This is a genomic window from Achromobacter semiaridum, assembly GCF_053543755.1.
Genome location: NZ_JBLVOL010000015.1, coordinates 41,443 through 87,816 on the forward strand (window position 1 = coordinate 41,443; position 46,374 = coordinate 87,816).

Annotated in this window: 42 protein-coding genes; 8 read left to right on the forward strand and 34 right to left on the reverse strand. The window is 65.4% G+C overall.

Annotated features, from left to right (window positions below):
* Positions 1 to 36: 36 nt before the first annotated feature.
* Complete coding sequence (gene aceA, locus ACNPP0_RS04500) at positions 37 to 1,356, reverse strand: isocitrate lyase (RefSeq protein WP_046805409.1); 1,320 nt, start codon at positions 1,354 to 1,356, stop codon at positions 37 to 39.
* A 320-nt stretch (positions 1,357 to 1,676) separates the two neighbouring features.
* Between aceA and queF the strand changes: the two genes are divergently transcribed.
* From queF to ACNPP0_RS04515, 3 genes are all read left to right on the forward strand, one after another.
* Positions 1,677 to 2,501: an NADPH-dependent 7-cyano-7-deazaguanine reductase QueF gene (gene queF / locus ACNPP0_RS04505; protein ID WP_332608849.1), complete on the forward strand. Its 825-nt coding sequence runs from the start codon at positions 1,677 to 1,679 to the stop codon at positions 2,499 to 2,501.
* A gap of 172 nt (positions 2,502 to 2,673) precedes the next feature.
* The gene (locus tag ACNPP0_RS04510) at positions 2,674 to 3,828 is read left to right on the forward strand and encodes a M20 aminoacylase family protein (protein ID WP_332608850.1); all 1,155 of its coding nucleotides are present in this window, start codon (positions 2,674 to 2,676) and stop codon (positions 3,826 to 3,828) included.
* A 92-nt stretch (positions 3,829 to 3,920) separates the two neighbouring features.
* Positions 3,921 to 5,258, forward strand: a complete 1,338-nt coding sequence (locus ACNPP0_RS04515; protein WP_332608851.1) for an MFS transporter — start codon at positions 3,921 to 3,923, stop codon at positions 5,256 to 5,258.
* A gap of 19 nt (positions 5,259 to 5,277) precedes the next feature.
* Here ACNPP0_RS04515 and ACNPP0_RS04520 read toward each other — a convergent pair whose 3' ends face one another.
* The 12 genes from ACNPP0_RS04520 to ACNPP0_RS04575 all read right to left on the reverse strand — a co-directional run bounded on the left by ACNPP0_RS04520 (position 5,278) and on the right by ACNPP0_RS04575 (position 20,298).
* A complete protein-coding gene (locus ACNPP0_RS04520) occupies positions 5,278 to 6,612 on the reverse strand; it encodes an MFS transporter (protein ID WP_448705120.1) in 1,335 nt (444 codons plus the stop codon).
* 277 nt (positions 6,613 to 6,889) lie between these two features.
* Positions 6,890 to 7,462: a CDP-diacylglycerol--glycerol-3-phosphate 3-phosphatidyltransferase gene (gene pgsA, locus ACNPP0_RS04525; protein ID WP_448705121.1), complete on the reverse strand. Its 573-nt coding sequence runs from the start codon at positions 7,460 to 7,462 to the stop codon at positions 6,890 to 6,892.
* A 74-nt stretch (positions 7,463 to 7,536) separates the two neighbouring features.
* Positions 7,537 to 9,366, reverse strand: a complete 1,830-nt coding sequence (gene uvrC / locus ACNPP0_RS04530) for an excinuclease ABC subunit UvrC (protein ID WP_332608853.1) — start codon at positions 9,364 to 9,366, stop codon at positions 7,537 to 7,539.
* Positions 9,329 to 10,387 (reverse strand): beta-N-acetylhexosaminidase, encoded by a 1,059-nt coding sequence (gene nagZ, locus ACNPP0_RS04535; RefSeq protein WP_448705122.1) that lies wholly within the window; start codon positions 10,385 to 10,387, stop codon positions 9,329 to 9,331. The genes uvrC and nagZ overlap by 38 nt, the downstream gene beginning before the upstream one ends.
* A 72-nt stretch (positions 10,388 to 10,459) precedes the next feature.
* A complete protein-coding gene (gene acpS, locus ACNPP0_RS04540) occupies positions 10,460 to 10,891 on the reverse strand; it encodes a holo-ACP synthase (protein WP_332608855.1) in 432 nt (143 codons plus the stop codon).
* Between the two features lie 72 nt (positions 10,892 to 10,963).
* Entirely contained in the window at positions 10,964 to 11,704 is a 741-nt protein-coding gene (locus ACNPP0_RS04545) for a pyridoxine 5'-phosphate synthase (RefSeq protein ID WP_448705123.1), read from the reverse strand.
* Positions 11,701 to 13,218 (reverse strand): efflux transporter outer membrane subunit, encoded by a 1,518-nt coding sequence (locus ACNPP0_RS04550; protein ID WP_332608857.1) that lies wholly within the window; start codon positions 13,216 to 13,218, stop codon positions 11,701 to 11,703. Before ACNPP0_RS04550 ends, ACNPP0_RS04545 begins: the two co-directional genes overlap by 4 nt.
* Positions 13,215 to 16,445, reverse strand: a complete 3,231-nt coding sequence (locus ACNPP0_RS04555; protein ID WP_332608858.1) for a multidrug efflux RND transporter permease subunit — start codon at positions 16,443 to 16,445, stop codon at positions 13,215 to 13,217. The genes ACNPP0_RS04550 and ACNPP0_RS04555 overlap by 4 nt, the downstream gene beginning before the upstream one ends.
* Before the next feature lie 64 nt (positions 16,446 to 16,509).
* Complete coding sequence (locus ACNPP0_RS04560; RefSeq protein WP_448705124.1) at positions 16,510 to 17,769, reverse strand: efflux RND transporter periplasmic adaptor subunit; 1,260 nt, start codon at positions 17,767 to 17,769, stop codon at positions 16,510 to 16,512.
* A 164-nt stretch (positions 17,770 to 17,933) separates the two neighbouring features.
* Complete coding sequence (locus tag ACNPP0_RS04565) at positions 17,934 to 18,335, reverse strand: winged helix-turn-helix domain-containing protein (protein WP_332608860.1); 402 nt, start codon at positions 18,333 to 18,335, stop codon at positions 17,934 to 17,936.
* A gap of 155 nt (positions 18,336 to 18,490) precedes the next feature.
* A complete protein-coding gene (locus ACNPP0_RS04570; RefSeq protein ID WP_332608861.1) occupies positions 18,491 to 19,687 on the reverse strand; it encodes a DUF3734 domain-containing protein in 1,197 nt (398 codons plus the stop codon).
* A 14-nt stretch (positions 19,688 to 19,701) separates the two neighbouring features.
* The gene (locus ACNPP0_RS04575; RefSeq protein ID WP_442880257.1) at positions 19,702 to 20,298 is read right to left on the reverse strand and encodes a DUF4136 domain-containing protein; all 597 of its coding nucleotides are present in this window, start codon (positions 20,296 to 20,298) and stop codon (positions 19,702 to 19,704) included.
* Positions 20,299 to 20,505: 207 nt separating this feature from the next.
* On the opposite strand from ACNPP0_RS04575, the gene modE reads away from it, so the two are divergent.
* The gene (gene modE, locus ACNPP0_RS04580; RefSeq protein ID WP_332608863.1) at positions 20,506 to 21,300 is read left to right on the forward strand and encodes a molybdenum-dependent transcriptional regulator ModE; all 795 of its coding nucleotides are present in this window, start codon (positions 20,506 to 20,508) and stop codon (positions 21,298 to 21,300) included.
* 37 nt (positions 21,301 to 21,337) lie between these two features.
* Here modE and ACNPP0_RS04585 read toward each other — a convergent pair whose 3' ends face one another.
* The 8 genes from ACNPP0_RS04585 to ACNPP0_RS04620 all read right to left on the reverse strand — a co-directional run bounded on the left by ACNPP0_RS04585 (position 21,338) and on the right by ACNPP0_RS04620 (position 27,095).
* Positions 21,338 to 22,024 (reverse strand): sulfate/molybdate ABC transporter ATP-binding protein, encoded by a 687-nt coding sequence (locus ACNPP0_RS04585; RefSeq protein WP_332608864.1) that lies wholly within the window; start codon positions 22,022 to 22,024, stop codon positions 21,338 to 21,340.
* Positions 22,021 to 22,707 carry a molybdate ABC transporter permease subunit gene (modB, locus tag ACNPP0_RS04590; RefSeq protein ID WP_448705125.1) on the reverse strand — a complete coding sequence of 229 codons (687 nt, stop codon included), beginning with the start codon at positions 22,705 to 22,707 and terminating at the stop codon, positions 22,021 to 22,023. The genes ACNPP0_RS04585 and modB overlap by 4 nt, the downstream gene beginning before the upstream one ends.
* A gap of 22 nt (positions 22,708 to 22,729) precedes the next feature.
* Positions 22,730 to 23,488 carry a molybdate ABC transporter substrate-binding protein gene (modA, locus tag ACNPP0_RS04595; RefSeq protein WP_332608867.1) on the reverse strand — a complete coding sequence of 253 codons (759 nt, stop codon included), beginning with the start codon at positions 23,486 to 23,488 and terminating at the stop codon, positions 22,730 to 22,732.
* Positions 23,489 to 23,614: 126 nt separating this feature from the next.
* Positions 23,615 to 23,965 carry an adenosylmethionine decarboxylase gene (speD, locus tag ACNPP0_RS04600; protein WP_332608868.1) on the reverse strand — a complete coding sequence of 117 codons (351 nt, stop codon included), beginning with the start codon at positions 23,963 to 23,965 and terminating at the stop codon, positions 23,615 to 23,617.
* Positions 23,962 to 24,132 carry a hypothetical protein gene (locus ACNPP0_RS04605; RefSeq protein ID WP_448705126.1) on the reverse strand — a complete coding sequence of 57 codons (171 nt, stop codon included), beginning with the start codon at positions 24,130 to 24,132 and terminating at the stop codon, positions 23,962 to 23,964. The genes speD and ACNPP0_RS04605 overlap by 4 nt, the downstream gene beginning before the upstream one ends.
* A 4-nt stretch (positions 24,133 to 24,136) precedes the next feature.
* The gene (locus ACNPP0_RS04610; protein ID WP_448705127.1) at positions 24,137 to 25,606 is read right to left on the reverse strand and encodes a DUF4178 domain-containing protein; all 1,470 of its coding nucleotides are present in this window, start codon (positions 25,604 to 25,606) and stop codon (positions 24,137 to 24,139) included.
* Between the two features lie 6 nt (positions 25,607 to 25,612).
* Positions 25,613 to 26,671 carry an SPFH domain-containing protein gene (locus ACNPP0_RS04615; protein WP_448705128.1) on the reverse strand — a complete coding sequence of 353 codons (1,059 nt, stop codon included), beginning with the start codon at positions 26,669 to 26,671 and terminating at the stop codon, positions 25,613 to 25,615.
* A 37-nt stretch (positions 26,672 to 26,708) separates the two neighbouring features.
* Positions 26,709 to 27,095: a DUF350 domain-containing protein gene (locus ACNPP0_RS04620; protein WP_332608969.1), complete on the reverse strand. Its 387-nt coding sequence runs from the start codon at positions 27,093 to 27,095 to the stop codon at positions 26,709 to 26,711.
* A gap of 90 nt (positions 27,096 to 27,185) precedes the next feature.
* On the opposite strand from ACNPP0_RS04620, the gene ACNPP0_RS04625 reads away from it, so the two are divergent.
* The 3 genes from ACNPP0_RS04625 (at position 27,186) to ACNPP0_RS04635 (ending at position 31,700) form a co-directional block, all read left to right on the forward strand.
* A complete protein-coding gene (locus tag ACNPP0_RS04625; RefSeq protein WP_332608872.1) occupies positions 27,186 to 28,697 on the forward strand; it encodes a polyamine aminopropyltransferase in 1,512 nt (503 codons plus the stop codon).
* A complete protein-coding gene (locus tag ACNPP0_RS04630; protein WP_448705129.1) occupies positions 28,697 to 30,337 on the forward strand; it encodes an NAD(P)-binding protein in 1,641 nt (546 codons plus the stop codon). Before ACNPP0_RS04625 ends, ACNPP0_RS04630 begins: the two co-directional genes overlap by 1 nt.
* Before the next feature lie 115 nt (positions 30,338 to 30,452).
* Positions 30,453 to 31,700 carry an NAD(P)/FAD-dependent oxidoreductase gene (locus tag ACNPP0_RS04635; RefSeq protein WP_448705130.1) on the forward strand — a complete coding sequence of 416 codons (1,248 nt, stop codon included), beginning with the start codon at positions 30,453 to 30,455 and terminating at the stop codon, positions 31,698 to 31,700.
* 91 nt (positions 31,701 to 31,791) lie between these two features.
* Here the strand turns inward: ACNPP0_RS04635 and ACNPP0_RS04640 are convergent, their stop codons facing one another.
* From ACNPP0_RS04640 to ACNPP0_RS04650, 3 genes are all read right to left on the reverse strand, one after another.
* Positions 31,792 to 32,586, reverse strand: coding sequence for an ABC transporter ATP-binding protein (locus ACNPP0_RS04640; protein ID WP_046805432.1), 795 nt, complete (start codon positions 32,584 to 32,586; stop codon positions 31,792 to 31,794).
* A gap of 1 nt (position 32,587) precedes the next feature.
* Entirely contained in the window at positions 32,588 to 33,478 is an 891-nt protein-coding gene (locus ACNPP0_RS04645) for an ABC transporter permease (protein ID WP_046805433.1), read from the reverse strand.
* A gap of 295 nt (positions 33,479 to 33,773) precedes the next feature.
* Positions 33,774 to 34,745 carry an ABC transporter substrate-binding protein gene (locus tag ACNPP0_RS04650; RefSeq protein ID WP_046805434.1) on the reverse strand — a complete coding sequence of 324 codons (972 nt, stop codon included), beginning with the start codon at positions 34,743 to 34,745 and terminating at the stop codon, positions 33,774 to 33,776.
* A gap of 239 nt (positions 34,746 to 34,984) precedes the next feature.
* Here ACNPP0_RS04650 and ACNPP0_RS04655 point away from each other — a divergent pair, with 239 nt between their 5' ends.
* The gene (locus tag ACNPP0_RS04655; protein ID WP_448705131.1) at positions 34,985 to 35,941 is read left to right on the forward strand and encodes an aldo/keto reductase; all 957 of its coding nucleotides are present in this window, start codon (positions 34,985 to 34,987) and stop codon (positions 35,939 to 35,941) included.
* A gap of 4 nt (positions 35,942 to 35,945) precedes the next feature.
* Here the strand turns inward: ACNPP0_RS04655 and ACNPP0_RS04660 are convergent, their stop codons facing one another.
* From ACNPP0_RS04660 to ACNPP0_RS04705, 10 genes are all read right to left on the reverse strand, one after another.
* Complete coding sequence (locus ACNPP0_RS04660; RefSeq protein WP_332608877.1) at positions 35,946 to 36,917, reverse strand: Bug family tripartite tricarboxylate transporter substrate binding protein; 972 nt, start codon at positions 36,915 to 36,917, stop codon at positions 35,946 to 35,948.
* 170 nt (positions 36,918 to 37,087) lie between these two features.
* On the reverse strand, positions 37,088 to 38,629 hold the full coding sequence (locus tag ACNPP0_RS04665; protein ID WP_448705132.1) for a malonate--CoA ligase: 1,542 nt from the start codon (positions 38,627 to 38,629) through the stop codon (positions 37,088 to 37,090).
* A 5-nt stretch (positions 38,630 to 38,634) separates the two neighbouring features.
* The gene (locus ACNPP0_RS04670; RefSeq protein WP_448705133.1) at positions 38,635 to 39,426 is read right to left on the reverse strand and encodes an enoyl-CoA hydratase/isomerase family protein; all 792 of its coding nucleotides are present in this window, start codon (positions 39,424 to 39,426) and stop codon (positions 38,635 to 38,637) included.
* Positions 39,427 to 39,473: 47 nt separating this feature from the next.
* The gene (locus ACNPP0_RS04675; RefSeq protein WP_332608880.1) at positions 39,474 to 40,793 is read right to left on the reverse strand and encodes a malonyl-CoA decarboxylase domain-containing protein; all 1,320 of its coding nucleotides are present in this window, start codon (positions 40,791 to 40,793) and stop codon (positions 39,474 to 39,476) included.
* Positions 40,744 to 41,496, reverse strand: coding sequence for a GntR family transcriptional regulator (locus ACNPP0_RS04680; protein ID WP_332608881.1), 753 nt, complete (start codon positions 41,494 to 41,496; stop codon positions 40,744 to 40,746). Before ACNPP0_RS04680 ends, ACNPP0_RS04675 begins: the two co-directional genes overlap by 50 nt.
* Before the next feature lie 110 nt (positions 41,497 to 41,606).
* Positions 41,607 to 42,377, reverse strand: a complete 771-nt coding sequence (locus ACNPP0_RS04685) for a class I SAM-dependent methyltransferase (protein ID WP_332608882.1) — start codon at positions 42,375 to 42,377, stop codon at positions 41,607 to 41,609.
* Between the two features lie 38 nt (positions 42,378 to 42,415).
* A complete protein-coding gene (locus ACNPP0_RS04690; RefSeq protein ID WP_448705134.1) occupies positions 42,416 to 43,462 on the reverse strand; it encodes an acyl-CoA dehydrogenase family protein in 1,047 nt (348 codons plus the stop codon).
* 69 nt (positions 43,463 to 43,531) lie between these two features.
* Complete coding sequence (locus ACNPP0_RS04695) at positions 43,532 to 44,923, reverse strand: acyl-CoA dehydrogenase family protein (RefSeq protein WP_448705135.1); 1,392 nt, start codon at positions 44,921 to 44,923, stop codon at positions 43,532 to 43,534.
* A 5-nt stretch (positions 44,924 to 44,928) separates the two neighbouring features.
* Complete coding sequence (locus ACNPP0_RS04700) at positions 44,929 to 45,912, reverse strand: tripartite tricarboxylate transporter substrate binding protein (protein WP_448705136.1); 984 nt, start codon at positions 45,910 to 45,912, stop codon at positions 44,929 to 44,931.
* Between the two features lie 46 nt (positions 45,913 to 45,958).
* Positions 45,959 to 46,374, reverse strand: a 416-nt coding sequence (locus ACNPP0_RS04705; RefSeq protein ID WP_448705137.1) for an acetate--CoA ligase family protein, incomplete at its 5' end; no start/stop codon positions are given.

The window sequence follows — 46,374 nt, forward strand, 5'->3', positions numbered from 1 at the left end:
GCGGGTGACGCCCCCTGCGTTCAAGCGGTCAAGCGGTCAAGCCACCTTCTGTTCCTTGCCGTGTTCGAACTGGGCTTCTTCCGTAGAGCCCGTCAGCGCCGTGGTCGAGGACTGGCCGTTTTCGATCGTCTGCGTCACGGCGTCGAAGTAGCCGGTGCCCACTTCGCGCTGGTGCTTCACGGCGGTGAAGCCCATTTCGGCGGCCGCGAATTCCTTCTGCTGCAATTCCACAAAGGCGCTCATCTGGCGGCGGGCGTAGCCGTGGGCCAGTTCGAACATGCCGTAGTTCAGCGCATGGAAGCCGGCCAGCGTGATGAACTGGAACTTGTAGCCCATGGCGCCCAGCTCACGCTGGAACTTGGCGATGGTGCCGTCGTCCAGGTTCTTCTTCCAGTTGAACGAGGGCGAGCAGTTGTACGCCAGCAGCTTGCCCGGGAATTGGCGATGGATGGCGTCCGCGAATTTGCGGGCGTATTCCAGGTTGGGCGTGGACGTTTCGCACCAGATCAGGTCGGCATACGGCGCGTAGGCCAGGCCACGCGAAATGGCTTGATCGATGCCGGCCTTGGTGCGGAAGAAGCCTTCCACGGTGCGCTCGCCGGTGATGAACGGTCGGTCGTTTTCGTCCACGTCGCTGGTCACCAGGTCGGCGGCATCGGCGTCGGTGCGGGCCAGCAGCACGGTGGGCGTGCCCATCGTGTCGGCCGCCAGGCGTGCCGACACCAGCTTGGCCACGGCTTCGCGGGTGGGCACCAGCACCTTGCCGCCCATGTGGCCGCACTTCTTCACGGACGCCAATTGGTCTTCGAAGTGCACGCCCGACGCGCCGGCGTCGATCATCGCCTTCATCAGTTCAAACGCGTTCAGCACGCCGCCAAAGCCCGCTTCGGCATCGGCCACGATGGGCGCAAAGTAATCGATGTAGCCTTCGTCGCCCGGGTTCTTGCCTTCCATCCATTGGATCTGGTCGCAGCGCGCCAACGAATTGTTGATGCGGCGAACCACTTGCGGCACCGAGTTGGCGGGGTACAGCGACTGGTCGGGATACATCTCGCCGGCCAGGTTGGCGTCGCCGGCCACTTGCCAGCCCGACAGGTAGATGGCCTTCAGGCCGGCCTTGACCTGTTGCATGGCCTGGTTGCCGGTCAGGGCGCCCAGCGAATTCACGAAGGGTTCGCTATGCAGCAGTTCCCAAAGACGGGTGGCGCCACGTTCGGCCAGCGTGTGCTGCACGCTGATCGAGCCGCGCAGGCGGATGACATCCTCGGCGCTGTAGTCGCGCTTGATGCCCTGCCAGCGGGTGTTCTCGGCCCAGTCTTTCTGCAAATTGCGGATTTCGGTTTCGCGAGTGCTCATGGTGATGCTCCTGGTCAGTGATAAGAAGGCTTCAAAGATTCGCGTTCTGCATTGCGTGAATCGTTGGACAAAGTCTATGCCTCTGCTGCAAAGCAAGGTGGGCTGGTGTCTTATAGAAGACAAAAAATATTTGCCTATAAAATCAATAGGTTGAAAGCGGCATTTCGCATCACGAAACGCTTTTGTCATCTATGAAATGCGCTTTGGTTGCGCAGCAGCAGGAACTTTCACATCACGGGACTTACATTTCACAATGCGGAAAAATGGCCCTTTTTGAAGCGCCTACAATGCCGCTATTCCCCCGCTATTCCTGAATTGCCATGACCCTGTCGCACGGCCCCCTGGGCCAAAGCGTGGCCTACGCCTCGCAATACGATCCTTCGCTGCTGTTTCCCATCGCGCGCTCGCACAACCGCGCGGCGCTGAACCTGACCGCCGGCAACCTGCCCTTTAGGGGCGTTGACCTGTGGAACGCCTACGAGCTGTCCTGGCTGGACGCCAAGGGCAAGCCGCGCGTGGCAATGGCTACGTTTTCGGTGCCGGCCGACAGCCCGAACATCATCGAATCCAAGTCATTCAAGCTTTATCTGAATTCGTTCAACCAGACCCGGCTGGTCAATTCCGCCGCGCTGCGCGGGCGTCTGGAACGCGACCTGAGCGCCGCCGCCGGCGCGCCCGTGGGCCTGGACTTCTTCCTGCCGCAGCGATTCTCCGAGTTGCAGATGGGCGAGATGGACGGCATCTATATCGACAAGCTGGATATCGAGATCGACACCTACGAGCCGGCGCCGCAAGTGCTGCGTACGCGGCCGGGCGACGTGGTCGAGGAAACGCTGGCCTCGCGGCTGTTGAAGTCCAACTGCCCCGTGACGGGCCAGCCCGATTGGGCCAGCGTGCAGATCCGCTACCGGGGCGCGCCCATCGACCGGGAATCGCTGCTGCGCTACGTGGTGTCTTTCCGCCAGCACGCGGAATTTCACGAACACTGCGTCGAGCGCATCTTCAGCGACATCATGCAGGCCTGCGCCCCCGAACAGCTGACCGTGTACGCGCGCTACACGCGCCGTGGCGGGCTGGACATCAACCCCTGGCGCAGCAACTTCGAGGCCGCGCCGCCGGCCGACGTGCGCACCGTTCGCCAATAACGCGGACGCGCCGCGCCGCATGCCGCGCGCGGTCGCCCGCAAATTCTCACGCTTGGTTACACACACACTGCCCGCCACCGATATCGATTATGGTTCGCACGGCATCAGGCGGGCCGCCCGGCCCGCCGCCACATCCGAACCTTAGACATTTCACTCCCCCAAGGAGGCGGCAATGCAAGTGCGAGATTGGTTTGTCGAGCGTCAACCCGAGTACGCGCAATGGAGGCAGGACCTGCATGCGCACCCCGAGTTGAGTTTCCAGGAGCACCGCACCGCCGAGCTCGTCGCGGCCAAACTGCGGCAATGGGGCCTGGACGTGCATGCCGGCATCGGTGGCACGGGCGTAGTGGCCGTATTGCAGGGCGCACGCCCGGGCAAGCGCCGCATCGGCCTGCGCGCCGACATGGACGCGCTGCCCATGCAGGAAAAAACCACGCTGCCCTACCGTTCCACCCATGAAGGCACGTTCCACGGCTGCGGGCATGACGGGCACACCGCCACGCTGCTGGCCGTGGCGCAGCACCTGTCGCAGAACCGGGACTTTGCCGGCACCATCAACTTCATCTTCCAGCCCGCCGAGGAAACCCTGGCCGGCGGCGTGGCAATGATGGCCGATGGACTCTTTAAGCGCTTTCCGTGCGACGAAATCTACGGCCTGCACAACAACCCCATGATCGGCAAGGGCCGCGTGGCTGTGCGCGAAGGCGCATTGCTGGCCGCCTGTGACGGTTTTGTCATCCGCGTGCATGGCGTGGGCTGCCATGGCGGCATGCCGCAACAGGGCAATGACCCGGTCGTCATCGCCTGCCAGTTGGTGGGCATGCTGCAAACCGTCGTCAGCCGGGCGCTGGACCCGCTGGAATCGGGCGTGGTCAGCGTGGGCATGATGAACGGCGGCACCGCGCCCAACGTCATCCCCGACATGATCGAGCTGCGCGGCACGATCCGCACCATGAGCCTTGCCGCGCGCGAAACGGCGCTGCGCCGGGTGCGCGAAATGTGCGAGGGCCTTGGGGTTGCCAACGCCACGCACATCGACGTCGAATTCGGCATGGGTTGCCCCCCGACCATCAATGCGCCCGGCCCGGCGGCCACCGTCGCGGCCGCCGCAACGCGCGTGGTCGGCGCCGACCTGGTGGACGACCGCATCACCCCGCTGATGGCGGGGGAAGATTTCGCGTATCTGCTGCAAGAATGCCCGGGCGCCTACTTCTTCGTTGGGCAGGACGGCCACTTCTGCCATCACCCGGAATACGACTTCGACGACGACATCCTGCCCACGGGCGCGGCCGTCTTCGTTGAGATCGTGCGCGACCGCCTGGGCTGATCCGCCCTTTTCCCAGCTGTTGAATTCACGGACGCGCCGCTGCGGCGCGCCCGTGTTCCCTTACGCCTGTACGGCGCTTGCAGGAGTCCGTGATGACGCCTCCGTCTTCCCCCGCTTATCAAGTTTCCGCCGCCATGCGCCGCCGCGTGGTCATTGCCTCGGTGCTGGGCAACGCCTTCGAGTGGTTCGACTTCGCCATCTACGGCATGTTTGCCGCCGTGATATCACGGCTGTACTTCCCCACGGGCGACAACGCGACGTCGCTGCTGCTGGGGCTGGCCACCTTTGGCGTGGCCTTTGCCGTGCGGCCCATTGGCGGGCTGGTGCTGGGCATGTACGCCGACCGCCACGGACGCCGCCGCGCGCTGTCGCTGATGATCCTGATGATGGCGGGCGGCACGGCCATGATCGGCGTGCTGCCCACCTACGCGTCCATCGGCATGGCGGCCAGCGTGCTGATGCTGGTGGCGCGCTTGATCCAGGGCTTTTCCGTGGGCGGCGAATATGCCAGCGCCAGCGCCATGCTGGTGGAGTTTGCGCCGCCCAACCGACGCGGCCTGTACGGCAGTTTCCAGATGTGCTCGCAGGCGCTGGCGTTCTCAGCCGGCGCGGGCGTGGTGTATCTGCTGTCCTCCAACCTGTCGACCGCCGACCTGGAAAGCTGGGGTTGGCGCGTGCCGTTCCTGTTCGGCATCCTGATCGGGCCCATTGGCTATTACCTGCGTACGCAGGTGGATGAAACGCCCGAGTTCCGCCAATTTCAGGACCAGCGCGTCAAGCCTGCGCAGACCACGCTGCGCACGCTGTTTTCGCGCTATCCGCGTGAACTGACCGGGTCGTTTTGCATTGTGGTCACCGGCACGGCGTCCAACTACGTGATGCTGTTGTACCTGCCCCTGTTTGCCGTCACGGAACTGGGACTGACGATGGGCGACGCGCAACTGAGCAGCGCCTTGGCGGCGGTGTTGCTGCTGGTGCTGTGCCCGCTGTCCGGCGCGCTGTCGGACCGTTTGTCGCGCCGCGCCCTGATGCTGCCGGCCACGTTCGCCTTTGGGGTGGTGACCTGGATCATGATGGCGCGCGTGCTGCAAGCGCCGTCCTTCGCCACCCTGCTGCAAGCGCAGTTGGCGGCGGCGGCGTGCATGGGCGTGATGTGGGGGCCAACGCCCGCGCTGATGACCGAGATCCTGCCGGTGAACCTGCGGTCCACGGGCGTATCCCTGTCGTACAACCTGGCCGTGATGCTGTTCGGCGGGCTGGCGCCTTTCATCAACACCGCGTTGATTCAACGCACGGGCGACTTGATGGTGCCCGTGTACTACGTAGCCGTGTGCGTGGGGATCGGGCTGATCGGATTGCTGCTGCTAGGGCCGGGCAAGCCGCGCGGCGATGCCGGCAGCCCCACGCGGCTGCGCGAAAGAACGGCCTGAAAACGGCGCGGCGGCCGCGTCAGGACCGGGCGACCGCGCCCGCCGTCATGACGGGATCGGCGCGGCGCGCCTGCACCGCGATCCATTGCGCCAGCAGCGCCGCCGCCGTGAACGCCACGCCGGCGCCCACCCACGGGCCCTGGCGGAAACCGGCATCCAGCAAAATGCCGAAGGCCAGCGGACCCAGCGCCGACCCGACGTCCATGCCCGAATACACCAGCCCATAGACCGAACCGGTCGAGCCCTTGGGCGTGACGCGGCGGATCAGCATGTCGCGGGACGGCGCGGCCACGCCCGAGCAGAAGCCGGCCAGGCCCACTACCGGCGCGGCCCGCGCGGCCGGCACCCAGCCCAGCGCCAGCACCACCAGCGTCAAGCCCGCCAACAGCAGCGCAACCATGACGGTGCGCTCGGTGCGCGGGTTGGCCGACACCAGGAAACCGCCCGCCGCCATGCCCACGGCCGAGGCCACCATGTACCCGGACAAGGCCGAACTGGCCACCACGTTGGACAAGCCATACAGCTGGTCCAGCAACGGAATCGTGTAGTTCTGCACCGACGACAGAGCAATCGATGTGCAGGCGAAGAACAGGAACGCGCCCCACAGCGCCGGCTTGGACAGCAACGTGGCCAAGGTGGCCAGCACGCCTTCCTGCGGGTTGGGCGCCTGCGTTGCCGCGGCCTTGGCCGGGGCCGTCGTCGTGTTGCTAGTGCCCGTGTCGTCGCCCATGGCGTCGGCGCTCGGCGGCAAGGGGCCGCCCAGCAAATGGCCGCCCAGCACCGTCAACAGCAACACCACCGCCACCAACCCGGCGGCGCTGTAGGCCGCCACGCGCCAGTCGGCCAGCAGGATGATCGTGGTCATGAAAACCGGGGTCAGCGCCCAGCCCAGGTTGCCGGTCAGCCCATGCGCCGAAAACGCGTGGCCCAGGCGCGACGCCGTGATGCGGTGGTTGATGATGGAGTAATCGGCGGGGTGAAAAACGGAATTGCCGATGCCGCCGACAATAGCCGCCGCCATCAACATCGGGTACCCATTAGCCGAACCGATCAACACGCCCGAAAGCACGAAGCACGCCAAGCCGAACCACAGCACGGGCCGTGCGCCGATGCGGTCCACGACGAAGCCGGACGACGCCTGCCCCACGCCCGACACGACGTAGAACGTGGCCACCAGCGCGCCGACGCGCGCGAAGTCCAGGCCGAAGGCCGTGGCCAGCGACACGTTAAGAAGCGGCAATACCAGTTGGAAAAAGTGCGAGGCGGCGTGCGCAACGCCGATCAGCAAGATGGTTTTCCAGTCGCGCCGACGAACGTCGGCGTCTGATGGAAGGATATGGGCGGCGGTGGTCATTGCAAAAAGCCGCGGCAGCGGCGCGTGGCGCAGGCGGCGAAGCCATGCGCGGGTTGTCTCCGGCAACGGCCGGGGAACCCGGACGTCGTGTTCATGGCGAATGCGGCGGCTGGGCCGGGCCGGATCATGCCGGCCATCGCTCTTTGAGTATGTCGGCGGCCGTCCTGTCGCGAGCCGGGCCGCCGATTTGAAATTCAGGATACTGCCCGGTGGACCGGACGCATACAGCACATACGGGCGATACGGCGGATACGGCAAATCCGCCATGCACAACGCCCTACAGCGCCTTTTCGCGGATGGCGGGCCAGGCGCGTTGCAGGTAATACAACATCGACCAGACCGTCAGCACCGCCGCGACGATGATCAGCACGTCGCCCAGCAGCTTGGTGTTCATGCCGTAGATGGGCTGGTTGTACAGCAGGCACGGAATGGCCACCATCTGCGCAGCCGTCTTGAATTTACCCAGCCGGTGCACCGCGACGCTGGCGCTGGCGCCAATTTTTGCCATCCATTCACGCAGGGCCGAAATGGTGATTTCGCGGCCGATGATGATCAACGAGATAAAGGCGTCGACACGGCTCAGGTCCAGCAGCACGATCAGCGCGGCGCATACCATCAACTTGTCCGCCACGGGGTCCAGGAAGGCGCCGAACGCCGACGTCTGGTTCCAACGCCGAGCCAGCCAGCCGTCAAACCAATCGGTCAGTGCCGCGATGATGAACGCCCACGCCGCAAAAGAGTCGCGGGTGGGAACCGACATCCAGCTCTCGGGCAGGTAGAACAGCCCGCCCACCAGCGGAATCATGGCGATGCGCAGCCATGTCAGGATAATGGGTACGTTAATTGGCATAGTGTCCGTATGCTACATCAGCCGGGTGACGCTGGCTGTATCGGCGGCGCGCAATGGCCGTGGGTTGGCCGTGGCTACCCACGCAACGCCTCGTAGATGCGTTCCGCCAGGTCCTGCGAAATACCGTCCACCGACGCCAGGTCCTCGATGCTGGCCGACGCCACCCCCGAAAACCCGCCAAACCGGGCCAGCAGCCGCTGCCGCCGCCGGGCGCCCACGCCCTCGATCTCTTCCAGGCGCGACACGTTGCGCGTCTTGGCGCGGCGCGCGCGCATGCCGGTAATGGCAAAGCGGTGCGCCTCGTCTCGCACCTGGGCGATCAGCATCAGCGCGGCGGATTCGCCGCCCAGCGCCACGGGGGGCCGCTCGTCGGCAAACACCAGGGTTTCCAGGCCGACCTTGCGCCCTTCCCCCTTGGCCACGCCCACCAGCGTCTGGATATCCAGCCCCAATTCCGCGAACACCTTGCGTGCCACTTCGACCTGGCCCTTGCCACCGTCAATCAGCACCAGCCCCGGCATCGGGGCCTCGCCGTCGGCCACCTTGGCGAACCGGCGCGTCAGCACCTGGCGCATCGCCGCGTAATCGTCACCCGGGGTGATGCCGGCAATGTTGTAACGGCGGTACAGCGACGGCTGCATGTCGTGGTGTTCGAACACCACGCAGGACGCCTGGGTGGCCTCACCCGCCGTATGGCTGATGTCGAAACATTCAATGCGCAGCGCATCCAGCGCGGCCTCGTCCGTGTCCAGGTCCAGCGCCTCGGCCAGCGCCAGTGTGCGGCCGGCGCGGGCGCCGGATTCGGTCAGCGCGCGCGCCAGGGCCATCTCGGCATTCTTGCCCGCCTGTTCCAGCCAGGACCGGCGCGCCCCCTGGGGCCGAGTCAACAACCGCGACGGGCGCCCACCGGCCTGCTCGATCAGCAGGTTGATGAGTTCCGGGTCGGGCAAGGCGTGCGAACACACCAGCACGGGCGGCATGGCGTTGTCGGTGTAGTGCTGGGCGATGAAGGCCTCCAGCACCTGCGGTGCCGCCTCGCCTTCGGCGTGCGTCGGAAAGAACGGCTTGTCGCCCAGGTGGCGGCCGCCGCGCACCATCGCCAGGTTCACGCAGACCTTGCCGCCCGCCACCGCCACCGCGATGATGTCGGTGTCTTCGCCGCTGGTGTTCTCCATGGTCTGCTGGTGCAACACGCGCGCCAGCGATCCCATCTGGTCGCGCAAGGCGGCGGCTTCTTCAAAGCGCAATTCGCCCGCCGCCTGCTGCATGCGGGTTTCGATTTCGCCCATGACGTCTTTCGCTTCGCCGTTCAGAAAACGCACGGCGCGCTGCACGTCGCGCTGGTATTCCTCGGCTTCGATCGCGCCCACGCATGGCGCCGAACAGCGCCCGATCTGATGCAGCAGACAGGGCCGCGACCGGTTGGCGAAGACGGTGTCTTCACAGGTGCGCAGGCGGAACACCTTTTGCAGGATCTGGATCGTTTCGCGCACCGCCCAGGCGTTGGGAAACGGGCCGAAGTACTGGCCGCGCTTGTTCGTCGCGCCCCGGTAGTAGGCAATGCGCGGCCATTCGTGGCCAGTGATCAGCAGGTACGGGTAGGACTTGTCGTCGCGAAACAGGATGTTGTAACGCGGCTTCAGGCTCTTGATGAGGTTGTTTTCCAGGATCAGCGCTTCGGCTTCCGAGCGCGTCACCGTGACCTCCAGCCGCGCCACCTTCGCCACCATCTGGGCGATGCGCGGGCTGGACAGGTTCTTCTGGAAATACGACGAGACGCGTTTTTTCAGGTCGCGCGCCTTGCCGACATACATGACTTCACCGGCCGCATCCAGGTGTCGATAGACACCCGGCAAGTGCGGCAGGTCAGCCAGGAACGATTTGAGATTGAAGTCGTCGGGCATTCTGATAACGGCTTTCGGCCTGCAAGGTATCCCAGTCGGGCGCATCGAAACGCGGCATCAGGCGGCGGATGCGTTCGACCGATTCGGGCGCATGCTCGAACGTCAGGCGCGACAGCAGGTCGTCGGCCAGGTCCGGGCGGTTGCACACCAACACCATGTCGCAACCAGCGTTGAGCGCGGCGTTGGCACGGGCCAGGATATCACCTGCCACCGAGGCGCCTTCCATCGTCAGGTCGTCCGAGAACACCACGCCGTCATAGCCCAGGCGCTTGCGCAGGATGTCCTGCACCCACTTTTTGGAAAATCCGGCCGGATGCTTGTCAACCTTGGGGTAGATCACGTGGGCGGGCATCACGGACGGCAGCACAGCGTCGCCCAGCCACGCGTACGGGGCGGCGTCGTCGTTCAGGATGTCGTCCAGCTTGCGCGGGTCCACGGGGATCTCGTGGTGCGAATCGGCTTGCACATACCCATGGCCGGGGAAATGCTTGCCGCAGGCGGACATGCCGGCCAGCGACAGGCCCTGGATCAGGGCTCGCGACAGCATCGTGACCACGCGCGGGTCCGAATGGAAGGCGCGGTTGCCGATCACCTTGCTGACGCCGTAGTCCAGGTCCAGCACGGGGGTGAAGCTCATGTCCACGCCGCAGGCGCGCAGCTCGGCGGCCAGCACATAGCCGGCTTCGGTGGCCAGGCGCATGGCCTGCAAGGGGTCGCGGTCCCACAGCGTGCCCAGGTCGCGCATGGCGGGCAAGGCGGTAAAGCCGTCTTCGCGGAAACGCTGCACCCGGCCGCCCTCGTGATCCACCAGGATCAGCAGTGGTTCCTTGCGGGCCTTGTGGATCTGGCGCGTCAGGCGGGTCAGCTGCTTGCGGCTTTCGAAGTTGCGCGCGAACAGAATCACGCCGCCCACCACCGGGTGGCGCAGACGCGTCTTTTCTTCTTTGGTAAGCGAGGTGCCCGCCACGTCGACCATCACGGGGCCGGGAGGCAGGACCACCTTGGATTTTTTCTTGGCCATGAGGCTGTCCTTATATCTGTGTGGCAAGCGGCGGGCGCGGGGCCACGGCGCAAGCCGGGGCCGGGCTTGCGCCTACGGCTTGCGTTCGACCACCACGTAGGCGGCGGCCATGTCGGATTCGTCGGTGATGGACACGTGCGCCGCGCCGAAGCGCTGGCCATACCAGTCCAGCAATTCAGGGGCGATGACCAGCACCGGGCGCCCGCCCGGCGCGTTCAAGGTCTGCACCCGCCGCCAGGTCATGGGCATGCGCATGCCCAGCCCGATCGCCTTGGAAAACGCTTCCTTGGCGGCAAAGCGGGTGGCCAGAAAGCGGATGCCGCGCACCGGGTCGCGGGCCCGGCGCGCGTGGAATTTCAGTAATTCCTCGGCGCCCAGGATTTTCTCCGCGAAGCGGTCGCCATGCCGTTCCAGCGCGCGTTCGATGCGGTCGATGCGCAACAAGTCCATGCCGATGCCGGCAATGGCGCCTGCGGGCAACGGGGCTTGGGGGGATTCAGACATGGGCGTCAACCAAAAACGGCGAAAACAGCGGTTGGGTAAGCGTCACGCGGGATTGTGCGATCCGGCCTGCGATCACAGGCCGCGCAGGGCCTGAAGGCGGGCCTGCACCATCACCGCCTTCATATCGCGCACCGCTTTTTCCCAGCCATCGAACACCGCCTGCGCCACGATGGCGTGGCCGATGTTCAGTTCGGAAATGCCATCGATGGCCGCCACCGGGGCGACGTTGCCCAGGTGCAGGCCGTGGCCGGCGTTCACGCGCAGGCCATGGCGCAAGCCTTCGGTGACGGCCACGCGGATGCGTTGCAATTCCGCCGCGCGCGCATCGCCTTCGGCTTCGGCATAGGCGCCGGTGTGCAGTTCGATCACCGTGGCGCCGGCCTTGGCCGCCGCCGCGATCTGCGCCGGGTCTGCGTCGATGAACAGGGACACCCGGATGCCCGCCTCGGCCAGCAAGCCCACCGCGTCCGTCACCGCGCCCATCGCGCCGGCCACTTCTAGGCCACCTTCGGTGGTCAGTTCGGTGCGTTTTTCAGGGACCAAGCAGACGTCGTTGGGTTTGACGGCGCAGGCAATTTCCAGCATTTCAGCGGTAATCGCGCATTCCAGGTTCATGCGCGTGCGCAGCTGCGGACGAATGGCGTAGACGTCCGCGTCCTGGATATGGCGCCGGTCTTCACGCAGATGCAGCGTGATGAGGTCGGCGCCGGCATCTTCGGCGCGCAGCGCGGCGGCCACCGGGTCCGGGTACACCGTATGGCGTTGTTGCCGCAACGTGGCAACGTGATCGATATTTACACCAAGTTCTATCATTGAGCGGTCGTCGTCACTTTGGTCGGTTCTTTCGTGGTTTCTTCCCAGCCGCCGCCCAACGCCTTGTAGAGCTCCACGCGGTTGATCAGCGCGGCCAAACCGGTTTGCACCAGCGACAGCTGGGCATTGAAGAAATCCACCTGCGCGGTCTGCACTTGCAGGTAGCTGTCGATGCCATTGGTATAGCGCAAATTCGACAGCTCAAGCGTGCGCGAGGACGATTCCTGCAATGCGCGCTGCGCGTCAAGCTGTGCACCGTACGTGGCTTCGCCGGCCAGCGCGTCGGACACTTCCCGGAACGCCTGCTGGATGGTCTGCTCGTACTGAGCCACGGCGATATTGTCGCGCGCCTTGGCCAGGTTCAGCCCTTCGCGGATGCTGCCGCCCGAGAACAGCGGCGTGGTGATGGACGGCGAGAAGCTCCAGTAGCCCTGCCCGCCCTTGAACAGATCGCCCAGCGACGGGCTGGCAACGCCCAACAGCCCCGTCAACGAAATGGTCGGGAAGAACGCCGCGCGCGCCGCGCCGATGTTGGCGTTGGCGGATAGCAGCTGGTTTTCGGCGGCCAGGATGTCGGGGCGGCGTTCCAGCAGGTCAGACGGCAGGCCGGACGGCACGGTGGCCAGCAACTGGTCGCGCCCGAACGGCGCGGCCGGCGGCAGGTCATCGGGCAGCGGCGCGCCCACCAGCAGCACCAGGGCGTTCAAGGCTTGAGCACGGGCACGCGCCAGTTGCGCCAGGTCGGACGAAGCCGTGTCCAGCAAGGACTTGGACTGATTCAGATCCAGTTCCGAAGCCACGCCGCCGTCGAAACGGCGCTTGACCAGGTCATAGGATTCCTGGCGCGAGGCCAGCGTGCGCTGCGTCAAATCCAGCTGGACTTCGGCCGCTCGATAGTTGAAATACGACTGCGCCACGGAGCCGACCAGCGTGATCTGTACGGTTTTCTGCGCCTGCTCGGTCGACAGGTACTGCTGATACGCCGCTTCGGACAGGTTGCGCAAACGCCCGAACAGATCGATTTCGAAAGTCGTCAGGCCGATACCCGCCTGGTACGAACTGGAAATCGAGCTGGAATCCGGGCCACCCGCGCGCATGTTGGCGGGCAGATGCTGGCGCTGGCCCTGGATGCCGGCGCCGATGCTGGGCCATTGCGCCCCGCGTTGAACGCCGTATTGGGCACGCGCTTCTTCCACGCGCTGCACGGCCACGCGCAGGTCGCGGTTGTTCACCAGCGCCAGCGAAATCAGGCTTTGCAGGCGGGGGTCGCGGAAGAATTCGCGCCAGCCCAGGTCGGCGGCCGGGATGCCGGCTTCGGGCACAACGGCCGACGCCGGCTGCGTACCCAGGGACGTGGGGTTGTTGTAGCCGCCGTATTGCACCTTGGGCTGGTCGGGCCAGGCGCCCGTGACCGGGGCATCGGGACGTTTGTAGTCGGGCGCCAGCGAGCAGCCGGCCAACGCCACCGCCACAAAGGCGGACAGGGCGGATTGCTTGATCATCAGGGCTTTCATGCCTTGCCCTCCGGGCCACCATTGGGTTGAACGGGGGTGTATCCCGCATCTGCGTCGGGCGGGTCGCCGGCTGCCTTCTTGGCGGCCTGTTCTTCTTCCCAAGCCTTCAGTTCGGCGCCCAACAGGCGCGGGCGGGTCTTGAACAGACCCAGCACCACCACGAAGAAGGTCGGCACGAAGATCACGGCGAACGGCGTGGCGGCCAACATGCCGCCCAGCACGCCCAGGCCGACCGCGCGCTGGCTGGCAGCGCCCGCGCCGGTGGCCATGGCCAGCGGCACCACGCCCAGGATGAACGCCAGCGACGTCATGAGAATGGGCCGGAACCGCAATCGGGCCGCTTCCACGGCGGATTCATACAGCCCCATGCCCCGCGCGTACTGGTCCTTGGCGAACTCCACGATCAGAATGGCGTTCTTGGCCGCCAAGCCGATCACGGTCACCATGCCCACCTGGAAGTACACGTCGTTGGACATGCCCAGCGCGCTGACCAGCGCCACGGCGCCCAGCATGCCCAGCGGCACCACCAGCATGACCGACAGCGGGATGGCCCAGCTTTCATACAGCGCGGCCAGCACCAGGAACACGATCAACAGCGACAGGCCCATCAGGATCGGCGCCTGGTTGCCCGCTTGCCGTTCCTGGTAAGACAAGCCGGTCCATTCGTAGCCAAAGCCTTGCGGCAGCTGCGCGACCAGGTTCTGCATTTCTTCCATGGCCTGGCCGGTGGTGTAACCCGGCGCGGCGCTGCCGCCGATACGCATGGATTCGTAGCTGTTGTAGCGCACCACCTGCACCGGCCCTTGCACCCACTCGGCCGACACGAAGGTGGACAACGGCACCATGCCGCCCTGGGCGTTGCGCGCGTTCAGTTGCAACACGTCGGACAGCTGCATGCGATACGGCGCATCCGCCTGGACCCAGATGTTCTGCATCCGGCCCATGTTGGGGAACTTGCTGAGGTAAGCCGAGCCCACCGCCGTCGAGATCAACGACGCCGCTTCGTTGAAGTCCACGCCCAAGGCCGCGGCCTTGTCGCGGTCAACGTTCAGCGTCAGCTGCGTACCGGCCGCCAGGCCGGTGATGCGCACCTGCGACAGCACGGGGCTCTTCATCGCCATGCCCATCAACTGGCCGGTGGCCGCGGCCAAGGCCTCGGACCCACCCGACCCACGATCCTGCAAGCGCAGGTCGAAGCCGGTGGCGTTACCCAACGACGAAATGGCCGGCGGCACCAACGTGAACACCTGCGCATCGTGGATGCCCATCAACTGCTTCTGGAAGGCATTGAACGCGATGGCGCCCGCGGAATCCTGCTTGTCCTTGCGGTCCTTGAAGTCTTTCAAGGTGGTGAACGCGATAGCGGCGTTCAGGCCGTTACCGTTAAAGCTGTAGCCCTGCACGGTGATGATGTTTTCAACGGCCGGGACATTGCGGAAATATTCCTCGACCTGTTCGATCACTTCGATCGTGCGGTTGGCGCTGGCGCCGGTGGGCAGCTCGATGTTGCTGATCACGTAGCCCTGGTCTTCTTCCGGCAGGAACGAGGACGGCAGGCGCAGGTACAACCAGCCCAGCAGCAACACCAGCACCAGGAAGGCCAGCATCATGCGGCCGCCCTTGTGCAGGATGCGCGACACCCAGTTCTGATAGCCGTGCGTGGTGGCGTCGAACTTGCGGTTGAACCAGCCGAAAAAGCCCTTCTTCTCGTTGTGGTGGCCCTTGGGCACCGGCTTGAGAATGGTGGCGCACAAGGCGGGCGTGAAGGTCAGCGCCAGCAAGGCCGAGAAGAAGATCGACACGGCCATGGCCACCGAGAACTGCCGGTAGATCACGCCCACGGACCCGCTCATGAAGGCCAGCGGCAGGAACACCGTGACCAGCACCAGCGTGATGCCGATGATGGCGCCGCTGATCTGCGGCATGGCCTTCTTGGTGGCTTCCTTGGGCGGCAGGCCTTCGGTGGCCATGATCCGTTCAACGTTTTCGACCACCACGATGGCGTCGTCAACCAGAATCCCGATGGCAAGCACCATCGCGAACATGGTCAATACGTTGATGGAAAAACCCAGCCCCAACATCACCGCGAACGAGCCCAGCATGGCCACGGGAACGACCAGTGCCGGAATCAGCGTGTAGCGCACGTTCTGCAGGAACAGGTACATCACCAGGAACACCAGCACCATGGCCTCGACCAGGGTGTGCAGCACCTGCTCGATCGACACCTTGACGTAGGGCGCCGTGTCGTACGGAATGGCGTACTGGATGTTGCCCGGGAAGTACTTGGACAGTTCTTCCATCTGCTGGCGCACGCCCTGGGCGGTGGCCAGCGCGTTGGCGTCCGGCGACAGCACGATGGCGAAGGCCGCCGTGGGCTTGCCGTTCAGGCGGGCACCAAACTGGTAGTTGTCGGCGCCCACTTCCACGCGCGCGACGTCACGCAACAGCACCTTGGAGCCATCGGTGTTGGCGCGCAGCACGATCTTGCCAAAACCTTCAACCGTGCTCAGCTGCCCGTTGGCCGTGACGGTGGCCGTGATGCGTTGCGATTCCGGGTTGGGCGGCGACCCGATGCTGCCCCCGGAGATCAGCACGTTCTGCGCGGCAATCGCCTGGTTGACGTCGTTCATGCTCAGGTTGAAGCCCACCAGCTTGTTGGGATCCACCCAGATGCGCATGGCGCGCGGCGCGGCGAACAGCTGGAACTGGCCCACGCCGGCCACCCGCGACACCGGGTTTTGCACGTTGCGCGTGATGTAGTCGGCCAGCGCCGTCTGATCCAGCGAGCCGTCGTTGGACGACAGCGTCACGATCATCAGAAAGCCGGTACTGGTCTGCTCGTATTGCAGGCCCTGCTGCTGCACGGCCGACGGCAACTGCGCGATCACGTTCGACACGCGGTTTTGCACGTCAACCTGCGCCAGGTCGGGGTTGGTGCCCGGGGCGAAGGTGGCCGTGATGGTGGCGGTGCCGTAGGAATCGCTGACCGACTCGTAGTAGATCAGGCCCTTGGCGCCATTGAGCTTGTCTTCGATGATGCTGGTGACCGATTCCGCCACTTCCTTGGCGGACGCGCCCGGATAGGTGGCGGTAATCGTGATGGCCGGCGGGGCCACGTCCGGGTACTGCGCCACCGGCATGTTCGGGATGGCCAACACCCCGGCCAGCAAGATGAACAGGGCAACTACCCAGGCAAAAATTGGTCGATCAATGAAAAATTGCGGCATGTGGGCTGACTCTGAAAGCGATGCTCACCAAAGGGGAACGCGGCGCCTGTGCGCCGCGTGCCGCTTAAGATTTCTGGCCTGCGGCCTTGTCCTGCGTTGCGGGCTCGGCGGGCTTGGACGGATCCGCCGGTGTGGCCGGCTTGGCGCCGGTTTGCGCCGGCGCCTGGCCGTCTTTGGCGGCGGCCCCGTTCTTGGTCCATTGGCTGACTTGCACCGGCGCCCCCGGACGGATTTTCTGGAAGCCTTCAACCACGACCACGTCGCCGGCCTTCAGGCCGCTGGTGATCAGCCAGTTGTTCTTGATGGCGCCGCCGGTCGTGACGGGCAACTGCTGAATCTTGTTGTCCTTGACCAGCATCAGGCTTTGCGAGCCGTCGGCGGTGCGTTGCAGCGCCTGCTGCGGCACCACCAGCGCCTTGTCGTCCACGCCCTGCTCCAGCCGCACCCGCACATACATGCCGGGCAACAGGATGCCGTCGGGGTTGGGCACTTCGGCGCGCAGGTTCACCTGGCCCGTGGACGGGTCCACGGTGATGCCGGTGAACAGCAGCTTGCCGGCGTGCTGGTATTCCGAGCCGTCTTCCAGCACGACCGTGGCGCGCGCGGTGTCTTTACCCACCTGCTGCAACTGGCCGCTGGCAAATGCCCGGCGCAGCGCAGCCAGTTCGGCGGTGGACTGAGTGAAGTCCACGTAGACCGGGTCCAGCTGCTGCACGGTGGCCATCTGCGTGGCAGACGTGGATTCCACCAGCGCGCCCTCGGTCACCAGCGGCTTGCCGATGCGGCCCGTGATGGGCGAGGTGACGTCGGTGTAACCCAGGTTGATCTTGGCGTTGTCCTGCGCGGCCTTGGCGGCGGCGACCGCGGCGTCGGCCTGGCGGAACGAGGCCACGGCGTTGTCGTATTCCTGCTTGCTGACCGCATTGGCCTTGACCAGCGGCGCGTAGCGGTCGGCCAGCAGCTTGGCGCTGAACAGGTTCGCCTGCGCCTGCTTCAACTGCGCCGTCGCCTGATCGTAGGCCGCCTTGTACGGCGCCGGATCGATCTTGAACAGCAGCTGGTTTTCCTTGACGTCGCCACCCTGCTCGAAGGTGATTTTCTGCACGATGCCGGTCACGCGGGAGCGGATCTGGGCATCGCGCACGGCGTCCACGCGGCCGGGCAGTTCCGAGACAATGGGCGCGCGCTCCGGCTGTACGGTGATGACGCTGACTTGGGGCATGCCCGGGTTCATCTGGGGCTTCTCGCCGCACCCTGCCAATATCAGCGCGAGGATGCCACCGGAAACTGCCAGACCTGAAACACGTTTAGGCGAAAACCGCATTGAAACCCCCGCGTAGCGTAGTGAACCGAACCAACAAAGCGATCAGATAATGCCTAACGTCAGTCATGGCACGTGAATAGCCCAATAATGTAACTCAGTTATTGGGGATTACACGTATTTTCAACGGCTCAAACGATGCGCGGGAGAGACATTCCGCAACAGCCTCAGAGGGTGGAAAGCTCTCGGAGATTGCCCAGGAATACATAGCCCACGCCGTGCACGGTATGCAGCGGCAACCGGATTCCCGCGCGCAGCACTTTGCTGCGCAGTCGGCAGATTGCCACATTCAACGTGCGCAGATTGGTGCTGGCACGCGTTGCCATCAACTCTTCGCGCAGCAGCTCGCGGTTGGGATTTCGCAGCAGGCACAAAAAGCAGGCACGTTCGATTTCGGTCAGGTCGATACGCACGCCGCTGGGTGCCAACAACGTCCACCCCCGGTAAAGCAGGCTCCACCAACCGTCGAGCCGATCGCCGCTTAAGAACGTCGCCTCGTCTGCATGGGGCAGTCGGGCGGCATCCGGCGGTTGCGGACCAAGGGGGGCAAGAGCATCGAAAGCAGTCATCACATGTCTCCACCGGGGCGGCCTTGCCAACGGCGGCGCGGCCGGCTCCCGGAACTGGGTTGCTGTTTGTTCTGGGAGACTACCGGCGTTACGGCCTGATGACGCGCTCTTGATACGCGTTAGGCCTGAATATCAGACCAGTCCTATGCAAATGCTCATGAAGGATGCTTGCCGTTGCGGTGGATATCGTGCGTCACGAAGCAACTATTTTCTGTCGGGCGCGCCAGAATGCCGGGCTTGGCGAGTGTCTGACGGATATCGGACAAGCCGGATTCCCAGTGTTCGCGCATGGCCTCGGTGCCGAATTCATAGTCCTTGGAATAGCGTTCCCGGTGCTTGGATTCGTAGATTAGGTTGATGATGTTGGTGGCGGGCGTATGCGACAACTTGCGGATGTCGGCCAGTTCGGGGGCATTGCGCTCGGCCTCCGGCATGCGTTCAAGCAGGCGCTGCAAGCCGTGGCGCAGCTTGAGCACGCGCCGCAGCTGGTCGGTGACCAGGCGCGTGCGGCTTGAATACTGGATGTCTTTCTGCCGTTCGGCCACTTCTTCCAGCGACGTCGGCAGCGGCCCGCGCGCGGGCCACAGGTCTACCTGGAAGGCCAGCGTATCGCGCATGTTGTCGGTGGTCAGCACCTGGGCCAGTGGCGTGTTGGACACCACGCCGCCATCCCAATAATGTTCGCCATCGATTTCCACCGACGGAAAGCCCGGCGGCAAGGCGCCGGAGGCCATGATGTGCTCGGGCCGCAGGGTGTCTTTCAGGCTGTCGAAATAAGCAAAGTTGCCCGACTGCACGTTGACCACGCCGAAGCTGGCGCGCACCGCGCCACTGTTCAGCACGTCAAAATCCACGAACTGGCGCAGCGTGGCCGCCAGGGGCGTGGTGTCGTAGAAACTGGTAGAGGCCGCGCCCCGGCCGCTGGCCCAGTAAGGCGGCGGAAAACGCGGTTTGAAAAACCCGGGCTGGCCGGAGAACAGCGCCTGGAAGGCAGACAGCTGGCCGTTCATGGCGGGCGACCCGAAGCCGAAGGGGATGCCTTCGAACATGCCCGCCAGCGTGTCACCCCACGGCACCGAGGCAAAGCCGGCGGGCCGGCAGATGGCTTCCCAGAAACCGCGCAGGCGATCCACCCGTTCATCTTCGCGAGAGCCCGCGATGATGGCCGCGTTGATCGACCCGATGGAAATGCCCGATATCCAGTTGGGCCGGATGCCCGCTTCGTGCAAGCCCTGGTAGACCCCGGCCTGATAGGACCCCAACGCACCGCCCCCTTGCAACACCAACGCGACGGTTTCATAGGGTGGCGTATCGCCGGTGTCTTGGGATGGGGCGTTGCGACGAGCGGTCATGCGGCTACCTCGGGTCAGGGTTTGCTTTTGTCCGGCAACTGCGGCGCGGCCACGCCGGCGCGGAACGGGTACTTGGCGAAGATCTGCGCCACGGCCTTGTCCACGCTCTGCGGGGTGTTGACGCTGTCGGGGCTCTGCACCTCGCCCACGGCCACGCCTTCCCACACCAGCTGCTTGCGGCGCGAGTCCACCAGGTCGATGTTCAGCGTGCCTTCGGTGTACTGGTACACGTCGTCGCCCCAGCCGTAGCCGGGCCAGCCGCCGTAAAAGCCGGAGCGGTAGCCATAGTACGGGCCCATGGGCGGAGCCGCGGGCGTGACTTGGGTTTTTTGCTGGAGCTTGGCGCTGAAGTTGACCAGAAGGTCGGGATTGGACGGGGTGTAGGTATAACCGCGCATTTCCATCTGGCCGCGCGTGGCGGCCTTCAGGCGCTCGGTCAGCAAGCTGCTGTAGCCGGCTTTGTCGGTGCCCAGGGGGCTCATGAAACCGAAGGTCTGGTACTGCGCGAAGTTGGCTTGATGATCGTAATCGCCTTTGATCGTGGGGCCCGAGGCGCAAGCCGCGAGCAAGCCAGTCATGGAACCCGCCGCCAACCATTTCACCGCTTGAATCGCTTTCATGTCGATGTCTCCAAGAGCACTGGGCCACGCCATAGTGCCGCGAAGCCCGTAAACTTTCAACAGAATCTCATTCGCATCCCGTGGCGCCTTCTGCCCTGTCGCGGCTTATGGATCCCCAGGTCGCGCCACCTATCCTGGACCTCGTCCATTACACTCTTGGCTCGTTTTTGACCTTGTCCTTGACCCGTACCGCTACCCATGTTGGAACTTGACGGCTCGATCTGGTTTCGTTCCGGCGCCCAGACCTGGGGCGGGAAAAACCGCATAGACCTGCTGGCGCAAATTGACGCCACGGGCTCGATCACGGCCGCCGCGCGCGCCGTGGGCATGAGCTACAAGGGCGCCTGGGACGCCATCGACGCCATGAACAACCTGGCGGGCGAACCCCTGGTGCTGCGGGCGGCGGGCGGCAAAGGCGGCGGCGGCACGCAACTGACCGACCGCGCACGCCGCCTGATCATGACGTTTCGCGCACTAGAGGCCGAACACCAGAAGTTCATGGACAACCTGACGCGCGCCGGCCTGGATGCCAGCGGCGACATCGATCTGATGAGGCGCTTCATGCTGAAGACCAGCGCACGCAACAAGTTCCTGGGCACCGTGACCGATATCCGCACCGGCGCCGTGAACGATGAAGTGCAACTGCGCATCGCGGGCGGCCACCTCATCACCGCCACCATCACGCGCGACAGCACCGCCGAACTTGGCCTGGCGCCTGGCAAGGAAGCGATTGCGCTTGTGAAGGCATCGACCGTCATCGTGGGCGCACCGGGACCCGGCTTGCGGCTGTCGGCCCGCAACCAGCTGCAAGGCCACATCACGGCCATCCGCGCCGGTGCGGTCAACAGCGAAATACTGATTGGCATGGAAGGCGGCGCCACGCTGGTGGCCATCGTGACGAACGACAGCGCGCAAGAGCTCGGGCTGGAAACAGGCGCGCCGGCCGTGGCCATCTTCAAGGCTTCCAGCGTGATCCTGGGCGTGCTGGACTGAAGCGGTCCGCTTTCCCTGCCCTTTCCCTGCGTTTTCCCTACACGCCCACGTCATCCCGGCGGCGCCCCACCCTGCCCTCGCGCACTTCGAAGACCTCGTCGGCCAGCGCGTCCACATCGGCCGGGTCGTGCGTGATCAGCAGCATCGGCACATCCAACTGACGCTGCAAGGCGTTCAATTCCTGGCGCATGCGGCCGCGCAGTTGCGAATCCAGCGCTGAAAAGGGTTCGTCCAGCAGCAGGATGTCCGGTTGCAGCATCAGCGCCCGGGCCAGCGCCACGCGCTGCTTTTGCCCGCCGGAAATTTCGCCGGGATAGCTGCCCACGATGGCGCCCAGTTCGAACGCATCCACCCAGCGCCGCGCCTCGGGCAGCACTTCGCGCCGGGGCGGGTTGCGCCAGCCGCGTCGCAGCCCGAACGCGATATTTTGCGCCACCGTCAGATGCGGAAACAGCGCGTAGTCCTGAAACAGATAGGCCACCCGCCGTGACCGGGCGGGCAGGCACACGCCCGCCTGCGCATCGAACAGCACGCGGCCATTGATCTGGATGCGCCCGGCATCCGGACGCAGCAGACCCGCCACGGCGCGCAGCGTCAGGCTCTTGCCCGCGCCCGAGGGCCCGAACAAGGCAATGCGCTTGGACGACGACGTAAACGCGGCGTCCAGTTCAAAGTGCCGGTCGCCCGACACCATGCGTTTTTGCACGTGGATGCTGACGCTCATCGGCCGCCTCCGTCGCGGGCGCGGGCGCCCTTGGGCACCAGCTTGCCCGCCACCACCAGCACCACCACGCAGGTGATGGACGTGACCAGCACCAACAGGTTGGCGGTACGATCATCGCCCGCCTGCACCGCTTCGTAGATGGCCACCGACAGCGTCTGGGTACGGCCCGGCAGATTGCCCGCGATCATCAGCGTGGCGCCGAATTCGCCCAGGGCGCGGGCGAAAGCCAGCAGCACGCCCGCCAGGATGCTGCGCGCCGCCAGGGGAAGCGTCACGCGGAAAAACACGCCGATTTCGCCCACGCCCAACACCCGGGCCGCGTTCTCAAGCTGCGCGTCCACGTTGTCGAACGCTGCCCGCGCCGACTTGAACACCAGCGGAAACGCCACGATGGACGCGGCGATCACCGCGCCCTGCCAGGTGAAGACCAGTTCGATATTCCACTTGGCCAGCGTTTCGCCGATGATGCCGCGACGACCCAGCAAGACCAGCAGGTAATAGCCCAGCACGGTAGGCGGCAGCACCAGCGGCAGGGTCAGCAGCGCGTCCAGCACATCGCCACCGGGCCAGCGCCAGCGCGACAGGCCATAGGCCGCGGCGGTGCCGGCCAGCGTGGCCAGCAGCGTGGCCCAGCCCGCCCCCTTCAGCGACAGCAGCAGCGGGACCCAGACGGGATCAGTCATCGGTGGCCGCCGTCAACCCGGTTCAGGGCTGTTGAAAGCCGTAGCGCGCCAGGATGGCCTGGCCGGCGGGCGACAGCACATAAGCCACAAAGCGCTGGGCTTCCTGGGCGGCGGCCTGGCGCGCGGTCACGGCAATGGGATAGGTGACCGGGGTTTGCGACTTCACGCGCAGCGCCACCTTGACCTTGTCGGGCATGATGGCGGCGTCGGTGGCGAACACGAAGCCGGCATCGACCTCGCCGCGCGAGACATAGTCCAGGCTTTGGCGCACGTTCTGCGCCAGCACGCTCTTGGCCTGCACGGCGGTCCACAAGCCGGCTGCTTCCAGTGCGCCCTGCGTGTAGCGCCCCACCGGCACCGAAGCCGGGTTGCCGTAGGCGATGCGCTTGATGTCCGCGCGCGTCAGGTCGTTCAGGGATGTGATGTTGGCCTTGCTGTCGGCCGGCACGATCAGCACGATCTGGTTGGCGGCGAAGTCCGCGCGCGAATCGCGCCGCACGGCCTTTTCCTCTACCGCCTTGTCCATCGCCTTCTGGTCCGCCGACGCAAACACATCGGCGGGCGCGCCTTTCACAATCTGCTGCAACAGCACATCGGACGCGCCGAAGTTCAGCACGACATGGGTACCGGGGTGCTGCTTTTCATAGCCCTGCGCCACATCCTTGAACGCGTTGGTCAGGCTGGCCGCGGCGGACACGACCAGATCGGCGGCCTGGGCGCCTGCGCCCCACAGCGCGGAAATCGCCAGCGTCAGCGCCAGCATCGGACGTTTGCAAGACATGGTCTTCCTTGAAAGGGGGTCGAAAACAGGGCCCCACCGGAAACGAAATATATAGAGGTATATAACGCCCGTCAATTTGCCATCACGCGCGGTCTGCGCCCGATCAAACCCAGGAAAAAAGCGGGATCAGCCGCGCGCGACCGTCGTGACGTGAACCGAGGCGGGCGCCAGCGCGTCGCGCAGACTGGCCAGCGCCAGTTCGGGCTGCGCCGCGCCGCACATGAAGATGTCCAGCGCGGCGAACTCGTGCTCGGGCCAGGAATGGATGCTGATATGCGATTCGCTCAGCATGACGACGCCGGTCACGCCCGAACCTTCGCCAAAAAGATGAAAATGCGCGCTTAACACGTGCGCGCCCGCGGCTCGCGCCGCCGCGATCAGCTGCGCTTCCAGGGCCACGGCGTCGGTCAGGCGATGGGCCGGCACCCCGCGAAAGTCGGCCAGCACATGAAGGCCCGCAGGATCATGCACGGTCACTTGTGCGACCCGCCCGACGACCAGCCCGAGCTACCGGATGAACTGCTGCCCCAACTGCTGCTGCTGCCGCCGCCCCCGCCGCCCACCATGCGCACGCCGGGGGAATTGAAACCCGTCGCCGCCAGCACCACCACCAAGGCGTACACGCCATACAGGAACTTGCCCATGGTCCTAGTCGTCCCCTTCGGAAAGCTTGTCCGCCATCTTGGCGGGTAACCACAAGAATGCCAGCCCGATCAGGATCGGGACAAAGCGGCCGCCCAGGATATTGCTCAAATTCAGGAACACCATGCCGATGGTCGCGATCCAGGCCCATTTGCCATAGCTGCCCTTCTTGCCGCCCATCGGCCGGGCTTTCTGCGCGGCCAGCTTGGGGTCGTCGAACCACTGAGCCAATTGCGCGGGCGCCACGGGCGACGATGCCGACCAGCCCAATTCCGATTCGCTACGTTCACGCGTCAGCTTGAGCGTGCCCGCCTTGTAGTCGGTGATGTGCGTGGTGTCGCCCGCCTTGACACGCCAGTTGAACGCACCCAGCGGCATCTCGACTTGCGAGGTGTAGTCGTACAGCTTCTGGTACAGCTTCGAACGCCAGCGCACGCTGGTGGCGTTGTTCGGGCTGGGCCAGGTGTCGCACACCTGCACGCGTTCCCAGCCTTCGTCCGTTTCCACCAGCCAGATAAAGCCCTTGGCCGGATTGAACAGCAGGTATTCGATCCAGTCCGACGGCTCTTCGGGATCGCGGTCGGCGCATTTCATCAGGCCGATCAGCGTGTAGCTGGCGCCGTCGATCTTGGCCACCGCGCCCAGCGACAAGGAGGTCTTGACGGACTTGACCTTGCGCGCCTTCTCGATGACTTCGGCGGTGGGCCCGGAACAGTCGACGGTTGCCGCGCAAGACGGGCACACCACAGTCGTTGCCATGGCCGCCACGAAGCTGATCGGCGCCCCGCAGTTGGGGCAGTCCAGCGCCTTGATCTGGCCGCGATAACGGCCGGCCGTCTCTTCCACCTGTTCGTTGCTGCGCAACGTGGCCGCCTGCATGGCGGACAGGTCAAAGGCCTTGCCGATGTACAGCTGGGGCTCGGGGCCGTCGGAAAAATCCAGCGTAAGGAACGCGTCCAGGCTGCGGAAATCGGCCACCTTGGCGTCCCAGCCATCGCCGGGCACGAAGGGCAATTCGCCCTGCGCGCCGCCGGCGCGCGCGCGGCGCACGTCCGCGGCAATGAACCGCTGCCCATCCAGCTTGAGCTCATCGCCCGGCGAGATGTCGGCAAACGCGGGCATGCCCTGCACCGACTTGACGCCGCGCCGCCGGGTCAGCGCGTACTGGCCCGACGCGTCCGACAGCCAGCCGTCGGCGCCATCGTCGAACCACACGTACCACTCGTTCCAGAAGCCGTCGTCGTAGCGCAGCTGGATACGGCCGATCACGTCGAAACGCTTGCCGTCCACGCTGCCCGCCGCGCCCAGGCACAGTGGCGAATAGTCTTCCAGCACGTCGGCCATTTCGCCGATGCGCTTGACCGAGTCGGCATCTTTGAGCAAGGTGCTGCGGCATGCGCCGCAGACTGCCATGACGGAAGCGGTGGACGTGAACTTGACCGGGGCGCCGCACTGCGGACACAGAACCTGCTGCATGGGACCTTAGCTGGTAAGTTTCTTCAGCACTTCGGCCTTGGCCGTGTCGTAATCGGCGGCGGTGATCAGCCCTTTATCCAGCAGGTCTTTCAGCTGTTGCAAGCGCGCGACCGGGTCGGCGCCGGCGGCTGCGGGCGCAGGCTGAGCCGGCTGAGCCGGCTGTGCGGGTTGTGCGGGTTGCGCGGGTTGCGCGGGCTGTCCGGGCTGCCCCACGCCCAGCCCCGCCGCCATTGTCTGCCCCAGCGCGGCACCGGCCGCCAGGCCCGCGCCGATGCCGGCGATGCCGCCTTCGTTCTGCGCGGCCAGCGGAATGGACGTGGCCGTCTGGTACTGGGTGAACTTGCCCAGGTCGCCCGCCATGCCCATGGAAATACGCGTGTCCAGCGCCTTTTGCAGCTCTTCGGGCAGCGACACGTTTTCAACCGTGAAGTTGTCCAGCTTGACGCCATAGCGATCGAACACCGGCGCCAGCGCCTCGCTGATGCTTTGCGACATCAAGCCCTGGTTGCCGGCAATATCCAGGAACGGCACCTTGGAGCCGCCCAGCGCCGTCGTCATGGCAGCCACCACCATATTGCGCAGCTGCAATTCCAGGTCGTCCACCGTGTATTCGTCGCGCGTGCCGCTGATTTCGCGATAGAACTTGGCCGGGTCCGAGATCTGGTACGAATACACGCCAAACGCGCGCAGCCGCACCATGCCGAACTCGCTGTCACGCAGCGTCACCGGCTGGGCCGTGCCCCAGCGCCGGCCCAATTGCAGGCGCGTGCTGAAAAAGATCACGTCCGACTTGAAGGGCGACTCGAACAGCTTGTCCCAGTTCTTCAGGTACGTCAGGATCGGCAGCGTCTGCGTCGTCAGCTTGTACATGCCGGGGCCGAACACATCGGCCACCTTGCCTTCATTGACGAACACGGCCATCTGCGATTCACGCACCGTCAGGCTGGCGCCGTACTGAATTTCGAAATCCTGCATCGGATGGCGCCAGGCGAGCACGCCGTCGCGATCTTCGTTCCATTGCAGGATGTCGATGAACTGCTTGCGAATAAAGGAACCGAGACTCATAGGTCCTCCCGTGTCAGGTGGGATTGCGCGCCGGCCTTCAGGTCAGGCAGGCTGCGTTCACGATACCGGCGGCCAGCGAGATCGAACCGATCAGGCCGCCCATGGCGATATTGTTTTGTTCGATGGCCTCGTTCATGCCGGCAATGGCCTTGTTGACCACGACGTAAACGACGATCTGCACCAGCATGGCGGCCACGCCCCACACCAGGAACATCACGAAGCTGGCATGCACGGCAATGCTGGAACACAAGGTGAAGCTGAAGCCCACCAACGCACCGCCATAGGACAGCACGGCGGCGATATTGCCTTCGCGGATCAGGTCGAATTCCTTGTAGCGGGTCACGGCGGTATAGACCGCCGTGAAAACGCCCAGCATGACCAGCGCCGAGACGATATAGATCAGATAGGTCACCGCCGGATGCATCGCTTCTCCCATTGCCACCCTCCTAATTGCGCGCAGTATATACGCGGCGTTCGATATACTGCGAACGCATTTTTCGCCCCGGACACCCCAATGCGCGACCGCGTTCTCATCCTATCGGTATTGATCGTTGCTTCCTGCGGCTTGGGCTATGAGCTCATCAGCAGCGCGCTGGCCAGCTATTTACTGGGCGATTCGATCCTTCAGTTCTCCTCCGTTATCGGCTGCTATTTGTTCGCCATGGGCATCGGTTCGTGGTTGTCAAAATATGTAAGAGACGAAGACGTTTTGAATCGCTTTATCGACGTCGAACTGCTGGTGGCGTTGCTGGGCGGCGTATCGGCCGCCGTGCTGTTCCTGGTGTTTGCGTGGCTGTCCGCGCCTTTTCGCGCGGCGCTGTACGTGGGCGTCTTCGTCATCGGCTTGATGGTGGGAATGGAGATCCCGCTGGTGATGCGCGTGTTCAACCAGCGCAAGGCCGAATTCCGCGAAATCGTCAGCCGCGTGTTGACGTTCGATTATCTGGGCGCGCTGGCGGTGTCGCTGATCTTTCCGCTGCTGCTGGCGCCCAAGCTAGGCCTGCTGCGCACCAGTTTCCTGTTCGGCATCCTGAACGCCAGCGTGGCCTTGTGGACCACGTGGCTGTTTCGCGCCGAAGTGCGCCGCCCCGGCGAAAAAGCCATCCGCGCCTGCGTCGTGATCGGCTTTCTGGCGCTGGGCTTCATCTATTCCACCGCGATGACGGCCTGGGCCGAAAAGGGCTTGTACGGCGATGACGTGGTGCACGCCGAAACCACGCCGTACCAGCGCCTGGTGGTCACGCGCTGGCATGACGACCTGCGCCTGTACATCAACAACAACCTGCAATTCTCGTCGCGTGATGAACATCGGTATCACGAATCGCTGGTGCATCCGGGGCTGCAAACGCTGCCCTGGGCGCGCAACGTCCTGGTGCTGGGCGGCGGCGATGGCTTGGCGGTGCGCGAAATCCTTAAGTACAAGCATATCCAACACATCACGCTGGTGGACCTGGACCCGGCGATGACCGGATTGTTTTCGCGGTCCGATCCCCTGGTCGCGTTGAACCAGGGCGCGCTGAACGATCCGCGCGTCACCGTCATCAATGACGATGCCGGCCGCTGGCTGGAAACGCACGCCGAGGTCTACGACTTCATCGTGGTGGACTTTCCCGACCCGTCCAACTTCGGCCTGGGCCGCCTGTATTCCGTGCCCGTCTATCACCTGATGGCGCGCCACCTGGCGGAAAACGGCTACATGGTGATCCAGTCCACCTCGCCCTACTTCGCGCCGCGTTCGTTCTGGAGCGTGAACGCCACGCTGAAGGAAGCCGGCTTGAACACCTGGCCGTACCACACCTACGTGCCGTCGTTTGGCGATTGGGGTTTCATCCTGGCCAGCAAGCGGCGCGACTACACGCCGCCCGACAAGATCACCGTGCCCACGCGCTACCTGGACCCGGCCACCACGCGAGAACTGTTCCACTTCCCGGCCGACATGCCCGCGCTGGAGATGCCGCCCAACCGCTTGAACGAGCAATCGCTGGTGCGCTATTTCGACGAGGACTGGCGCAAGGTCATCCGCTGATGCGCCGTCGCAGCTTTCTTCTGGGCGCGGCCACGGCGGCGGTGGCGGGCACCGCCGGCTACTACCGCCAGCGCATCGTCGAGACCCCGGCAAACGTGGCCTACCCCGGCATGCAGGCGGGCCACGCCTTGCGCGACGGCGCCGTTCTGCCCGCCGCCACCGCGCACCATCGGCACCAGGTCGTCATTCTGGGCGCGGGCGTGGCCGGCCTGTCGTGCGCGTGGAAGCTGGCGCGCGAAGGGTTCACCGACTTTGTCGTGGTGCAGGGGCCGGAATTCGGCGGCAACGCCGCTGCCGGGCGGCAGGACGAACTGCACTATCCGCTGGGCGCGCATTACCTGCCGCTGCCCTCGATGGCATCCACCCATGTGCGCCAGATGCTGGCCGACTTCGGCATCATCGAACACGGCGCGGGCGATGTCCGGCCGGTGTATGACGAATCCATCCTGGTGCATTCGCCGCAAGAACGCCTGCTGCGCAACGGGCACTGGGAAGACGGGCTGCTGCCCATGACGGGCCTGCCCGACGCCGACGTGGCGCAGCACCATCGCTTCCTGGCGCTGGTCGAACGCCTGCACACGCAGCTGGGCAATGACGGGCGGCGCGTGTTCAGCATCCCGCTGGTGCTGTCCTCGCAAGACCCGGCGTGGCGCGCGCTGGATCAGATCACTTTCAAGCAATGGCTGGAGCGCGAAGGCTACACGTCCCCCGCCTTGCACTGGTACCTGAACTACTGCTGCCGCGACGACTACGGCGCGGGCTACGACGTGGTGTCGGCCTGGGCCGGCCTGCACTACTTTGCCAGCCGCGACGGCCACGCCGCCAACGCCGGTGAAGGCGCGGTGCTGACGTGGCCGGGCGGGCTAGGCGTGCTGGCCGACCGCATGCGCCAGGCCATCGACAGCAAGCTGGGGCACGCGCGCTGGCTCATGGCGGGTACGGCGGTGCGCATCGTTGACACGCCCGCCGGCCCGCTCACCACCTGCTTGGCCACGGCCCCGACGCCGGGCGCCTACACGTTGCAAAGTCGGCGCACCGTCTGCGCCATGCCTTTGTTTGTGGCGCAACGGCTGTTGCCCGACATCCGCGCCTATGGCTATGACCCCGCCGTGCATGCGTCATCGCATGCGCCCTGGCTGGTGTCCAATTTTCTGCTGGAAGGCTATCCGCGGGAAGCGCCGGGCGAGCCGCTGTCCTGGGACAACGTCGTCTATCAAGGCCGCGCGCTGGGTTATGTGGTGTCCACGCACCAGCTGCTGCGCGTGGCGCGTTCGCCGCGATCCGTCTTCACGGCCTATCACGCCTTAAGCGCGCAGACACCGAACGCGGCGCGGCGGTGGCTCAGCACGGCCAGCCCCGAAGCCCTACGCGAAGAAGCCGCCGCCGACCTGATCGCCGCCTACGGCCGGGAATTCTGGCGGCATGCGCGCCGGCTGGACATCACCGTGCGCGGCCATGCCATGGCCTCGCCGCTATGCGGCAGCCTGTCCAACGCCGGGCTGGCCGCGCTGCGCCAGGTGGACGGCCCCGTGCTGTTCGCGCACGCCGACTTGTCCGGGTATTCCGTCTTCGAGGAAGCGTCCTGGTGGGGCGTGGTGGCGGCCGGGCGGATACTGGGGCAAGCGTTGCCAAGCGCTTGATTCGAGCCCTTGCCACAGGGCGATGCGCGCCTGACAGGCGACCCGCGATTTTGCTACACGCGCCCGCGGCCGCTGCCCTACAATCGCCCGTCATTCGGGCTACGAAGAAGAACACATGGGTAAGCACGTCATCGTCCTGGGCGCCGGCATCGTCGGCGTGTGCTGCGCGCTGGAGCTGGTGCGACGCGGCTTGCGCGTGACGCTGGTCGATCGGCAGGCGCCCGGCATGGAAACATCGATGGGCAACGCGGGCGTGCTGGCGCGCAGTTCGCTGATGCCGTTCAACCACCCCGGCCTGTGGGGCCAACTGCCCCGGCTGATGAAGAACAACACCGTGCAGTTCCGGTATCGCGCGTCCTATCTGGCGCGGAACCTGGGCTGGGCCTCACGCTTCTTGCTGAACGCGCGGCCGTCCGTGTTCAAGGAAACCACGCGCGCGCTGGACGAACTGATCCGGCTGTCCGCCCCCGAACACCTTAGGCTGCTGGATGCCGCCGGCGCCCGCCATCGTTTGCGCGACACCGGCTGGGTGTTCCTGTACCGCAGCCCGGCCGCCTGGAACGCCGGCGCGTTGGCGCGCACGACGTTCGCGCAATACCAGGTGCCCACGCAAACGCTGGACCCGGTTGAACTGGCCGCGTTGGAACCCGCGCTGTCACCCATCTTTCACCGTGCGCTGTGGATCCAGGGTTCGTATTCCGTTGACGATCCGCAGGCCGTGGTCAGCGCATACGCCGACCTGTTCCGGCAAGCGGGCGGCACGGTCAAGGCAATGACGGCCACGGGCATCCGGCGCGACGCCCAGGGCTGGACGGTGCTAGGGGCCCAAGGCTCGGAAGCCCTGACCGCCGATCAGTTGGTGGTGGCGTTGGGGCCGTGGTCCAAGGCGCTGCTCAAGACCACCGGCATCGACCTGCCCATGGCGTTTGAACGCGGTTATCACATGCACTATCGCGGCCAGGACGGCGCCCGCGTGACGCGACCGGTGTACGACACCGGCGGCGGCTATGTGCTGTCGCCCATGGCGCGCGGGCTGCGCTTGACCACGGGCGTGGAACTGGACGCCTGCGACGCCGCGCCGTGCACGACGCAACTGGATCTGGCCGAAGCGCGAGCGCGCGAGGCGTTCCCGCTGGGTGTACGCGTGGACCCCGCCGCCTGGTTGGGCCGGCGCCCCACCCTGCCCGACAGCCGCCCGATGATCGGGCAGGCCCCCAGGCACCCGGGGCTATGGCTGGCGCTGGGGCATCAACACATAGGCTTCAGCACGGCGCCGGGCACGGCGAAGATATTGGGCGAACTGATGTTCGACAATGCCGACCCGTCGCGCCACCAAGCGTTCCGGCCGGGGCGCTTCATCTAGGGCGCTTCGGCCAGAGCCGCTTCGTTCAGAGCTTTTCACCACCAGGCGCGGGCGTTGATGGACCGCACCTGGGGCTGGGAAGCGCCAGCTATCACCCCAGCAACAACGCGTCGTCCGACAGCTTTTCGCCCCGCACGCGCTCGAACATCGCCAGCAGATCCGGCACGTCCATGCCGCGGCGTTCATCGCCCGACACGTCCAGCACCACCTGCCCTTGATGCAGCATCACCGTGCGGTCGCCCACGTCCAGCGCCTGCCGCATGCTGTGCGTGACCATCATCGTGGTCAGCTGGCTTTCGGCAACGATGCGCGCCGTCAGTTGCAGCACGAAGTCGGCGGTGCGCGGGTCCAGCGCGGCGGTGTGCTCGTCCAGCAGCAGGATGCGCGACGGCTGCAAGGCCGCCATCAGCAGGCTGACTGCCTGGCGCTGGCCGCCGGACAGCAGGCCGATGCGGTCGGTCAACCGGTTTTCCAGGCCCAGGCCCAAGGTGGCCAGACGTTCACGAAAGCCGTCCTTCATCGACGCCTTGACCGCGCGGCTATAGCCGCGGCGCACGCCGCGCATCTGCGCCAGCGCCATGTTTTCTTCGATGGTCAGGTCTTCGCAGGTGCCCGCCATGGGGTCCTGGAAAACGCGGGCCACGCGGCCGGCGCGCGCCCACACGGGCTGACGCGTCACGTCCACGCCGTTGATGTCGATGCGGCCCGAATCAATCGGCAGGTCGCCCGACACCGCATTCAGGAACGTGGACTTGCCGGCGCCGTTGGACCCGATGACGGTCACGAACTGGCCAGACGGAATTTCCAGCGACAGCCCGCGCAGCGCGCGCGTTTCGATGGGCGTTCCCGCGTTGAAGGTAATTTTCAGATCTTTTGCGGACAACATATCAGCGCCCCTTCTTGCCGACGATACGGCGCTTGAGCATCGGGATGACCAGGGCAATCGTGACCAGCACCGCGGTGACAAGGTTCAGGTCTTGTGCCTTCAGGCCGATGAAATCGCTATTGAGCGCCAGCGCGATGAAAAAGCGGTAGACGATGGCGCCGATGATGACGGCCAGCGTCGCCAGCACCAGCTTGCGCGACGGCAGGATGCTTTCGCCGACAATCACCGCGGCCAGGCCGATCACGATGGTGCCGATGCCCATCGAGATATCGGAACCGCCCTGCGTCTGCGCGAACAGCGCGCCGGCCAGCGCCACCAGCGCGTTGGACAGCGCCATGCCGCCCATGATCATGCGGCCGGTGTTGACGCCCTGCGCGCGGGCCATGCGGCCGTTGGACCCGGTGGCGCGCACGGCCAGCCCGGTCTGCGTGGCAAAGAACCAGTCCAGCGCCAGCTTGGCCAGGATGACGATCACGATCAGGATCAGCGGGCGCGCGACATAGTCGGATATCCAGCCCGGCTGCAAGATGGTGAACACGGTGGGTTCGGTGATCAGCGGAACGTTGGGCTTGCCCATGATGCGCAGGTTGATGGAATACAGCGCGATCATCATCAGGATGCTGGCCAGCAGGTCCATGATCTTGAGCTTCACGTTCAGCATGCCCGTGATCAGACCCGCGACCGCGCCCGCGAACGTCGCGATGATCGTGGCGGAAAACGGGTCGGTGCCCGACGCAATCAGCGTGGCACAGACGGCGCCGCCCAACGGAAAGCTGCCGTCAACGGTCAGGTCGGGGAAGCGCAGCAGGCGAAAGGAGATGAACACGCCCAAGGCCACCAGGCTGAAGATCAGCCCGATCTCCAACGCGCCTAACAACGAGAACAATGACATGGGTTAAATCCAATCAGGGTAAGGAAGGTGCATATTAAAGAGTTGAAACGTCGGATTTCTTGCGTTCGGGCATCAGTTTTACCCGAGCTTTCGCAACAAACGTTTCCCGGTTCGTCATTTTCTCGCGTTTCGTTCCAAAGCAGCCGCGCGCTTGCCGGACCGGCCGGAAAGCGACGTCGTTCAAAGCCAGGAAAGGGAGCAAAACGGCAGGACCCGGTCGCGGCGCGACCCGAAAAAAGCTTAACAAAAACCCCGCGCACGCCGGGAGGCGTGGCGGGGTCTGGCGGGCGTCGCTTTACTTCACGACCACCGCGGCGGACTTGATTACGGCGTCCGACAGCGTCACGCCCTGCTTGGCGGCGGCGCCCGGGTTCACGTAGAGCTCAAGCTTCGAGATGACTTCCGACGGAATGGCGCCGGGCTTTTCACCCTTGAGAATGCGCACGACCACCTTGCCCGTCTGCACGCCCAGGTCGTGGTAGTTGATGCCCAGCGCCGCGATACCGCCGCGCTTGACGCTGTCGGTGTCGGAGGCGATCAGCGGGATCTTCGCGTCGTTACCCACCTTGACCAGCGATTCATACGCCGACACGACGTTGTTGTCGGTGTTGGTGTAGATGACGTCGACCTTGCCGATCAGGCTGCGCGCGGCCGAGGCCACATCAACCGAACGCGGGGCGGCGGCTTCGACCAGGCTCATGCCCGACTTGGGCAGGATTTCCTGCAACTTTTTCACCACCACGACCGAGTTGGCCTCGCCCGGGTTGTAGACGATGCCCACGCGCTTGGCGTTGGGAACGATTTTCTTGATGAGTTCAACCTGCTTTTCCAGCGCCAGCATGTCCGACACGCCGGTCACGTTGGTGCCGGTGGCGTCCATGCTTTTGACCAGCTGCGCTGCCACGGGGTCGGTCACGGCCGAATACACCACGGGCACGTCCTTGGTGGCGGCCACAACGGCCTGGGCCGACGGCGTGGCGATCGCGACGATGGCGTCGGGGCGATCACCCACGAACTTGCGGGCGATCTGCGCGGCCGTGCCGTTGTTGCCCTGCGCGCTTTGGTATTGCCACTTCAGGTTCTTGCCGGATTCATAGCCGGCCTGCTTCAGGGCGTCTTGCACCCCGTCACGCACGGCGTCCAGCGCCGGGTGCTCGACGATGGCCGTGATTGCCACCGACTTTTGCTGCGCCGACACTGGTGAGGCGATAGCCATCGCCAGCGCCATGGCGCCAACCGTCAGAAAATGTTTTTTTCCGATCAGCATACGTAAGCTCCTTGAACCCTTGGTTTTTGTTCGTTATTACAACTACGCCGGCGGCTTCCCGTCGGTCGGTCAGCCGTAAAGCCATATAGTCTAACTTGCCGCCAGACAAAAGAATTTGCGGGGAATCCCTGAAATGGTGCATGCCGGCAAGCATGCCCCACGCCGGGGCGCGCGGCGCCAATATACTAAATATCGTCACGCCGACGGCTGCCCGTCGGACGCAAACCAAAGGCCTCACCATGATCAAACGCGCTCTGGGCCGCTCCGGCCTGCAAGTTCCCCCCCTGACTTTCGGCGGCAACGTCTTCGGCTGGACCGTCGACGAAGCCGGGGCCTATTCCCTGCTTGACGCCATGGTGGACGCGGGCCTGAATTTCATCGACACGGCCGATGTGTATTCGCGCTGGGTGCCCGGCAACCAGGGTGGCGAATCCGAAACGCTGATCGGTAAATGGCTCAAGCGATCCGGCAAGCGCGACCGCGTGATGATCGCCACCAAGATCGGCATGGAAATGGGCCCCGACGCGCGCGGCCTGGCGCCTGCCTACATCCGGCGTTCACTGGATGCCTCGCTGGCGCGCCTGCAAACGGATTATGTGGACCTGTACCAGTCGCACCAAGACGACCCCGATACGCCGTTGACCGACACGCTGGCCGAATACGCCAAGCACATTGAATCGGGCAAGGTGCGCGCCATCGGCGCGTCAAACTATACGGCGGTGCGCCTGTCGGAAGCGCTGATCGCGGCCGAACGCCACGACCTGCCGCGCTACGAAAGCATCCAGCCCGAATACAACCTGTACAACCGCGCCGCGTTCGAGACCGGGCTGCAAGGCCTGGTGAAAACGCAGCAGATGGGCACCATCAACTATTACGCGCTGGCAAGCGGCTTTCTCAGCGGCAAATATCGCAGCGCGGCCGACGCCGGCAAAAGCGCGCGCGGCCAGAAAATCGTGGACACCTATCTGAACGAACGCGGCCTGCGCATCCTGAAGGCGCTGGACGAGGTCTCGGAAGACGCCGGCTGCACGCCCGCGCAAGCCGCGCTGGCTTGGCAGATTGCGCAGCCGGGCATCACCTCTCCCATCGTCAGCGCCACGTCGCTGGCGCAGCTTGACGAACTGGTCAAGGCCGCCAGCCTGACGCTGACGCATGACCAGTTGGCCAAGCTGAGCCAGGCCAGCGAGTGGCGCTAAGGCGTCAATCCAGCTTCACGCCGGAATCTTTCACCACCTTGGCCCAGCGGTCGACTTCGCTATCGACGAACTTGCCGAAGTCGGCGCCCGTCAGCGTCGGCACCGCCGAACCGTTACCGGCCCAGGTTTCCTTCAGCTTCGGGGTGTTCAGCGCCTTGGTGATTTCAACCGCCATCTTGTCGACCGCCTCTTTGGGCGTGCCGGTCGGCGCCCAGATGGCGTACCAGGTCGACACGACGTAGTTCGGCACGCCGGCTTCGGCGGCGGTCGGCACGTTCGGCAACGAGGCTGACCGTTCGTTGGCGGCCACGGCCAGGGGTTTGATGGCGCCCGCGCGTATATGTCCGGACGACGAACCCAGCCCATCAAACGCCAGGTCTACCTGACCACCTATCAACGCGGACAGCATCGGGCCGGCGCCCTGGTACGGCACGTCCACCAGCTTGATGCCGGTCTGCATGGCGAACAACTCGCCCGCCAGATGGTGCGTGCTGCCCTTGCCGGCAGTGCCGTAGTTGATTTCGCCCGGATGCTTCTTGGCGTAATCGACGAATTCCTGCAAGGTCTTGACCGGCAATTTGCCGGCGTTGATCACCACCACCTGCGGCGGCTGCGCCACCAGCGCGACCGGCACGAAGTCCTTCTGGATGTTGTAGTTCAGGCTTTTGTACAGCGACGGGGCCAACGCGTGGTGCGCGCCGCCCATGAAGAAGGTGTAGCCGTCGGGCCGGGCCTTGGCGGCAACACCCGCGCCTACGGTACCGCCCGCGCCGCCCTTGTTGTCGATCACCACCGTCTGGCCCAATTGCATGGTCAGTTGCTGGGCCAGCGGGCGGGCGAAGGTGTCCGTGCCGCCGCCTGCGGGGAACGGAACGATCAGCGTGATGGGGCGCTCTGGCCATTGCGCGGCGGCCGTGCCGCCGAAACCCAGGGCTGCCACGGCGAATAGGGCCACGGCGGACTTGCGAACTTTCATAATGTCTCCTCTTGCTGCATCACGGGGACGGCGCGGTTGTGTGCGTCTCGTCTCTTGAAATTCTTATTGAATGAATGCTGCCAGGACTGCAAGGCGTAGTCGGATCGAGTCGGAAGCCCTCCTGTGTAGAAAAAAATGCCGACCTGTGCAGGCCGGCATCTGGCATGGCGTCAAAGCGCCTTGTAGGTCTCGCGCAGCACGTTCTTTTGCACCTTGCCCATGGTGTTGCGCGGCAGCTGGTCAACGATATGCACGCGCTTGGGCACCTTGAAGTTGGCGATGCGCGACTTCAGCTCCAGCTGCATCGCGCCCGCGTCCAGCGAAACGCCGTCCTTGGGCACGACCACCGCGACGACGGCTTCGCCGAAGTCCGCGTGCGGCACGCCGATGACCGCCGATTCCGCCACGCCGGGCATGTCGTCGATCAGCGTTTCGATTTCCTTGGGATAGACGTTGAAGCCGCCCGAGATAATCAGGTCCTTGCTGCGCCCGACGATGGACAGCGTGTCGGCGGGTACGTCGCGCCCGGCGGATTCGCCGCCCCAGCGGCCGACGTCGCCCGTCTTGAACCAGCCGTCTTCGGTGAATTCCTCGCGCGTTTTTTCCGGCATGCGCCAGTAGCCCGAGAACACGTTGGGGCCACGCACCTGCACATTGCCAATTTCGCCCGGCGCCAGCGGCACGCCCGCGTCGTCCACCACGCGCACCTCAACGCCCGGCAAGGCGCGCCCAACGGTGCCCGCCAGGCGTTCGCCCTGGGCGGGATCATAGGGGTTGGACGTCAGCATGACGGTTTCGCTCATGCCGTAACGTTCCAGGATGGCGTGCCCGCTGCGCGCCTTGAAGTCGGAAAACGTTTCGGCCAACAGCGGCGCCGAACCAGAGATGAACAGACGCATGTTGGCGCACACGGCGCGGTCAAAGCGCGGGTCGGCCAGCAGGCGGACGTAGTACGTCGGCACGCCCATCATCACCGTGCATTGCGGCAGGTAATGCAGCGCCTGGTCGGCGTCCAGCTTGGGCAGCCAGATCATCTTCGCGCCGGCCAGCAAGGCGCCGTGCGACGCCACGAACAGGCCGTGCACGTGGAAGATGGGCAGCATGTGCAGTAGCACGTCGTCTTCGCGCCAGCCCCAGTATTCATGCAGCACCTGGGCGTTGGCGGCCAGGTTGCCGTGCGACAGCATCGCGCCCTTGCTGCGGCCGGTGGTGCCGGACGTATACAGAATGGCGGCCAGGTCGTCGGGCTTGCGCTGCACGGTCTTGAACGTTTGCGGCAGGCCGGCGGCCGCCTCCAGCAGCGTGCCGGTGCGGTCTTCGTCCAGCGTGTAGACGTGCGCGCAGCCGGACTTGTCGGCGGCGCGTTGCACCCAGTCCAGGTTCTTGCTGGCGCAAACCACCACGGCGGGCTCGGCGTTGCCCAGGAAGTATTCGATCTCGGCTTCGCGGTAGGCGGTGTTCAGCGGCAGGTACACCAGCCCGGCGCGCAAGGTGGCCAGGTACAGCAGCAGCGCTTCCGGCGATTTTTCGACTTGCACGGCCACGCGCGAGCCGTCCGGCAGGTCCAGCGATGTCAGCAGGTTGGCCAGGCACGCGGTGGCACGGTCGATGTCATCCCAGGTGTATTGCAGGTCGGGCGTTTCAAGCGCGACTTTGCTGCGGTCTTTGGGAAAGCCGCCTTGCAGGACAGCATAGAGGTTGGCGTTGCTCACCTTGGTCAGTCTCCGGAAAAGGAAGGGTCTACGCCGGCCAGGAAAGCGCGCACGCCTTCCTTGTGGTCCCGGCTTTCGGCATAGGAGAAATAATCTTGATATTCGTCTTCGGTCAAGGCGCCCTCTTGGGCAAGCCTGGCCGACAGGCGTTTATTGATGCGGGCGGCCAAGGGCGCGCCCTGGGCGATGCGATCCGCGCTGCGGCGGGCGGCATCGGCCACCTGTTCGTCGGGCACGATGCGCGTCAGCAGGCCCAGGCCGTGCGCCTCGTCGGCACCGAAGACCCGGCCTTCCAGCAAAATTGCCAGCGTGGCCGCGCGCCCGACCAGGGCCAGCAGGCCACGCATTTCATCGGGCGCCATGGGGAAGCCCAGGCGGTTGATCGGCACGCCGAAACGCGCCGACGCGCCGGCGATGCGCAAGTCGCACTGGCTGGCGATTTCCAGGCCGCCGCCCACGCACACACCTTCGATCTGGGCGATGACGGGGTGTGGGCAGTTGGCCACGGCCTGCAAGGCGGGCGCCAGGATGTGGCGGTGGTAGTGCTGCACGCCGGCGTGGTCGGCGCGTTGAACCGGAAATTCACGGATGTCGGCGCCCGCGGCAAAGTTGCCGCCTTCGCCCCGCACGATCACGCAGCGCACGGCGTTGTCGGCGGCCAGGCGCGTGAATACGTCGCCAAGCTCGCCCCACATGCCCACCGTTATCGCGTTCAGCCGCCCCGGGTGCGATAGCGTCACCCAGGCCAACGGCCCCTCGCGTTCCAGCCGCACGCGGCCGGTCACGTCTTGCGTCATGTCCCCTTGCCCCTTTTTTTATTGATATCGACCGCTTTGTAAAGCGATCAAGCCACGCGTCCGACTCCCCGGCTTACCTGCGGCTTACCTTCACCCAAGCGGGCAAGGTTTGTGTCCAGCTCGTCCAGGTCATATAGGTAATTGACCATCAGCGCGCAAGACTGCTTCATGCCCTTGACCGAGGTGTCGGCCGCCCAGTTCAAGCGTTCGATACGCGCGCCGTTACCCAGGTGAAAGCGCGCCACGGGGTCCAGCGGCAAGCCGTTTTTCATGGATTGCAAATACGTGGCGGCCAGCCGGAAGCCGGCGCGTTTGATCACGTCGGACGCCTTGCCCTGCGCGGCGGCCTTGGCCAGCCGCGACACCCAGCGCTGGCCGTCCGGCACCCCTTCGCGCTTGCGGTCCTTGGCGCGCGATTTGTCTTCGCGCACGATGGCTTCCACGGCGTCGGCGTCCAGCTTGCCCAGCCAATCCGAAAACCCGGGGATGGGCGACAGCGTGGCAAAGTTTTTCAGCTTGGGCAGTTCTTCCAGCAGCTGCTCGACCACGCGCTTGAGCAGGAAGTTGCCGAAGCTGATGCCCTTCAGGCCGGGCTGCGTATTCGAAATGGAATAGAAGATGGCCCAGCGCGCCTTGTCCAGATCCTGCGGCGGCAAGGTGCTGTCCAGCAGCACCTGCACGTTGTCGGCCATGCTGCTTGCAAACGCCACTTCCACGAAAATCAGCGGCACGCCCGGCATCTGCGGATGGAAATAGGCGTAGCAGCGGCGGTCCGGCGACACGCGGCGGCGCAGGTCGTCCCACGAGGTGATCTCGTGCACGGCTTCGTACAGGATCAGTTTTTCCAGCAGCGACGCGGGCGAATCCCAGGTCAGCGGGCGCAATTCCAGCAGGCCCACGTCAAACCAGGCGGACAGCAGCCCTTCCAGTTCCTTGTCCAGCCCCTGGATGCCCGAGACCTGCTTGCGCCAGCGCAGCATATCGGCGCGCAAATCCACCAGGAAACGCAGCCCATGCGGCAGCGCGTTGAAGCGTTTGAACAGGCGCGTGCCTTCGCCGCCGTCGCCCGCGTACGTGGCGCGCACCTGAGCCAGCGCCGCCAGCATCAGCCGGCGGTCCTTGCTGTCGGCCGCGCTGTATTGCTCGCACCAGCGGCGCGCCAGCTTGTTGGCCGCCACGTCGGTCAGGCGGGCTTCGAACAGGCGCCGCACCTCGGATTCGCTGGGCAGGCGCCCGCGTTCCCATAGTTTGCCCAAGCGCGTCATCAGGCTGGCGCCCTCGGCCGCCGCCGCGGGGTCGATCAGCTCGGGTTCGGGCTCAGGCGTGCGTGCGCCCCGCGCGGGCGCGAGATTGGCGGGTACGGACATGGGCGGGCTCCTCGATAACGATGGGATCGGATAACGCCGGATCGGCGGCGTCTTCATTGGCCAATATGCGCAGCGCTTCCAGCTGCCGCATCAAATGGGTGTGCGCCAGGGCCTGGGCGGCCTCGCTGTCGTGCGCTTTCAGCGCATCGAAAATGGCCAGGTGTTCGGCGCAGGATTGCTGGATGCGCCCGGGGCGCGCCAGGCTGCGGTGCCGCGACAGGCTCAGGACCTTGCGCAGGTTGCCCACCATGTCCGACAGCCATTGATTGCCGGCCAGCGCCTGGACGGCTTCGTGGATCAGGTAATTGGTTTGATAGTAGGCGTCGATGCGGCCGGCGCGAGCATGGCCGGCCAGCTCGGCGTGCAGCGGCTCAAGGGCCGCCAGTTCATCGTCGGTGGCCTTGCGGGCGGCTTCGAAGGCGCAGCGCCCTTCCAGCATGGCCATCAGCGGGAAGATGTCTTCAAGGTCTTGCGTGGACAGCTCATTGACGAAGCAGCCGCGGCGCGGCTCCAGCCGCACCAGCCCTTCGGTGGCCAACACCTTCAATGCCTCGCGCAAGGGGGTGCGGGAGATGCCCATTTCGCCCGCCAGCCGAAGTTCGTCGATCCATTCGCCGTTGGCCAGGGCGCGCGCGTGAATCATGCCGCGCAGGCGATCCGCGACTTCCAGGTACAGGGCTTGACGGACGATGGGTTGGCTCATGGGGGCCGGCGCGGGCAGCGCCGTAATTCATAATTATGAACAAGCCCATGTTAAATCCGGCCGGCGAAAAAGGTAAACCCCTGGAAAACCCGTTCCGCCAGCCGACGGATTCAGAAATGCAGAACGCCGTCCACGGCATGGCGCGTCAGCGCGCGCGCCCAGCGGCGGGCCGGCAGGCCGTATTTGGATTCCACGACTTCCGCCCTTGCCAGCAGGTCGGCGGGTGTGACTTCAAGACGGGGGCCGGAAAAGGCCAGCACGATCTGGTTGCCCGCGTCCACCTCGGGCAGCAACACGACGCGGTCGTCGAACGCCTTGGACAGGTTGTCGATGTTCTTGCCGAAGCTATCGTGGCGGCCGAACAGGTTCACGGCCACCACGCCAACGTCGCCCAGCACGCGGCGACAGTCGCGGTAGAACTTCACGCTGTCGCGCACCGGGCCTTCGGCCGAGGCGTCGTACAGGTCGACCATCAGCACCGGGCAGCGCCCGGCGTTGGCAGGATCGGCCACCCACTGGCCCGCGTCCGCATGTTCGACCAGCAGCCGGTTCGAGCCCGGCAGGCGAAAGAACATATGGCAGGCGGCGGTTACGCGCGGGTTCCATTCCACGGCCAGCAACGGGCTACGCGTGTGCTTGACGCAAAATCGCGCCAGCGACCCCGCGCCCAGGCCCAGCATGCCGATGGACTCTTCCTTGGGCGGTTCCAGGAACAGCAGCCAGGCCATCATTTGAGCGGTGTATTCCAGCACCAGTTCAGCCGGACGCTTGACGTGCATTGCACCCTGGACCCACGGGGTGTTGAAGTGCAGATAGCGCACGCCATCCAGCTCGGACAAGGTCGGCTGGTCCAGTTCAGAGGGGAAGTTCGATTTATTCATGGCGGCGATTGTAGGTCGGACGCCGCGCCCACGGGGGTTCAAGGCAAGTCTGCGCTTTCCTCGGCGGCGCCTTCCCAGATGCGCTCCAGCCACTGCGCGCACGACACGTCGGCGTGCAGGCTTGCCGCCAGCCGCAACACCCGCTTCAGATACAAGTGCGCGTCACATTCCCAGGTGATCCCCAGGGCGCCATGCACCTGGATGGCGTTCTGGGCCGCGCGCCGGCCCGCCTCTACCGCCAACAGCGGCACGTAAAGGCTGTCGCGTTCGGCCGAGGGCGCATCGGCATCGTGCGCGGCGGCGGCGGCTCGGCCGGCCAGACGCGCATCGTCCAGCGCCATCCAGTCGTCCGCCAGCCGGTGTTTGATGGCCTGGTTGGCGCCGATGGCGCGGTCAAACTGGCGCCGTTCGCGGGCATACGCCGCCGCCATGTCCAGCGCGGCACTTGCCGCGCCCCGCAGCTCGGCCGACCGCAGCAACGTCAACCGTGTCTTCAAGCGCCGCCACTGGCCGGCGTCCACCCGCACATCCACGGTTTCCTGCACGCCGGGACGCGCCGGGCTTGCGACGGGCATCGTCGGGTCCAGCCCTGCCCTGCCCGCCACGGGCGCGTGGCGTTCCAGCCGCAACACGCCCGGCGCCAGGCAATGCACGGCCAGGCCCGGCACGCCCAGGCCGGCGCCTTCCACAAACGCAGACCCGTCCGGCCGCAGCGCCACATCCGCGAAATACCGCTGGCCCTGCATCATCTGGCGCGCCCAGGTTGCCGCGGGCTCGGGCAAGCCCGCCTTGCACAGCGTGGGCAGCACCACCATGTTGGCCACCAGCGGCAGGCTCAACAGATGACGCCCAGCCGCTTCGGCCACCACCCAGGCGTCGGCCAGCCCCAGGCCCAGGCCGTCTTGTTCAGCGGGCGCCAGCAGTGCGGGCCACCCTTGTTCACACAGGTCCTGCCACAGCGCCAGCCGATCGGCGGCCGGCTGGGTCGCGGCGGCGCGCGCCACGCGGGACGGATGGCGATCCGCCAGAAAGCGCCCGGCCGATTCTTGCAGCATGCGCTGGTCTTCGTTCAAGGAAAAAGTCATGGTGTCGGCGTTGATTCGGATCAGGCTTTGGGCTTTGGGCTTTGGGCTTTGGGCTTTGGGCTTTAAGCCTTAGGCCTTAGGCAGGCCCAGCATCTGCTCGGCGATGATGTTGCGTTGGATTTCGGAGGTGCCGGCCAGGATGGTTTCGGCCCGTGACCACAGGTAGGCGTGGGTCAACGTTGCCGCGTCCGCGTCGGTATCGATGTTGCAATCCGCTTGGGCCCGAGCGTTGAAATCGGCTTCGATACCGGCTTCGATACCGGCTTCGATACCGGCTTCGATACCGGCTTGCATATCGGCCAAAACACCGGCATTGCGCCGCGCACCGATACCCGCATTGCCGACCGCGCCCGCCATCCCTGCTCCATCGCCGCAGCCCTCGCCGTAGCCCGCCCCTTCCAGGCACGCGCCTTCTCCCAGCATCTGCAAGGACAGCTCCAGCAACCGCTGGTGCGCCTCGCTCCAATGAATCTTGGTGGACGAGCCTTCCGGCCCGGGCGGATCTCCGCGCATGGCGCCTTCCAGCGCGCGCCGCGACTTCAACGCCAGCACGTGGCTGTCGGCCGCCAGCCGCGCCCATCGGTGACGCACGTCGGCGCACGAGGCCGGCGCGAGCCCGGACGCGTCGGGGCGCAGCGCCAGCCGCCGCACCGCTTGCAGCTCTTGCGAAAAGCGGACCAGACGCGGAATGAAGTAGGTACCGCGTTCGAAGCTGGCGGCGGCCATCGCGACCTTCCAACCCTGGTTCTCGGCGCCCAGCAACAGGTCTTGCGGCACGAACACATCTTCGAAGAACACTTCGCAGAATTCCGCATCGCCTGTGATCTGGCGGATGGGCTCGACCCTGACGCCCGCGCTGCGCATGTCCACCAACAGAAAGCTCAAGCCCTTATGTTTGGGCACGTTGGCATCGGTGCGCGCCAGCACGAAGCACCACTGGGCGCGGTCGGCGAACGACGTCCAGATCTTGTGCCCATTCAGCCGGTACCCACCCGCCACCGGCTCGGCGCGCGTGCGTACCGAGGCCAGGTCCGACCCCGCGCCGGGTTCGGAATAGCCCTGGCACCAGACCTCGCGGTTGGACAGAATCCCGGGCAGGAAACGGCGCTTTTGCGCATCGGAGCCAAAGTGCAGCAGCGTGGGCGCCAGGATGCCATGGCCGATCAGGTTCACGCCCAGCGGCGCGCCGCAACGCGCATGCTCTTCATGGAATACGGCCTGGCGCGATAACGGCAAGCCGTGCCCGCCGTATTCGATGGGCCACCCCAGGCCGGACCAGCCGTGGGCACACAAGGTGTCTTCCCACGCGCGACGAAAGTCCAGGTGGCGGGGGCACGCCCCGCCGGGCCACCCGCGTGCGAAGCCGGCATAGGTCTTGGCGAGCCACGCGCGCAACTGCGCACGAAAGGCGGCGTCGTCCTGAGCCAGGATGCGCGCGGCTGCGTTGTCCTGTCGATCCATGCGGGTCACTCCAATCGGATATTCGAATCGCGCGCGACCTTGGCCCAGGTCGACACGTCTTGCCGGATGAACGCCGCGAACGCCTTGGGGTCGCTGCCGATGATATCCAGCCCCAGCCCCACGAATTGCGCCTTCACGTCGGGCTGTTGCAGGATCTGCGCCAGATTCGCATAGAGCTTGTCGACGACCGCTTGCGGCGTGTTCGCCGGCGCCACCAGCCCCAGCCACGGCATGGCCGAATAGCCTGGCAGGCCGGAAGCCGCCACCGTCGGCAGGTCGGGGACCGAGGCCGAGGGCTTGGTGGTCGTCACTGCCAGCGCACGCAGCTTGCCGTCCTTGACGAAGGGCCCGGACGAGGCCCAGGCGTCGAACATCACCTGGATACGCCCGGCCACCAGATCGTTCAGCGCCGGCGCGCTGCCCTTGTACGGAATGTGCGCCATCTGCACGCCCGCCATGCTGTTGAACAGTTCGGCTTCCAGGTGCGTGGAACTGCCCGCGCCCACGGACCCGTAGCTGACCTTGCCCGGATTGGCCTTCAGATACGCAATGAGTTCGCCCACGTTCTTGGCGGGAATCGACGGGTGCACTTCAAGCACGTGCACCACCGAGGCCACCTGGCTGACGGGTGTGAAGTCCTTGATGGGGTCGTAGTTGACCTTGGCGTAGATGCTGGGCGCGATGCCCAGCGAGGACGCGGCCATCAGCAGCGTGTAGCCGTCGGGCGCGGCGCGCGACACGTAGTCGGACGCAATCATCGTGCCGCCGCCCGGCTTGTTCTCCACGATGACCGTCTGGCCCAGCTTGGCGGTCAGGCGTTCGGCCAGCAGGCGGCTCATGATGTCGGCCGCGCCGCCGGGCGAGAACGGCACCACGATGCGCACCGGCCGATTGGGATACGCGTCCTGCGCCAGCGCGGGTGTGGTTGCGCCAGCCACGGCCAGCGCCGCGCCGGCCAACAGCCCTTTTATTACCTGTCTTTTCTTCATGCCTGTCTCCTCCTGGGGAATGCGTTGCGCGCATCGCGCGGTTGCACTACGGGGTTGCGGGCAGGATCAACGCGTCCAGTACGGCAACGTCTTGTCCCGCCTCTTTGATCAGCAAGGGATTGACTTCGATTTCGGCCACCCGCGCGGGCGCGGCCAGCAGCGCCTTGCCCACGGCAACAATCGCCCGGCAGGCCGCCGCGACGTCCGCGCGGGGCTTGCCCCGGTAACCGTCCAGCAAGGGGTACGCCTTCAGTTCTTGCAGCATCTGCATGGCGATGGCTTCGTCCACGGGCAGCAAGCGGTGGCTGGTGTCCTGGTAGATCTCGGTCAGCACGCCGCCCAGCCCCACCGTCAGCACGGGGCCAAAGACAGGGTCGCGCGTGGCGCCCACGATCAGCTCCGCGACGCCGCGTTCCATCTTCTGCACCATCACGCCATCGACGCGCGCGTCGGGTTGGGGGG

What these genes read in the sequence shown, in the direction of transcription:
- aceA (WP_046805409.1), bottom strand. Translation starts at nt 1,356, where the DNA reads ATGAGCACTCGCGAAACCGAAATCCGCAATTTGCAGAAAGACTGGGCC.
- queF (WP_332608849.1), top strand. Translation starts at nt 1,677, where the DNA reads ATGACCCTGTCGCACGGCCCCCTGGGCCAAAGCGTGGCCTACGCCTCG.
- ACNPP0_RS04510 (WP_332608850.1), top strand. Translation starts at nt 2,674, where the DNA reads ATGCAAGTGCGAGATTGGTTTGTCGAGCGTCAACCCGAGTACGCGCAA.
- ACNPP0_RS04515 (WP_332608851.1), top strand. Translation starts at nt 3,921, where the DNA reads ATGACGCCTCCGTCTTCCCCCGCTTATCAAGTTTCCGCCGCCATGCGC.
- ACNPP0_RS04520 (WP_448705120.1), bottom strand. Translation starts at nt 6,612, where the DNA reads ATGACCACCGCCGCCCATATCCTTCCATCAGACGCCGACGTTCGTCGG.
- pgsA (WP_448705121.1), bottom strand. Translation starts at nt 7,462, where the DNA reads ATGCCAATTAACGTACCCATTATCCTGACATGGCTGCGCATCGCCATG.
- uvrC (WP_332608853.1), bottom strand. Translation starts at nt 9,366, where the DNA reads ATGCCCGACGACTTCAATCTCAAATCGTTCCTGGCTGACCTGCCGCAC.
- nagZ (WP_448705122.1), bottom strand. Translation starts at nt 10,387, where the DNA reads ATGGCCAAGAAAAAATCCAAGGTGGTCCTGCCTCCCGGCCCCGTGATG.
- acpS (WP_332608855.1), bottom strand. Translation starts at nt 10,891, where the DNA reads ATGTCTGAATCCCCCCAAGCCCCGTTGCCCGCAGGCGCCATTGCCGGC.
- ACNPP0_RS04545 (WP_448705123.1), bottom strand. Translation starts at nt 11,704, where the DNA reads ATGATAGAACTTGGTGTAAATATCGATCACGTTGCCACGTTGCGGCAA.
- ACNPP0_RS04550 (WP_332608857.1), bottom strand. Translation starts at nt 13,218, where the DNA reads ATGAAAGCCCTGATGATCAAGCAATCCGCCCTGTCCGCCTTTGTGGCG.
- ACNPP0_RS04555 (WP_332608858.1), bottom strand. Translation starts at nt 16,445, where the DNA reads ATGCCGCAATTTTTCATTGATCGACCAATTTTTGCCTGGGTAGTTGCC.
- ACNPP0_RS04560 (WP_448705124.1), bottom strand. Translation starts at nt 17,769, where the DNA reads ATGCGGTTTTCGCCTAAACGTGTTTCAGGTCTGGCAGTTTCCGGTGGC.
- ACNPP0_RS04565 (WP_332608860.1), bottom strand. Translation starts at nt 18,335, where the DNA reads ATGACTGCTTTCGATGCTCTTGCCCCCCTTGGTCCGCAACCGCCGGAT.
- ACNPP0_RS04570 (WP_332608861.1), bottom strand. Translation starts at nt 19,687, where the DNA reads ATGACCGCTCGTCGCAACGCCCCATCCCAAGACACCGGCGATACGCCA.
- modE (WP_332608863.1), top strand. Translation starts at nt 20,506, where the DNA reads ATGTTGGAACTTGACGGCTCGATCTGGTTTCGTTCCGGCGCCCAGACC.
- ACNPP0_RS04585 (WP_332608864.1), bottom strand. Translation starts at nt 22,024, where the DNA reads ATGAGCGTCAGCATCCACGTGCAAAAACGCATGGTGTCGGGCGACCGG.
- modB (WP_448705125.1), bottom strand. Translation starts at nt 22,707, where the DNA reads ATGACTGATCCCGTCTGGGTCCCGCTGCTGCTGTCGCTGAAGGGGGCG.
- modA (WP_332608867.1), bottom strand. Translation starts at nt 23,488, where the DNA reads ATGTCTTGCAAACGTCCGATGCTGGCGCTGACGCTGGCGATTTCCGCG.
- ACNPP0_RS04605 (WP_448705126.1), bottom strand. Translation starts at nt 24,132, where the DNA reads ATGGGCAAGTTCCTGTATGGCGTGTACGCCTTGGTGGTGGTGCTGGCG.
- ACNPP0_RS04610 (WP_448705127.1), bottom strand. Translation starts at nt 25,606, where the DNA reads ATGCAGCAGGTTCTGTGTCCGCAGTGCGGCGCCCCGGTCAAGTTCACG.
- ACNPP0_RS04615 (WP_448705128.1), bottom strand. Translation starts at nt 26,671, where the DNA reads ATGAGTCTCGGTTCCTTTATTCGCAAGCAGTTCATCGACATCCTGCAA.
- ACNPP0_RS04620 (WP_332608969.1), bottom strand. Translation starts at nt 27,095, where the DNA reads ATGCATCCGGCGGTGACCTATCTGATCTATATCGTCTCGGCGCTGGTC.
- ACNPP0_RS04625 (WP_332608872.1), top strand. Translation starts at nt 27,186, where the DNA reads ATGCGCGACCGCGTTCTCATCCTATCGGTATTGATCGTTGCTTCCTGC.
- ACNPP0_RS04630 (WP_448705129.1), top strand. Translation starts at nt 28,697, where the DNA reads ATGCGCCGTCGCAGCTTTCTTCTGGGCGCGGCCACGGCGGCGGTGGCG.
- ACNPP0_RS04635 (WP_448705130.1), top strand. Translation starts at nt 30,453, where the DNA reads ATGGGTAAGCACGTCATCGTCCTGGGCGCCGGCATCGTCGGCGTGTGC.
- ACNPP0_RS04640 (WP_046805432.1), bottom strand. Translation starts at nt 32,586, where the DNA reads ATGTTGTCCGCAAAAGATCTGAAAATTACCTTCAACGCGGGAACGCCC.
- ACNPP0_RS04645 (WP_046805433.1), bottom strand. Translation starts at nt 33,478, where the DNA reads ATGTCATTGTTCTCGTTGTTAGGCGCGTTGGAGATCGGGCTGATCTTC.
- ACNPP0_RS04650 (WP_046805434.1), bottom strand. Translation starts at nt 34,745, where the DNA reads ATGCTGATCGGAAAAAAACATTTTCTGACGGTTGGCGCCATGGCGCTG.
- ACNPP0_RS04655 (WP_448705131.1), top strand. Translation starts at nt 34,985, where the DNA reads ATGATCAAACGCGCTCTGGGCCGCTCCGGCCTGCAAGTTCCCCCCCTG.
- ACNPP0_RS04660 (WP_332608877.1), bottom strand. Translation starts at nt 36,917, where the DNA reads ATGAAAGTTCGCAAGTCCGCCGTGGCCCTATTCGCCGTGGCAGCCCTG.
- ACNPP0_RS04670 (WP_448705133.1), bottom strand. Translation starts at nt 39,426, where the DNA reads ATGACGCAAGACGTGACCGGCCGCGTGCGGCTGGAACGCGAGGGGCCG.
- ACNPP0_RS04675 (WP_332608880.1), bottom strand. Translation starts at nt 40,793, where the DNA reads ATGTCCGTACCCGCCAATCTCGCGCCCGCGCGGGGCGCACGCACGCCT.
- ACNPP0_RS04680 (WP_332608881.1), bottom strand. Translation starts at nt 41,496, where the DNA reads ATGAGCCAACCCATCGTCCGTCAAGCCCTGTACCTGGAAGTCGCGGAT.
- ACNPP0_RS04685 (WP_332608882.1), bottom strand. Translation starts at nt 42,377, where the DNA reads ATGAATAAATCGAACTTCCCCTCTGAACTGGACCAGCCGACCTTGTCC.
- ACNPP0_RS04690 (WP_448705134.1), bottom strand. Translation starts at nt 43,462, where the DNA reads ATGACTTTTTCCTTGAACGAAGACCAGCGCATGCTGCAAGAATCGGCC.
- ACNPP0_RS04695 (WP_448705135.1), bottom strand. Translation starts at nt 44,923, where the DNA reads ATGGATCGACAGGACAACGCAGCCGCGCGCATCCTGGCTCAGGACGAC.
- ACNPP0_RS04700 (WP_448705136.1), bottom strand. Translation starts at nt 45,912, where the DNA reads ATGAAGAAAAGACAGGTAATAAAAGGGCTGTTGGCCGGCGCGGCGCTG.